The organism is Desulfarculaceae bacterium, from assembly GCA_020444545.1.
Lineage (GTDB): Bacteria > Desulfobacterota > Desulfarculia > Desulfarculales > Desulfarculaceae > Desulfoferula.
Map to the genome: position 1 here is coordinate 54,415 of JAHLKT010000004.1, position 57,671 is coordinate 112,085.

Below are 57,671 nucleotides of genomic sequence, written 5' to 3' on the forward strand. Positions count from 1 at the left end.
CACGTCCACGCTGGGCCGCTGGGTGGCCAGCACCAGGTGTATCCCGGCGGCCCGCGCCATCTGGGCCAGGCGGGTGATCAGCGCCTCCACCTCCTTGGAGCTCACCATCATCAGATCGGCCAGCTCGTCGATGAACAGGAGGATGTAGGGCAGCGGCTCCAGGAACTGGTCCTCGCCGTTGGCCAAATGCTCGGGCACCCGGAGCGGCCCCTTGTCGGCCAGGCGGCGGTTGAAGGACTCGATGTTCTTCACCCCCACCTCGGCCAAGAGCTCGTAGCGCCGCTCCATCTCGCGCACCGCCCAGCGCAGCCCGGCAGTGGCCTCCTTGGGGCTGGTGATGATGGGATAGAGCAGGTGCGGGATGTCGCTGTAGGCCGAGAGCTCGATGCGCTTGGGGTCCACCATGAGGATGCGCACCTGCTCCGGGGTTGCCCGGTAGAGGATGGAGAGCACCAGGCAGTTGATGAACACGCTCTTGCCCGCGCCGGTGGCTCCGGCGATGAGCAGGTGGGGCATGCGGGCCAGATCGGCCACCATGGGCTGGCCCAGGATGTCCTTGCCCAGGGCCACGCTCAACTTGCCCTGGGAGCGCTGGTACACCGGCGCGCTCAAGAGCTCGCGCAGGGCCACCATCTCCCGGGTGGGGTTGGGTATCTCGATGCCGATGACCGCCTTGCCCGGGATGGGGGCCACGATGCGGATGCTCTTGGCCCGCATGACCATGGCCAGGTCGTCGGCCAGGCCGGCCACCTTGGATATCTTCACGCCGGGCGCGGGCTTGAACTCGTAGCGCGTGACCACCGGGCCGGGGGCCACCTCGCGCACCGCGCCCTTGACCCCGAAGTCCGAAAGCTTTTCTTCCAGCAAGCGGCTGGTGGCCCGGATGGCCTCCACCTGCTCCGGCGGGGCCGGGCCGGGTCCGGGATCCAGGATGTCCAGGGGCGGCAGCTTGAAGCGGCCCTTTTTGGGCCCGTTGGTCACGGTGCCGGTGCCCGCCTCGCCCGAGGCCAGGCGCGGCTTGATCACGATGCCGTCTTCCCCCGCGCGGCCGGGTCGCGGGGCGGGCTCCGGCTTGGGCGTTGGCGCGGGCGGCGGCGAAGGCGCTGGGGACAGCTCGTCCACCCCCGGTTCGGGGCGGGAGATGATGATGTCCACCTCGGGCTCGCGCTCCGGCTCCGGCTCGTAGGCTTCGAATGGCGCGGGCGCGGCGTTCTCGGCCAAGGGGCCCTCGGCCAGCGGGGCCTTGAGCTTGGGCCCCAGCAGGGGCCACAGGGCCCAGGCCAGCAGGCCCAGCGCCCCGGCCATGGCGGCCAAGGGCAGCACCCAGGCCAGCAGGGGCCACAGGGCGGCCAGGCCCGAGGCCATGGCCCGGCCCGCGTGCCCGCCGATGGGCAGCGCCGCTCCGCCCAGGCGCAGCGAAGCCCCGAAAGCGCCCAGCAGGGCGGCCAGGGACACGATGAGCCCCAGCCCTGCGGCCCACAGGGGCAACATGCGCCCCTTGGACCCGCCGGTCCAGAGCAGCCAGGCGGCCAAGAGAGGCACGATCACCAGGAGCCAGGCCCCCAGGCCGAAGAGGTCGTAGGCCACCGCGCTGAACGCCGCGCCGGGTAGGCCCATAAGGTTGTGCGCCGCCCCGGGGATCTCGTGCAAAGGCGAGGGGTCTGCCGCGCGGTAAAAAGCCAGGGACAGGGCCACGCCCAAGGCGGCAAGCCCCAGGAGCACGGCTCCGGCCTTGCGGCCTATTGTGTTGAGCAGGGCCATCACGCGGCCGTTGTCCTTCTTGGCGCGGCTCTTGGCTTTCTTCTTGGGGGCCCTGGCTTTCTTCTTGGGGGCCTTGGCTTTTTTGGCGGCCTTGGGAGGCAAAGGGGTCATCCTTTCCGGTCCGGGCACAGCGCCCGGCTTCGGCTTCTCAATCTAGGCGGCGCTTCCGGGGCTGTCAACCGGAGCCGCTTCCTCGCCGCGTTTCAAGGCCAGGATTCGCTCCCGCACCAGGGCGGCCATCTCCTCACGCGCCTCGGCCCGCATCCCCTCGGCCGGAATGGGCGTGCCCAGGATCACCTCTATGGGGCCGGGGTCCAACAACAGGCTGTCGTCCACCAGGGCCTCGTGGGTGCCCTTGAGAAAAAAGGGCACCACCGGGCGGCCCGACTTGATGGCCAGGAGGAACCCGCCGCTCTTGAAGGGCAAGAGCTCGCCGTCGCGGGAGCGGGTGCCCTCCGGGAAGATGACCACGCTGGTGTCCCGGCTAACCCGCCGGGCCGCCTCGATGAGGCTCTGCAAGGCCTGGCGTCCGGCCGAGCGGTCCAGGGGTATGTCGCCCACCGCCTTGAGCGCCGCGCCGAAAAGGGGTATATCGAAAAGCTCCTTTTTGGCCACCCAGCGGAAGTTTTTGGGCAAGACCGCCTGCAAGCCGGGGATGTCCAGGGACGAGGCGTGGTTGCCCGCGAAGACGTAGGTGGCCCCCGCCTCCAGGTTTTCCAGGCCCCGGATGCGCACCCTACAGCCGATGCCTCCCATGAGCAGGCGGGCCCACCAGCGGGCGGCCCATTGCAGCTTGTGCTCGTTCACCCCCAGGCCATAGCCGATGAGCACCAGCGAGCACAGGGGTATGGTAAGAATAAGCAGCCAGAGGATTGCCCAAGCGGACCAGACATAGCGCAAGGGCAGCCACCAACGGCTCTTTTTACCGCCCGCCGACGCCCCGGCTTGCGGCCCCTTTTGTCCTTGTGCTACATTCAACCCTCGAATCCCTTTCAGGAGTCAACCAATGGCGCGTGGCATCAATAAAGTCATTCTCATCGGCAACCTGGGCGCGGACCCGGAATTGAAGTATACCGCAACCGGCACCCCGGTGTGCACCTTCCGCCTGGCCACCAGCGAATCCTTCAAGGACCGCGAGGGCAACCAGCAGGAGCGCACCGAGTGGCACCGCATCGTGGCCTGGGCCAAGCTGGGCGAGATCGCGGCCCAGTACCTGTCCAAGGGCCGCCAGGTCTATATCGAGGGGTCCATCCGCACCCGCTCCTGGGAGGACCAGAGCGGCGAGCGCAAGTACATGACCGAGATCGTGGCCCGGGACATCCAGTTCCTGGGCGGCGGCGGCCAGGGCGGCGGCCAGGGCGGCGGCGGCAACTACGGCGGCGGCGGCGGCGGAAGCTACGGCGGCGGCGGTGGCGGCGGTGGCGGCAACGACTTCGGCGGACCGCCCCCTCCGGACGACGACATCCCCTTCTAGGCCGGCCCTGCCCGGCGTCATGGTTTCAGTTCAGGCGGCCCTCTGGGCCGCTTGAACTTGCGGTGGCCGCCCCTGCCTTCATGCGGCCCCCAAACCGCGCAAGCGCCCAACCGCCTCTAAAAGCCCGGCCTCGAGAGCTTCGGGCAAGGACCTTTGGGAAGCACCCATGTCGCGCCCCCCGGCCGCCCGCCGGAGGGCGCGCCCAACCAGGAGCCCGCCTTGCCCTCCCCGCTCGTCAGCGTGATCATGCCGGTGTACAACCAGGAGCCCTATTTGCGCGAGGCCGTGGACAGCGTCCTGGCCCAGACCTGGCGCGACTTCGAACTCCTGGTGGTCAATGACGGCTCCAGCGACCGCAGCCGGGAGATAGTCCTATCCTACCGCGACCCACGGGTGCGGCTCATCGACAACCCCCGCAACCTGGGCCTGGCCTCGGCCCGCAACGCCGGGCTACGTCAGGCGCGCGGCTCCTACATCGCCATGGCCGACGGGGACGACATCAGCCTGCCCCAGAGGCTGGCCAAACAGGTCGCTTTTCTGGAGCAACACCCGGACCTGGACGCTTGCAGCGTGGGCATGGCCTTTTTCGGAGAGCCGACCCCGTCCACCGGCTGGGTTGTGGCCAACGACCCGGAGCAGGCCAAGGTGAACCTGCTCTTCTTCTGCCCCCTGCCCCACACCCCCATCATGTACAGCCGCTCCCTGCAACGCGAAGCGGGGCTCTACTACGACCCCACGTATGACTTTGCCGAGGACTATGAGTTCCTCTATCGTTTTTGCCAAGTGGGCCGGGTCGGCTCCCTGACCGAGGTGCTCTACCTCTACCGGCAGCATCCCCGGCAGATCAGCGTGGCCAACCGCGATGCCCAGGGCCGGGACTCGGACCGCATCCGCGCCATGATCCTGCGCGATTTGGGCCTGAGCCCCACCCCGGCGGAGCTGAAGCTGCACTCGCTGGTCTCCACCAACCGCTTCCAGGGGCCTGCCGCCGAGCCCGCTGCCGTGACCGCCTGGCTGGGCAAGCTCTATGCGGCCGTGTCGCCCAACCCGCAATACCAGCAGGCCAAGTTGCGTCAGAGCCTATGGAATATCTGGCTGTCCTTTTGCCTTTCCCGGCCCGTGCCGCAGGGCCTGGCCTGCCTGGGGCGCGTGTTTCAAAGCCCTCTGTCCTCCGCGCTGGGCGGGCGGGGGCCGGCAGGGGCCAAAATGCTGTTATACTACCCCTACCTGAAACTTCGTTGCGGTCCGCCGTAGGTTCCACACCGCGTCCACCAGGGAGAACAACGCCGTGATCCTGGAGATAAATCCAGAGCATCCCCAGCCCCGCCGCATCGCCCAGGTGGTGGATGCCCTTGAGGCCGGCGGGGTGGTGGCCTATCCCACGGACACCATCTACGGCCTGGGCTGCGACATTCACAACAAGAAGGCCCTGAAGCGCCTGCACCAGATCAAGCGCCAGGCCGAATCCAAGCCCTTTTCCTTCATCTGTCCGGACCTCAGCTATATCAGCCGCTACGCCCTGGTGACCAACTACGCCTACAAGACCTTAAAGCGCCTCTTGCCCGGACCCTACACCTTCATCCTCACCGGCAGCCGCGAGGTGCCGGGCATGATGCTCACTAGGCGCAAGACGGCGGGCATCCGCGTGCCGGACCATCCCATCTGCCTGGCCATCGTGGAGGCCCTGGGCCATCCCCTGGCCAGCGCCAGCGCCACCGACCCCGAGGGCAACGAGCTGATGACCCCCTGGGAGATCGACGACGCCCTGGGCCACGCCCTGGACCTGATCGTGGACGGCGGCCCGGTGCCCGGGGTGGCCTCCAGCGTCATCAGCCTGGTGGACGACGAGCCCGAGGTGATCCGCGCCGGAGCCGGCCCGGTGGACGAGTTCCTGGTCTAGGCTGGCGGCAAAAAGACAAGAATAAAGAAGTTGGGAATAAGGGAAGCGGGTTAAGCGCTCTAGTGTCCGTACGCCACTCTGCCGTGCGGCCTGCCGACATGAGCCCGCCGGGGACAGGGGCAGAACGATGCGTATCAGTTAGGCGGCTCCTGGCTTCGTTCCCGCGCCCCCACCGGCACGCCATGCCCGAGCGCATGGGACCGCCCCAACCGCCCGGCTCACCGGCAAGCCGCCGATTCTTCCCTTACCAACTCTCAATCTTTTTCCTGAATGACCGAACTTATTCGGCGGCGGCGGCGCGCTTTTCCCGGCGGCTCTCCAGCCACCAGGCAATGACTCCCACCAGGATGCTGCTGGTGCCCAGCCAGGCGGCCACGTGATAGCCCCCGGCCACGCCGGCCACCAGGGCCTCGGGCGGCGCGGCCATGAGGTTGCCCTGGTCGGCCGCGGGCGCGGCGGCCAGGAAGTACAGGCTGAACACCGCGCCCATCAGGGGCACGCCCGAGGTGTTGCCCAGGGTGCGCGAGAGCGACACCAGGCCCGAGGCCATGCCCAGGCGCTCCAGGGGGGCGTGGCCCATGATGGCGCTGTTGTTGGGCGCCTGGAACAGGCCCAGGCCCAGGCCGATGGGCAGCACCCGCAGGATGTACTCCCAGGGCGAGATGTTCAGATGCAGGCCGCTGAGGGCCACGCAGCCGCCCACCAGGAGCACCAGGCCCAAAAGGCTAACCGGGCGGTGGCCGAAACGGTCGGCGAACCATCCGGCCAGGGGAGAGCTGATGCCCATGCTCACCGGCACCACCAGCATGAAGAAGCCCACCTGCAAGGGCGAGTAGCCCTCGGCCACCTCCAGATACACCGGAAGGATGAACACCCCGCCCAGGATGAGAAAGGCGACCCAGCCCATGACCAGGCCCAGGCCGAACTCCGGGGCCTTGAAGAGCACCAGGGGCATCATGGGCTGCTGGCTGCGGTGCTCCACCCACACGAACAAGAGCAGGCCCAGCAGGCTGGCCCCCAATAGCACCGGGGCCGCGCCGATCCCGAAGCCGTGGTGCTGCCCCACAGTCATGCCCAGGGCGTAGCACACCAGCGAGGCGAACAACAAAACCGCGCCTGGCACGTCGAAGCGCTCCCCGCCCGAGCCGCGCCAGCCTTGGGGCACGTAGCGGGCCACCATGAACCAGGAGAGGACGCACACCGGCAGGTTCACCAGGAAGATGGCCCGCCAGCCCACCGTGGCGATGAGCAGCCCGCCCAGGGGCGGCCCCACCGCCAGGCCCAGGGACACCGCGGTGCCCATGATGCCCAATACCCTGCCCCGCTGGGAGGCTGGGAACATCTCGGTGAGGATGCCCATGCCCAAGGCCTGCATCATCACCGCGCCCAGGGCTTGCAGGCCCCGAAAGGCAATGAGGCTGTAGGCCCCCGGGGCCAGGCCGCACAGGCCCGAGCCCACCCCGAAGACCACGATGCCCCATAGGTAGATGCGCTTTTTGCCGAACATGTCGCCCAGTCGGGCGGCGCCCAGCATCAGCGAGGTGATGACCAGGGCGTAGGAGACCACCACCCACTCGATCACCGCCAGGCCCACGCCGAGCTGCTGCATCAAGGTGGGCAGAGTGATGTTCACGATGCTGATGTCCATGGTGCCCATGAACGCGCTCACCCCGATGCCGGCCAGGGCCATGCCCCGGTTGTATTCCGGTTGCGCAGCTGGGTTGTGAGCTGATGTCTCGGGCATGGCGCTTTCCATGGGCAGGCGGTTGGTCAAGCTGAGTAGTGTACCACCATCCGGCCCATGAACCAGGCGGGGAAAATCAGGCGTGCGGCTGGGGCCGCTCCAGATACAAAAGAGTGCCGCCCACCGCGGCCAGGGGCAGCAGGGCGAAGTTTACTACCGGGATGAGCCCCAGGGCCAGGATGGCGCTGCCGTAGCCCAGCCAGCCCAGGCCCAGGCCGCGCACGTAGCGCCCCTTTTGCTTGAGGCTCAGGCCCCGCCGGTCCAGGGGGTAGTCCATGAACTCCAGGGCCAGGAAGTAGGCGGTGATTAGCCAGGCCAGGACGGCGTAGATGGCCCCGCCCAGGCCGGGGATCAGGTTGATGAGCAGCAGGGGCAGCATCACCGCCAGGTAGATGATCAGGCGCATGAGGCTCTGGCGGATCACCCGCAAGAGGTCGCGGGCCAGGCCGTTGTCCGCCCAGTCCTCGCCAGCGGCCCCGCCCTGGGCCAGGGCCTCGGTGCGGCGGGTGAGTAGCTCCAGGAAGGGCTCGGACACGATGCGCCCCACCACGGTGAACAGATACAGCTCCAGGGCCAAGAGGGCCAGCACCATGAGCACCAGGAGCACGTAGAGCAGCGCGGCCCACCACCAGCCCTCGCCGGTGGGCAGAAGGCCGCGCACCCAGCCGCCCAGGTAGGTATAGCTGAGCCAAAAGGCCAGTGCGAAGACCGCGAGGTTGAGGAAAAACGGCGCCGCGGCCAGAGGCCACAGGCGCTTGTGTCGCCAGATGAAGCCCCAGGCGCGCGGCACGGAGGCGGCGGCGTGGAAAAAGCTCAGAGGGTTGGCCGGGCTGGGCATATCCTAACGGGCGGGCTGCCAGAGGAACTGGAGCCCCGGAGCGGCCCCGCCTTGGGCCATCATATCCTTGACGAACAGGCTCACCTGCTCGCGCACCAGGCTGGCCAGCCAGGAGCGCTTCTCCTCGGGCCAGACCAACGTGGGCTCTCCCTTGATGCCGCCCAGGCGCGCGGCCAGGAGCACCGCGTCCTCGAAGTTGCCCATCACGTCCACCAGGCCCAGCTGCTTGGCCCGGGCCCCGGTGTAGATGCCGCCGTTGGCCAGCTTGGCCACGTCGTCGTATTTCATGTGGCGGCCCCGGGCCACGTCGGCGATGAACTGGCGGTGGGTCTGGTCGATCATCTCTTGCAGGTTGGCCCGCTCGGCCTCGCTCAGCGGCCGCGAGATCATGCCCGCGCCCTTCAGGTTGCCCGCGCGCACCGTCTGCATGTTCACCCCGATCTTCTCCATGAGCTTGTGGGCGTCGGGGATATTGATGATCACCCCGATGGAGCCGGTGAGGGTGGCGGGCGAGGCCACGATCTTGGTGCAAGGGGCCAGCAGATAATAGGCGCCGCTGGCGGCCACCCCGCCCATGGAGCCGATCACCGGCTTGTACTTGGCGGTGCGGGCCACCTCGCGGTAGATCTCCTGGCTGGCCGCGGCGCTGCCGCCGCCGGACTCGGCCCGTATGATGATGGCCTTGATGGAGCTGTCGCGCCTCAGGCGCATCAGAAGCTCGTTGGTGGGGCGCGACTGGGTGATGATGCCGCTGATGGGCACCACGGCCACCTTGCCGCCAAAAATGGCCGTGGGGCGGAGCCCCGGTTTGATCACAAACAGGGCTCCGCCGAACACGGCCACGATCAGGGCGCATACCCCGATGGCCAGGGCCAGGGGGTGCTTTTTCATTGGCTCAACCGTTTAGGGTTGTTCTTACTTATCCTCTTGGTCCTCGGCCGAGGTGGCTTCGGAGTCCACCTCCACTTGGTCCTCGCCGGTTTCCTTCTGGGCCAGGCCCTCCTTGAGCAGGGCGCCCAGGTTGCTGGTGGCGGCCTGGGTGGAGTTCACGTACTCGCTGTACACCTGACGGTCGGCTTCCTCGTCCAGGCGGCGCATGCTCAGGCCGATCTTGCGCTCGCGGCGGTTGACGCTGACCACCTTGGCGTCGATGGTGTCGCCAACGTTGTACATGCCCACCGGAGTCTTGATCTTCTCTTCGCTGATCTCGCTGACGTGCACCAGCCCCTCGACGCCCTCCTCCAGCTCCACGAACAGGCCGAAGTCGGTGACGTTGGTGATGACGCCCTGCACCCGGGTGCCCACCTGATACTTGGTGGGGATCTCCTCCCAGGGGTCGCCCTCGAGCTGCTTGATGCCCAGGGAGAAGCGCTCGTTCTCGCGGTCGATGTTGAGGACGATGGCCTGCACCTCGTCGCCCTTCTTATAGAGCTCGCCGGGGTGCTTGATGCGCTTGGTCCAGGAGATGTCGGAGATGTGCACCAGACCGTCGATGCCCTCGTCGATGCCGATGAACAGGCCGAAGTCGGTGATGTTCTTGATGCGGCCCTCGATGGTGGTGCCCACGGGGTACTTCTCGGCGATGACGTCCCAGGGGTTGGGCTCGACTTGCTTCATGCCCAGGCTGATGCGCTTCTGGTCCGGGCTGATGGAGAGCACCACCGCCTCCACGTTGTCGCCCACGTTGACGATCTTGGAGGGATGGCGAACCTTGCGGGTCCAGCTCATCTCGGATACGTGGATCAGGCCCTCGATGCCCTCCTCCACCTCCACGAATGCGCCGTAGTCGGCTAGGCTCACCACCTTGCCCACGATGCGGGTGCCCACGGGGTAGCGGTCGGCCGCGTCGGTCCAGGGGTCGGACTTGAGCTGCTTGAGGCCCAAGCTGACCCGCTCGCGCTCGCGGTCGAAGGAGAGGATCTTCACGGTGATCTCGTCGCCGATGTTGAACATCTCCGAGGGGTGGCCCACCCGGCCCCAGCTCATGTCGGTGATGTGCAGCAGGCCGTCGATGCCGCCCAGGTCCACGAACACGCCGTAGTCGGTGATGTTCTTGACCACGCCCTCCATGACCTGGCCCTCTTCCAAGACCTTGAGGGTCTCGGACTTCTTGCTCTCGCGCTCCTCTTCGAGCAGCACGCGGCGGGACAGGACGATGTTGGAGCGCTTCTTATTGAACTTGAGGATCTTGAAGTCGAATTCCTGGCCGATGAGGCTGTCCAGGTTGCGCACGGGGCGCAGATCCACCTGGCTGCCGGGCAGGAAGGCGTTCACGCCGATGTCGACGCTCATGCCGCCCTTGACGCGGCCCACGATGGTGCCGTGGATCACGCCGTCGTCGCCGTAGACCCGGCTGATCTCGTCCCACACCTTGATCTTGGCGGCCTTTTCCTTGGACAGGATGATGGTGCCGTCCTCGTCCTCGGCCCGCTCCAGCAGAACATCCACCTCCATGCCCACGTCGGCCTTGATCTCGCCTTCCGGGTCACGGAACTCGTTGATGTCGATCTGACCCTCGGACTTGTAGCCGATATCAACCACCACGTAGTCGTTTTCCACCGCCACGATGGTGCCCCGGGCGACCTCGCCCTCCTGGATTTCGTTCATTGACAGTTCGTAGGCCTTTTCCAGCTCCTCGGGGGTGAGGTCCCCTTCCATGCTTGCCGGCTCGGCCTCGGGGGCGGGTTCGGTTTCGGTGGTTTGCTCGGCGGCCCCGGCGGCCTCTTCGGCCACCTGGTCCTTGGTAAGATCGTTATCGGCCATGGTAATTCGCTTTAGCTCCCAATAGTTTGCCCACGCGGTAGCCTGGGCGCACTACGCCCCCAGGCCCGCTACCTGTGAAATAAGTCTTCCTACCAGAAAGTACTGGGGTTTACAAGGATTCATTGGGTCAGGCGGGGATAGTTTTCCGTCGGCTTTTCACCCGTTCCACCAACAGATCGATCACCTGCTCGCGGGTGTAAGGAGTGGTGTCCACCTGCTCCGCGTCCGCCGCGGGCACGCAGGGGCTAAGGGCCCGCTCCTCGTCGCGCTGGTCTCGTTGACGCAGATCGGCCAAAACCCCGGCCTCGTCGGCCGCCTGGCCCTGCTCCTTCAGCTGCAACCAGCGGCGGTGGGCCCGGGCCTCGGGCGTGGCGGTTAGGAAGAACTTGGCCTCCGCGTCCGGGAAGACCACGGTGCCCATGTCGCGGCCCTCGGCCACCAGGTCTCCGGCCGCCCCGGCTGCCCTTTGCAGCTCCAGCAAACGGGCGCGCACCGGGGCCAGGGCCGATAGCTTGCTGGCCAGCTGGCTGATGGCCTCGTTGCGGATGAAGGGCTCCACGTCCTGGCCGTCCAGGAGCACGGTGAAGCTCGTGCCCTCCAGGCGGGCCTCCACGGCCACGCCCGGAGCCCAGGCGGCCACGGCCTCCCGGTCGTCCGGGTCCATGCCCTGGCGCTGGGCGGCCAGGGCCAGGGCGCGGTAGAGCGCGCCGGTGTCCAAAAAGGCGAAGCCCAGGCGGGCGGCCGCCTCTTTGCTCACCGAGCTCTTGCCCGAGCCCGCCGGGCCGTCAACCGTAACCACCATATTGCTAGTTGCCTCCCAGGATGGCGTCCAGCTCCTTGGTGAAGCGCTGGTTCTCCTCGGGCAGGCCCACGCTGATGCGCAAATGCTCGGGCAGGCCGTAGGAGACCATCTTGCGCACGATCACCCCGCGCTTGAGCAGCTCATCGGCCACGGCCGGGGCGTTGGCCCCGATCTTGACCAGCACGAAGTTGGCCTGGCTCGGCACGTACTCTAGGCCCAGCGCCTCGAAGCAGGCGTAAAAGTCCTTGAGCCCCTGCCAGGTGATCTCCAGGGTGCGCTGCAAAAACTCCTCGTCCGCCAAGGCGGCGGTGCCCGCCACCTGGGCCAGGATGGAGCTGTTGAAAGGCTGGCGCACCCGGTGCAGAATCTGCATCACCTCCACCGGCCCCAGGCCGAAGCCCACCCGGAGCCCGGCCAGGCCGTAGGCCTTGGAAAAGGTGCGCATCACCACCACCGGAACTCGGTGGTTCAGGAAGTCGGTGCCCTGAGCCACCTCGGGGTCGGAGGCGAAGTCGATGTAGGCTTCGTCCAGAACCACCAGCACGCCCTCGGGCACCCGGTCCAGAAACGCGCTGAACTCGGCCTTGCTGAAGGCGGTGCCCGCCGGGTTGTCCGGGTTGTTCACGAACACGATGCGGGTGCGCGGCTCTATGGCCGCGGCCAGGGCAGTGAGGTCCAAACGGAAGTCCTTGAGCGGCACTTCCTTGAGCTTGCCGCCGGCCACCTGCACCAGCTTGGAGTACATGAGAAAGCTGGGCGCGGCGGCCAGGGCCAGGTCGCCGGGGCGCAGGAAAGCGCGGCTCAAAAACTCGATGATCTCGTTGGAGCCGTTGCCCAACACGATCTGCTCCTGGGCCAGGCCGTAGCGCGCGGCCAGGGCGGAGCGCAGCTCAAAGCCCGCGCCGTCGGGGTAGCGATGCAACCCCCCCAGCGCGTCGGCCATGGCCTGCACGGCCTTGGGCGAGGGGCCCAGGGGGTTTTCGTTGGAGGCCAGCTTGATGGCCCCGCTGATGCCCAGCTCCCGTTCCAGCTCCTCGATGGGCTTGCCCGGCTTGTAGGGCACCAGGGCCTCGATCTCCGGGGCCACGGGCGGCAGTTTTCTGCGGTTCACTTGGATGCTCTCTTTCCCCTAATGGCCAGACCGGGCCGCGCCTCCCCGGGGAGGCCATTTAAGCCCATGGCCTGGTTGCAAAACGAGGTGAAATCTACCCACGGGCGGCGCGGCCTGTCAAGGCAAGCGGCCTAGGCCAGCTCCAGGCGGGTGGCCTCGGTGGGGCCGTCCAGCACCAGCAGGGTCTTGGCCCTGACCGCCACCACCCTGGCGCGGGGGTCGTTGGCCAGTTCGGCCAGGTGGGGCAGCTCCTTGGCAAAGCGCTGTTTTAGCGCCGCCTCGCGGGCCGGGTCGTCCAGCAGCCCGGCCTCGCCTTCCACCGAGAGGGCCTTGACCCCGCCCAGACCTTGCGCATCGGCGCGGTCGTCGATGAGCAGGCTCACCAAGGGGCGCTCCATGAGGTTCACGAACTTGCGCGAGTCCTCGCGGCTTATCAAATAGAGCGTCTTGCCCTCGTCATCCCAGAGATAGCTCATCAACGAGGCTCGCGGCGCGCCCTCGCCCTGGGTGGCCAACACGGCCAGGTTCTGGGAGCGGATCAGGGAGAGCATCTTTTCCATGCTCAATCCTCCGGCCAGGGGGCGGGCAGGTCGTCATCGGCCTGATAGGCCCGGTCGCTCATCTCCACGAAGGTCACGGTCTCCTCGGCCAAAAAACGATGGGCCACGCCGGGCGCGATGTGCAAACGGTCGCCGGCCTTCACGTCCAGCTCCAGGCGCTCGCCGCTGAGCGGGCAATAAAACTGGGCCCTGCCCTTGCCCCCGGCGATGTAAATGTACTCGCCTTTGCGGCGGTGCACATGCCCGCCCCGCCAGCCCGCGCCGGGCTCCAGGGTGAACAGCCCCACCCGCCGCACCGTGGCGTCGTTGAGGATCAGGTGCCCCTCGCCCCGCGCGTCCACAAAGCGCTTCTCCGTGGCGAACTCTTGGCTCACCGGCAGATGCACCAGCTCCACCCGCGCGGCCAGGGGCGGCGGGGACGGCTCAGGCATCGCGCTTCTCCGGGGCGGCCTCGCCCTCGGCGGGCGGCTCCTCCGCCTCGGCGGCTTCGGGCTCGTTTGGCTCGCCGGGCTCGGGCTCATTCGCCTCGGCGGCCTGGTCTTCGGCCACCGCTTCGCCGGTCTCGGGCGGGGCATCCTCCTCGGCGGGCGGGCCGTGGGCCGGGTCGGGCAGAGTGGCCAGCTCATCCAGGGCCTGCTCCAACAGGTCGATGCGCTCGGCCGGGGGCTTGTAGCGGTCCACGAACAAGTAGTACTTGCCCTTGAACCAGCACAGGCCGCTCTTCAGGCGCAGTCCGCCGAACTGCAATTTCTCATAGGAGAGCTTGACCCCTTGCTGCCGGATGTTCTGCTCCAGCTCGGCCAAATACTCCTTGCCCCGCTTGCGCGCGCTCACTCAGACTCCTTTTATGCTTCCCGGCTCTCCGGGGGCTCGTTCTCCCCGGGGCCCAGGCTGTCCAGATAATCCCGCACCGCGGGCCGCAGATACACGCCCTCCAGGTCCAGGCCCTTGAGGGCCAGGCCCAGGCGTCGGCAGCGCCGGGCCAGGTCTTGGCGGCGCTCCACGAAAATGACCAGCTGCCCCCGCAAACGGCACAGGCCGCTGTTCGCGGGCAGATCCTCGGCCCCGCCCAGGTCCTCCAAGCGCACCTCGGCTCCCAGGGCTTGGGCGACCTCGCCGAGCAAAAACCACAGCCGCTTATCATCCATGACCGCGCGCCTCAGCGCAAGGGTAGCAGGAAGGCGTCTGAAATCAGGCCCTGTTTCTCCCAATCCTTGTACTGGCGCCGCGCTTGCTCCAGGCCGGGGAACACCCCCACGCACACCCGGTGCCACACGCCCCGCTGACCCAGGTCCACCCGGTTCACCCGGGCGGGCAGGCCGTCCTTCACCAGGCGGGCGGCGTAGTCCTCGGCCATGGCCGCCTTGCGGAAGCTGGCCGCGCACACGGTCCAGGAGCCCGGGGCCGGGGCCTTGTCGGCCTGGGCCGGGACGGCCGCGGCCTGCGTGGTGGTGGTCTCGGTGGTGGAGGTAGTGCTGCTGGTGGCCGCGCTGGTGGTGGTCTCGGTGCTGGTGGTGCTTTCCGTGCCGGTGGTTTCGGTGCTCGTGGTGTCGGTGGTGCTGGTCGTGCTGGTGGTCTCGATCAGACTGGGCACGATGCCCGACACCATGGACTGGGGCGCGGGCAGGCCGGGAGCCGGGGCCGCCATGCGCGCGGCCGGGGCGCGGCCGGAGTCAAAGGGATTGGGCACGCCGGGAATGTCGTGGCCCGGCACGGACCACCAGGCAGAGAACACGAAGCCCGCCAGGAGAATGACACCCACCCCGTTCAACCAGGCGGCGCGGCGGCGCAGCTCCTCCCACATCCGGGCCTGGCTGGGGCGGCTGCGCCTGGCCTGGGTGTAGCGGTAGAGGTAGAACAGGCCGCCGGCCAGGTAGATCACCGACCCCGCCAGCAGAACCACCAAAAGTAAAGACGACATAAGCCCCCGGACCAACTAAGGCAAAAGGTGATTCCACGCTAGCATTTCGCCCCAGGAATCGCAACCCCGGGGCGGCCCATAATGGCTTGACAAGCCGAACGCGGCGCGTTCAATATAGGGTACATCTTGGGTTCACTCTGGAGAACGACATGCCATCCAAAACCGGCTACCGGGCGCCTTCGGTGGCCAGGGCCTTGAAAATACTGGAGCTGGTGGCTCAGAGCAACGACGGCCTGGGCATCAGCGAACTTTCCCGCCGTTTGGAGATCAGCAAGGGCACCGTCTTCGGCCTGTGCAACCAGCTGGAGTCCGGCGGCGCGCTCAGCCGCGACCCGGAGAGCAAGCGCTACGGCCTGGGCCCCCTGGTGGCCACCCTGGCCCGGCGCGGCTTTGCCCAGGCCAGCCTGCGCGACGCTGCCGCCCCGGAGATGACCCGCCTGTGCACCCGCCTGGACGAGTCGGTGTTCCTGGGGGTCATGGGCCGGGGCGAGGTGCTGGTGGTGGAGGCGCGCCAGCCCCCGGAGAAGATTCGCATCTCCGCCGGGCCGGGCACCCGCCTGCCCCTGTTGGCCGGGGCGGTGGGCAAGGTATTTTTGGCCAGCCAGACCCCGGACAAGGTGCGCGAATACCTGGCCGACGGCCTGCCCCGCTTCACCGAGCACACGGTGAGCGACCCGGAGGAGTTCATCGAGCAGCTGGACCAGGTGCGCCGCCAGGGTTTCGCCCTGGAGCAGGACGAGTTCCTCAGCGGAATCTGGGGGGTGGCCGCGAGCCTGGGCGTGTCCGGGGGGATGCCCGCCGCGCTCTACGTGGTGGGCTTCACCACCTCACTCTACACCGGCCGCCTCCAGGAAGTGGCTCGGGAGACCCTGGCCGCTGCCAAGCGCATCCAAAGGGCGTTGGACTAACGGGGCTTACCGTCCGCATTTAAGGATAAAGAGTTTCGAAGGGTAAGATTTGGTCCGCCTTGGCGGCTCGGGCGTTGGCCTGCGTCCCGGGGCGCGAGTCAAGCGGCGTGTCGTGGCGCGAGGCCGGGGCGGGCTTAACCGCTGGTGGCGGCAGCTTGGCGGGCACAGCTCGATTAGCCCGAGGCAGCCAGATAGGCGCGATAATGCCGACGCGATTTGTCGGCGACCGAGCGGGCCCCGAAACACGTGGCAGCTCCCTGCCCCCACTTCTTTCTATTCCCAACCTCTTATCTTCTTCCTTTCCCCCTATTCGCCCTTAACCCGAAACCAAGGCCCGTCAATGCGCTGGCCCTTGCACTGGGGGCAGCGCCCCGGCGCGTCCAGGCGGTTGCGCTTTTCAAAGACATAGCCGCAGGCGAGGCAGCAGGCGGGCTCGATGACTAGCCGCCGCTTGAGCGAGTGCTGTAGGTGGGTCAGGTGCTCCTCCGCCTCGGGGCGGGTGAGCAAAAGGGCGGAGGCCAGCTCCTGGGCGGACCAGGGCCCCTGCTCGAGCATTTGCTCCATGTTTTGCCGAATGGTCAGGCGCAAGGAAAAGTGACCCCAGCCGTGCATCCCGCTTTGAGCCGGCCGCCAAAGAAGCTGTGAAGCGCGGGGTCAAGGACCAGAGCGCTCCGCGACACGCGCCGCATCGCTTACCGCTGCTTCCTCCCGGATCTGACGGGGTTCACGACCGCACGTCGCGCGGTGTCCGGACTGAACCCCCCGAACACAAGTACTTCCAAGGCGGCGCCGCCCGGGGCGGGCCTTCGACCCCGCGAAAGCGGATTTCGGGTGCAGGGCACCGCTAGCTCCCCGTCTAGCACGGCCAGGGTCGAATTCGAATGGTCTAACATTAACAAAAAAACGGCCCCGCCGCTCTACGGGCGGGGCAGTTATTCAAATTTCGCGCACGGAACGGCCTCAAGAGCAGGCCGCGCGGGGACTTAGTCCACGCTGTCCACGCGTTCCTTCAGCTCTTTACCGACCTTGAAGAAGGGAAGCTTCTTTTGGCCAACGTCGATGATCTCGCCCGTCTTTGGGTTGCGTCCTTGGTAGCCGTCGTAGTCCTTGACCTTGAAGCTGCCAAATCCGCGTATTTCCACCCGATCACCGATAATGAGGGCGTCTTCCACCGAGCCGAACATGGTGTTTACCACCATCTCCGCTTTTTTGATGGTCAGGCCCTCGGCCTTGGCCAACGCCTCTATGAGCTGTGACTTGTTCATAGACGGGCACTCCTTGCCACTATGGAAACTGCAAGCTTTAGCTAACGATTGTATGCAGTTGGAGGCGTCCTGTCAAGCGGCTTGACCTCTCAGGCGGACCAGGCCCGGCCATGCCGCCAACCATCGCCTTATCATGCGTAGTTGAGCAAGGGGGGGACTGTCAAGCATTTTTTACATTTTCCCTTGCGAATTTGGCCCCTTGCCTATGACCGCCCCTCGCCGGAAGCGACCCCGCCCCGGAGAGGCGATCGCCGTTTCGCCCTGTATGCATGGGGCCTTTGGGCATTCGGCCTCCCGCCAAAAATTAGAGCCCGGCCCGACGGCTCTTTATAGCCCCGCCCGGTGTATGCTACAAGCTAATTAGTCAGTTGAAGGAGCAACATGCCCATGCGCCGATTCATCGCCCTGGGGGCGGCCCTCTTGACAGCCTTGTTCCTGGCCGGGTCTTCGGCGGCCCAGACGCCGGAGCAATTCATGGAGCAGGCCGTGTATCGCCACTCCTTTGGCGAACACACCTTCCGCCTGCCCCCCAAGGAGTTCGCCTTTTTGGTGGACAACCTGGTGGGCGTGCTCACCATGGCCAGCCAGCCCGGCTTCCGGCGCCGGCACCCGGAGGTGCAAAACCTTTACCTGGAACGCCTCACCGGCAGCCCCCGCGACTTCACCCTGGGCATGGCCGGCCAACAGGCCCGGGTGCGCATGCAGTGGCTGGACGACAAGAAAATCCTCTACCTGGCCGAGGTGAACCTGAACAAGCTGGGCCTGAGCATCACCGGCCAGTTCATGGCCCTGGTGGAACTTGCCTATGCCTCGCCCGAGGCCCCCGGTGTGCGGGCCAAGATCACCGTGGCCTTCAAGCCTTCCTCCTCGGTGGTGGGCATGGCCCTCAAGCCGGTGATGGGCGCCTTTGACAAGGAAGTGGACCGCATCGGCCAGCGGGCTCTGGGCCTGGCCGATCAGTTCATCGCGGTGTACGCCTCCGAGCAAGGCGGCGCCTTCAGCCGGGCGGGCCTGCTCAGCGAAGTGGCCGCGCTCAACCAGCAGCGGCAGGAACTGGCCTCCCGGGCGGGCGCCAAGCCCGCGTCCCCGGCCTCGGCCCAACACCCCGTGGCGTGGCTGGCGGCCCTGGCCGGCGGGGTGATGCTCTTAATCATCGGCCTGTTCTTGGGCCGCTGGTGGGCGGGCCGCCGCCCCGAGGCCCGCCGGGCCGGTCAGCTAAAAATTCTGCGCCGGGCCCAGCGTGAGCAGGAGTCCCAGGATCGCGGCCTGGTCCGGGTGCTCAAACGCCGGGGCCTTAGCACCGCCGAGGCCGAGGCCGCCCTGGCCGAGCACCGCCGCCTGAGCGCCGAGCTGAAACAGCGGGTCGAGCGGGCCGCCGCTCCCCAGGCCTGACCCTCAACCGGAGACAACGCATGTCCATGGAGCCCAACCAGACCTCCGGCCCGGAAGACCAGGCCCGGCTGAAATACAACCAGGAGCGCCGCGAGTTCTGGAGCCGCGTGGCCGCCCAGCCCGGCGAAGGCCCGGCGGGCCACCGCTTGTACGCCGGGCACCTGGCCCGCGCCTACGGCCAGCTCATCAGCCCCGGCCAGAAGGTGCTGGAGATAGGCTGCGCCCAAGGCGACCTCTTGGCCGCGCTCAAACCCTCGGTGGGGGTGGGCATCGACTTCTGCCCGGAGATGATCGCCCAGGCGCGCCAGCGCCACCCGGAGCACACCTTCCTCTGCGCCGACGCCCACTCCCTGGAGCTGGACGGGGTTAGCTTCGACTACATCATCCTCTCGGACCTGGTCAACGAGCTATGGGACGTGCAGGAGGTGCTGGAGGCGCTGAGGCCCCTGTGCACCCCGCGCACCCGGCTGATCATGAACTTCTACTCGCGGCTCTGGGCCGCTCCCCTGGCCCTCGCCCGCGCCCTGGGCCTGGCCCGGCCCAGCCTGCCGCAAAACTGGTTCACCACCCCCGACGCGGAGAACCTGTTGGCCCTGGCTGGTTTCGAATCCTTCCGCTCCTGGCGGGCCATCCTGTGGCCCCTGCCCGGCTCGCTGCCCCACTGGCTGTTCAACCGGGTCCTGGCCCGGATCTGGCCCTTCAAGCACCTGGACCTGGCCAACTTCATCCTGGCCCGGCCCGCCCCGGAGGGCCCGCCCGCCGAAGAGCCGGTGGTCTCGGTGATCATCCCGGCGCGCAACGAGTCGGGCAACATCGAGGCGCTCATGCGCCGCACCCCGGAGATGGGCGCGGGCACGGAGATCATCTTCGTGGAGGGCAACAGCACCGACGACACCTGGGAGGTGATCCAGCGGGTGGTTGCCGAGCATCCGGAGCGCAACGCCAAAGCCATGCAGCAGACCGGCAAGGGCAAGGGCGACGCGGTGCGCCTGGGCTTCGAGCAGGCCAGCGGCGGGGTGCTGATGATCCTGGACGCGGACATCTCGGTGCCCCCGGAGTCGCTCACCCGCTTCTACGAAGCGCTGATCAGCGGCAAGGGCGAGTACATCAACGGGGTGCGCCTGGTCTATCCCATGGAGGATCAGGCCATGCGGCCCTTGAACTTCCTGGGCAACAAGTTCTTCAGCCTGGCCTTCTCCTGGTGCCTGGAGCAGCCCATCAAGGACACCCTGTGCGGCACCAAGGTGATGACCAAGCGCGACTACGAGGTCATCGCGGCCAACCGGGCCTACTTCGGGGAGTTCGACCCCTTCGGCGACTTCGACCTGATCTTCGGGGCGGCCAAGCAAAACATGAAGATGGTGGATCTGCCCATCCGCTACCGCGAGCGCACCTACGGCAGCACCAACATCTCCCGCTGGAGCCATGGCTGGCTGCTGCTGAAGATGCTCTGGGTGGGCCTCAAGAAACTCAAGTTCACCTAAAGGCACGGAAGCGCGATGGACTATCCGGAGAGGCGCGGCCTTAGCGAGGCCCTGGGTGCGGGGGTGATCGCCGCCGCCCTGGTCCTGGCCTACTGGTTCCTGTCCGTGGCCTATCCCTATTACTACATCTGGGACATGGACCTGATCTGCGCCCAGGACACCCTCTTGATCAACAGCGGCCTGCTGCCCGACCACGTACACCACACCGGTTTCGGCATGTACCTGATCCTGGCCTGGGCCACCCGCCTAGGCGCGGCCTTGGGCCTGGTCTCGGCCATGGACCTGCCCCAGCTCATCGCCTCGCTCAACCCCCTGGCCCCCCTGGCCGAACTCACCGACTATCTGCGCCGCCTCAGCCCCCTGGCCGGGCTGGGCCTGGTGCTCCTGCTCTGGAGCGCCCTGCGGAACATGCTCAGGCCCGGCGCCCTGGGTTCACTCATCGCCCTGGCCGCCCTGGGGCTCATGCCCGGGCTCATGTACCAGGTGGCCATCGTGCGCACCGAGGCCTATTCCATGTTCTTCTGGTCCGGGGCGGTGCTGGCCCTGGTCCTGGCCGCGCGGGCCGGGGCCTGGGGCCGGGCCCTGGGGGTGGGCCTGGCCGGGGTTCTCTTGGGCCTGTGCCTGCTCACCAAGATGCAGGCCGGGCTCTACGTGGCCGCGGCTCCCCTGTTCTACGTGATGAGCGCGGCGCTAAAGCCGGGCGGCCCCAAGCCCTCGTTGCGCCCCGGCGGCGGCCCGCTGTTGGCCCTGGGTCTGGCCCTGGCCGCCCTGGCGGCCACCATCCTGCTGGTGGCGCTGGCCCTTCCCTTGCCGGTTGCGCCGGGGGTGGGGGCCTTCATGAGCCACTACCAGGTGGCGGTCTCGGGCCGGGTCATCCTGCTCATGGCCGGCATGGCCCTCCTGGCCGGGGCGTTGCTCTGGTCCCTGGTCCGCCGCCGCCAGGCCGCCTGGCTGGACGCAGCCGCCCTGCTCTCCTGGCTGGCCTTCGGCTTCGTGGCCGGCCTGGGCCTGCACTTCGCGCTCTACGCCGACCCGGCCACGGCCTGGCACTACCTGCTCTTGGATTTCAAGATGGCCTTCTTGCGGGTGGGCTTCGGCTTCGAGGGCCTCTGGCCCCGCTTGCAGCTCCTGGCCTTTTGCTGGCCCACGGTCTTCGCGCAGCTGGCCTCCCTGGCCCTGCTGGCCTGGGCCGCCCGGCGGCGGCTCTACCCCTCGCTGAGCTTTTTTGCCCTGGCCCTGGGCGCGGCCGCGCTCTTGGCCTATGCCAGCATCCTGACCACCGACCGCTTCATCCTGCGCGACCTCTTGTGGGCCGAGCTCTTGCTGGGCCTGCTGGCCCTGGCCGCGCTGTTGGCCCTGGCCCGCTTCCAGGCCTTCAGCCTTCCCTGGCGCTGGGGGGCCCTGGCCCTGGCCGGGCTTTTGGCCCTGGCCAACCTGGGCGGCGCCCTGCACACCACCGCCCGCCTGGACGCCAACTACAACCTCTACGGCTGGTCCACCCAGCGTTTCTTCCACGGGGTCTACAGCCACAACCAGCGGCGCTTCTACGATATCTTCCGCGCGGCCTACCCGGGCCAAAGCGAGGCCCAGGTGGCGGACGGCCCCCTGGGGGCCCAGGCCCTGAACCACGCCCGCATCAGCCGCGAGCTGGCCTTTGTCTTCCCCACCCTGCCGCTCAACCTGCGCTCGGCCGGAGCGGCCCTGCCCGGCCGCCCCCTGTGGATCGCGCGGCCGAAGTGGCACTTGGCCTCGGTTTCACCGCAGCTCTGCGGGGCGCTGTTGGTGGACGCCTCGGCCGCGCCGCCCTCGTCCAAGGGTTTTTTGCAGCCCGCCCTGGTGCGCGATCACTCCGAGGAGCTGGACAAGAGCGCCCCCGCCCCGCCCATCGCCTCCCTGGCCGTGCTGCCCCGCCCCGGCCTGGAGGTCTATCTCTTCCTGCCCCGGGACCGCTGGCGCCGCCTGGACGGCACGGGCCTGGACCGCCTGCCGCCCGATTCAGCCCCCCGCCTGACGGCGCAAGGGCCCCACGGCAGCCTCACCCTGCTGGGCGTGAAGATCTTCGCCTACCAGGAGTTCCCCCTGGCCGACCTGGGCCGCGACTACGTTTTCCTGATTAAAAAGCCGGCTTCCCGGCCGAGCTGCCGGAAGGACTAGAGCCGCTCCGCCTCTTTTTCGGCGGGGCTCTCGTCGCCGGCGGACATGGGCAGGCGGCGCATGATCCGCTTGACCCGGTCGTGGATCTCCCGGTCGCGCCAGTAGAGCAGGGCCGTGTAGGCCAACGCCCCCAGCACGCACAGGCCGATGGGTATCCAGCGCCAATGGGTCGTATAGTAAACCACCGTGGCCGGGGCCAGGGTGGCCAGGGCGAAGATCAGCTCCTTTACCACGGCCCACAGGTTGGCGGTGATCTGGGCCTTGCCCGCCCGCAGGGTCTTTATCAGCATGAACAGATAGACCAGCCCGGTGCCGCCCGAGAACAGGGCCAGGGCCAGGCGCGGGCTGCCCAGGTAGCCGCCCAGGAGCAGGGCGATCACCGTCACCGCCAGCTGGGCGATGGAGAAGAACAGCAGTACCCCGGCCTCCTTGCGGATGAGGAACAGGGGCATGATGGGCGTGGTCAGGAAGTTCATGAACATCCAGAAGGAGATTATCTGGCACATCACGCCCGCCTCGCGCCAGCGCCAGCCGAAGACCACCTCGAAGAACAGCGGGGCCAACAGGGCCAGGGCGGTGAGGGGGAACACCCCCACCGTGGCCTGGAACTTCACCGCGAAGTGCAGGGCCCGCTTTACCGCGCCCTCTTCCTCCCACTCCCGCGCCGCCTCGGGGTAGAACACCTGGGACACCGAGGTGCCCAGGATGCGCAGGGGCATGGACACGATGGACGAGGCGAAGGTGAAGAACCCCACCGTGGCCGGATCGAAGTAGGCGGCCAAGACGAACACCGGGGCCCGCGAGGTGCTCACCCGGAGCACCCCGTTCCACAGGTTGATCTTGGGGAACTGGATGTGATCCTTGATCACCTTGGCGTAGCTCACCAGGGCGCGGTCGTCGTTTTCGCGCTTTTCCCACAGGGCCTTGGCCACCACCACCAGGGAGATCACCACCCCCACCATGGTGCCCATGAGGTTGCCCATGAACAGGCCCATGACCCCGGCGCCCAAGAAGACCGCCCAGAGGATGGTGAGCAAGCGGGCCAGGTTCATGTTCAAAAAGCTGACCACCGACACCGTGCCGAAGCGGCCCTCGCGGGCCAGGCCGCCGTCGGCCGTGGATTGCAGGCTGTCCACCAAAAACAGGGCGGGAACGAACCACATGAAGGGCGCGGCCACCGGCTCGTTGAGCATCTCGGCCACCCAGCGGCCGCCCACCCCGAAGATGCCCACCGCGATCAGGGTGAGCACGGTGGTGATGATCAGGCACAGGCGGGTGAGGGTGCGGGCCTCGCCCCGGCTGGTGGCCAGGGGGATGGCCTGGTAATAGCCCAGGGCGATGAAGGCCGAGATCCAGGTGGCCACCGAGGAGACCAGGCCGTAGACCCCGAAGAACTCGGGGGCGTAGAGCCGGGCCACGATGGGCGTGGCGGCCAGGCCCAATCCGATGGACAGGCCCTTGCTCAGGGTCAGCTTGCTGATGTTGCTAAAAAAGGTCCCCATGCCTCACGCCCGTGAGAGATCACCCATTCTAGACGAGGCCCCGCGGCTTGACAATGCGCTTGACGCCCGGCCCTAGGCCCGAGCCGCTTCCGCCTGCCCCTGCCCGGCCCGAAGGCGAGTGAAATAGGCCAGCAAGTAGAAGGCCAGGATCACCAGCATGAGGGTCTTGAAGCCGGTGAGGAAGGACATCCATTGCACCAGGGCGCCACACATGGCCCCCAGCAGGTTGGAACCCAGGGCCTCGTTCTTCAGCTCGGCCTTGGCGAATGACTGGATGAAGATGATGCCCGAGCAGAACAGGGGCAGACAGGTGAGCCCGCCCACCGCGATGGCCCGAAGCCAAATCGGCAGCCCGGCGAACACGGTGAGGTCCATGAAGTAGAGCCCGATGCAGATGACGAAAAGGGCCGCGAACACGCCGCTCAGGTTCATGGCCGGCCAGCGCAGGGCGATGAGGTTGGCCAACAGGATCATGCCCAGCACGCCGGAGATGATCACCGAGTTGACCCACCAGGTGTTGCCCAGGACCACCGCCGCCCGGCTGATGTTTAGCACCTCCAAGAGCAAAAACGCCGCGCCCAGGAAGAAGAAGTGCCAGTGGGAGCGCTCCCAGTGGCGCGCGATGCCCTGGCCGCCGAAGCGGCGGTAGGCGTGGAAAAACAGCAGGGTCATGAGCCCGGCCAGCAAATAGAACAGCAGCGGTATGCCCCGGCCGGGCAGGTACACGAAGGGCCAGTCGTCGGTGGTCACCTCGGTGGTGCCCGGCAGGTGCAATTCGTAGCGCGCCTGGCTGACGGCGATTAGACGGGCCAGTTCGGGGTGCTTGGCCAGGCCGCCCTGGATGGAGGCCTGGTCCCCGGCCACGAAGAAATAGCCCGAGCCGGCCAGGGGAGTGGGAATGGTCTTGAAGACCAGGGGCTCCTGGTGAAAGACCTCGCGCAGGGTGCGGGCCAGGCGGTCGGCGATGTAGGGCTTTTCCGCCGCGAAGTACACCACCATCACCCCGCCCGGGGCCAGGAGGCCCTTGGCCTGCTCAAAGGCCTGCTTGGTGTAGACGAAGTGGTCCAGGCGGTTGTTGGACATGTGGGTGGTGGTGTGGCTGTCCAGGGCCCCGAAGGACACCACGTCGAACTTTTCCTTGCTGTTGGTGAAGTAGGAGCGCGCGTCGTCGATCACCACCCTGACCCGCTTGTCCGAGTAAGGCTTCTCCGGGTGCATGCGCCGCCCGATGTCCACGATGGCCGGGTCGATGTCCACCGCCACCACCTGGGACACCCCGCCGCGCAGGGCCCCGGCCGCGTCGTTGCCCGAGCCCGCCCCCACGATGAGCATCTTCTTGGGGTCCGGGTGCAGCATGGGCGGCACGTCGTAGCTCACCAGGCCGCCGGACTCGGCGGGCAGCAGGTGCCTGACCTTGGCCACGGTCTCGGGCCGAAGGTCCATGATCTTCTGGTAGCCGCTGTTGTTCACCTTGATGCCGTAGTTGTCGCCAGGCATCTTGGGGTTCTTGCCCCACTTCTCCAGGCCGCCGTAGTTCACCCCCATCTTGATCAGGGTGTCCACCAGGCCCCGCTTGAAGGAATAGAAGCTGATGTGGTCCGCGTCCTGCACGGACAGCTTCTGATAGGGCGACCACACCACCTGGTAGGTGCCGGGCGCATAGGAGCTGAGGCCCGAGAAGGCCACGATGGCCGCCAGGAGCACCAGGGATTTGAGCGGGGTCTTGGGGCGCCAGGGCAAGAAGAACAGGCACAGCCCGGCCAGCAGGGCGAACCAGGCGATGGGCGGCATGAACAGGGCGGACATGGCCACCAGCACCCAGGTGCCCACCAGGCTGCCGGCCACGTTGGAGGAGTAGGCGGTCACGATGCGGGGATGGCCGTCCATGAGCCGGCCCAGGATGCGCCCCACCGGCACGAAGGGCTTGAGCACCAGGTACATCAGGGCATAGGTGGCGGCCAGGCCCACGGCCAGGTAGCCCACCGCCCACACCGGGCTGCGGGTCACCACCCGGTCCCAGACCAGGAAGTCCTCCAGCACGCTCATGAACAGGGGGATGCGCCCCACCAGGGTGCGCACCATGGGCACGGAGAGCAAAAACACCAGGATGACCAGGGGCCACAGGAAGTCGCCCGCCTTAATGGGCTTGGAGGCCGAGAACAGCCCCAGGCTGAGCCCCAGGAAGCAGACCAAAAGAATGGTGTTTTGCAGATAGGCGAAGATGCGGACCTCGGTGGAGACCCAACGGATCATCACGATCTCCAGAAAGAGCCCCAGCACGCTGATCAGGAAGATGGCCGCGGTTTGGTTGTCCGGCCCCAGGCTGAAACTGTCCTGGGGCGAGGGCTGGTCGTGGGGGATCATATGCGGGACCGCCTTTGTCGAAAAAACAAACCGCGCGGCGGGGCCGGCTGGTTTTGGTTGAATGCCTAGAATTGCGCCTTGCGCCGGGGCAGCCTGGCTCGGCCCCCTTGGATGCGCGGGGCCACGCGGCTATTGCGAAATGGTAGCCACGCTTCCCGCATGGCGTCAAGTTATTCATCCAGCGGGCTCTTTGGGGCTGTGCCACCGAAAAGCCCCTCGACTTGGGTCCATGCACGGGCTATATTCCCTAGCAACCGCAAGGGAGGCGGTGGCATGGAGATTTGGCAGGCTGCGGTCTTGGGCGTTGTGCAGGGGCTCACCGAGTTTTTGCCTATCAGCTCCTCGGGCCATCTGGTCCTGGGGCAGCGCTTGCTGGGCTTCACCGAGCCGGAGCTCATGTTCGACATCGCGGTGCACGTGGGCTCGCTGGCCGCCGTGGTTGCGGTGTTCTGGCGCGACCTGTGGGGCATCCTGCGCGGCCTGTTGGTGTGGGGCGATGACGAGGGCGCCCGCCGGGGCCGCCGCTTGCTGTTGTTGGTCATCGCGGGCAGCATCCCCACGGCCATCATGGGCTTTTTGCTCAAGGACCTTTTCGAGTCCATGTTCGCCTCCCTGCTGACCGTCGGCCTGGCCCTGCTGGTCACCGGCTGGCTATTGATGGCCACGGCCATGGTCCACAAGCCGGGCCGCGAGATCGGCCGGGTGGGCATCGGACGGGCCCTGATCGTGGGCGTGGCCCAAGGTCTGGCCATCACCCCGGGCGTCAGCCGCTCGGGCTCCACCATCGCGGTGGCCCTGTTGTTGGGCATTGACCGCCGCCTGGCGGCCCATTACTCTTTCGTGCTCTCCATCCCGGCCATCCTGGGAGCGCTGGTGTTGCAGGTGCACGAAATGGGGGCGCCCAGTCCCAGCCAGACCGCCCCCATGATCGTCGGGCTGGTTTGCGCCGCTTTAAGCGGCTACCTGGCCTTGCGCATCCTGCTCCGGGTGGTGCAGGCGGGCCGCTTCCACTGGTTCGCGCCCTACTGCTTCGCGGTGGGCCTGGCCGCCCTGGCCTGGAACTTCTGGGGATAAGACGTGGAACTTTTCGCCGTAATCATGGCCGGCGGCAGCGGCACCCGCTTCTGGCCGGCCAGCCGCCGAAAGCGGCCCAAACAGCTTCTCTGCCTCACCGGTGAGCGCAGCCTCTTGCAGCAGACCGTGGACCGCCTGGCCCCCCTGGTCCCGCCCGAGCGGGTCTTGGTGGTCACGGGCCGGGCCCACGCCCCCGCCGTGGCCCAGCAGCTGCCCGAGCTGCCCGCGGCCAACATCCTGGCCGAGCCCATGGGGCGCAACACCGCCGCGGCCTGCGGCCTGGCCGCCGCCTGGGCGGCCCGGCGCGACCCCGAGGCGGTGTGCCTGGTGCTCCCGGCCGATCATCTCATCACCGGCGAGGGCCTGTTCCTGGACACCCTGCGCCGGGCTGCCACCCTGGCCGCCAACCAACCGGTGCTGGTCACCCTGGGGCTCAACCCCAGCTTCCCGGCCACCGGCTTCGGCTACATCGAGACCGGCGAGATGCTGGACTCCACTCCCCCGGCCATCAGCCGGGTGGCCGCTTTCCACGAAAAGCCGGACCTGGCCACGGCGCGCGAATACCTGGCCGGAGGGCGGCATTTGTGGAACTCGGGCATGTTCGCCTGGCGGGCGGGCGTGTTCCTTAGCGAGCTGGAGCGCCATTTGCCCGCGCTGGCCGAGGGCCTGGCCGGGCTGGCCCCGGAGCTGGACGGCCCCGGCCTGGAAGAGGCCCTGGCCCGGGTCTATCCCGAACTGCCGGCCATCAGCGTGGACCACGGCGTGCTGGAGCACTCCGGCGAGCTGCGCGTGGTCAAGGCCGACTTCGGCTGGTCGGACGTAGGCTCCTGGGAGGCCATGGGCGATCTCTGGCAGGCCGACGCCCTGGGCAATGCCAGCCAACACGGCGAGCTGGTGGCCCTGGACGCCAGCGGCAACCTGGTTTCGGCCGGGGGGCGGCTGGCCGCTCTAATGGGCGTGAAAGATTTGGTTGCCGTGGTCACCGACGACGTGCTGCTCATCCTGCCCCGGGAACGCAGCCAGGAGGTGGGCCGCCTGCTGGACGAGCTCAAGGCCCGGGGCCGCGAGGACTACCTATGATTCCGGCAGTGGCGGGCTAAGCCATGGAGTGGATGAAGGACCTGGTGGCCTGGGTGGCCCATTTCGCCTACACCCCTTATGGGGTATGGGCCCTGTTCGCCCTGGCCTTTGCGGAAAGCTCCTTTTTCCCCATCCCGCCCGACGTGCTGCTCATGGCCCTGTGCGCCGCCGACCCGGCCAGCAGCCTGTGGTTCGCCACCATCTGCACCGTGGCCTCGGTGGTGGGGGGCATGTTCGGCTATTTCATCGGCATCAAGGGCGGCCGCCCCCTCATGTTCCGCTGGTTCTCCGAAGACAAGATCAAGCTGGTGGAGGACTACTACCGCCGCTACGACGTGTGGGCCGTGGGCGCGGCGGGGCTCACGCCTTTGCCCTACAAGCTCTTCACCATCACCGCCGGGGTCTTCGCCCTCAACTTCCCCCGCTTCGTGCTGGCTTCCATCCTCAGCCGGGGGGCGCGCTTCTACGCCCTGGGTCTTATCTTCTATTTCTTCGGCCCGGCCATCCAGGTCTGGGTCAAGGAGTACTTCACCTGGATCGCGGTGGCCTTCTTCGTGCTCCTGGTGGGCGGCTTCTGGATCGTCAAGCACCTGGGCGGCAGGGCGGCCAAGCAGGAGGGCCCGCGTTGAGAGCCCCCTGCGGAGCCCTGCGCCTGGAGCCGGTGTTTTTGCCCAAGGTCTGGGCGCCCGCCCAATTCCCCGCCGCCTGGCAAAAGCTCTACGCCCCCCCGCCCATGACCGGCGAGGTGTGGCTGGCCTCGGACCGCTTGCACGTAACCCCCGTGGCCGTGGGGCCCCTGGCCGGCCAGGGCCTGGACAAGCTGGTGGCCCGCTGGCCCGAGTACATCCTGGGCCCCGGGGTTTCGGGCGGCTTCCCCCTGCTGCTAAAGCTTTTGAACGTGGACCAGTGGCTCTCGGTGCAGGTGCACCCGAACGACGCCCTGGCCGCCCGCCTGGAGAGCGAGCCCTGGGGCAAGAGCGAGGCCTGGCACATCCTGGCCGCCCGACCAGGGGCCGAGCTGGTGCACGGGCTGAGGCGCGGGGTCAAGCGGGCCGACGTGGCCCGCGCCCTGGAGCAGGGCGGCTTGCAGGAACTGGTGGCCCACGTGCCCGCCGGCGCGGGCGACACCTTCACCGTGCCCGGAGGCACGCTGCACACCGCCGGGCCGGGGGTGTTCTTCCTGGAGGTGCAGCAGGCCTCGGACGTGACCTACCGCCTCTACGACTGGGACCGCGCCCAGGACCCGGCCAATCCCCGCCCCCTGCACCACGCCAAGGGCATGGAGGCGCTCAAGCTGACCCACCCCGGCCGCCCCCTGGCCCCCCGGCCCCTTCCCGCCGAAAAAGGCCGCCGCGAGTTGCTGGTGCAAAACAGCTCCTTCGGGCTGCTAGAATATGAACTCAACGGCTCGGCGCCCCTGGCCCGGGACGGGCAAGGGCCCGGCCTACTGCTGGTGGCGCGGGGGTCGGCCCGCCTGAGCTTCCCGGGCGGCGAGCACCCGGACCAGGCCCTGAGGCCCGGCCAGTGCTGGCTGTTGCCCGCCGGCCTGGCCCCGGCCCGCCTTAGCGCCGCGCGACAACTGAAGATCTATCAGGCCTGGGCTCCGGCGGCTGCCTGACGCCGTCGCGCCCGCCCCGGCCAAAAGGACGAGGCAAGCATGAATCCCAACATTTTCCGCGAATACGACATCCGGGGCGTGGTGGACAAAGAGATCGTCGACGCCGACGTGGTGCTCCTGGGCAAGGCCATCGGCACCTACATGGAGGGCAAGGGGGTCAAGCGCATCTGCCTGGGCCGCGACTGCCGCCTGAGCGCCGACCGCTACCGCGACCTCCTGATGGAGGGTCTATTGTCCACCGGCCGCCTGGTCATGGACATCGGCGTGGTCACCACCCCGGTGCTCTACTACTCGGTGTTCCACTTCGAGACCGACGGTGGAGTGATGATCACCGCCAGCCACAACCCGGGCGAGTACAACGGCTTCAAGGTGATGATCGGCAAGAGCACCATCCACGGCGAGGAGATCCGGAAGCTCTACGACATCGCCGAGGCGGGCCAGTTCACCACAGGCGAAGGCTCCCGCGAGGAAGTCGACGCGGTGACCCCCTACAGCGACTACCTGGTGGAGCACATCAACATCTCGCGGCCGCTCAAGATCGCCATAGACAGCGGCAACGGCACCGCCGGGCCCATCGTGCTGCCCATCATGAAGCGCCTGGGCATCGAGGTGATCCCGCTCTATTGCGATATGGACGGCACCTTCCCCAACCACGGGGCCGACCCCACGGTGCCCAAAAACCTGGTGGACCTCATCGCCGCGGTGCGCGAGCACAAGCTGGAGGCCGGGGTGGCCTTTGACGGCGACTGCGACCGGGTGGGCGTGGTGGATGAAAAGGGCCAGATCATCTTCGGCGACATGCTCCTGGCCATCTTCGCCCGCAGCATCCTCAAGGAGCACCCCGGCGCCCTGTTCATCGGCGAGGTCAAGTGCTCCAAAAACCTCTACGACGACATCGAGAAGCACGGCGGCCAGGCCCTGATGTGGCGCACCGGCCACAGCCTGATCAAGCAGAAGATGGCCGAGACCGGGGCCCTGTTGGCCGGCGAGATGAGCGGCCACATGTTCTTCAAGCACCGCTGGTTCGGCTTTGACGACGGCATCTACGCGGCCTTGCGCTTCTGCGAGCTCCTGGCCGACAGCAAGGAGCCGCTCTCCGCCTGGCTGGCCGACATGCCGCCGGTGGTCTCCACCCCGGAGATTCGGGTGGAGTGCCCGGACGACATTAAGTTCAAGGTGGTGGAGGAAGTCAAGGCAAAGCTCTCGCCGGATTACGAGGTCATCGACGTGGACGGGGTCAGGGTCAACTTCCCGGACGGCTGGGGCCTGGTGCGCGCCTCCAACACCCAGCCCGCCCTGGTGCTCAGGTTCGAGGCCCAGAGCGAGGCCCGCTTGGAAGAAATTCGCGCCTTGGTGGAAGGCGCGGTGAAAGAGGCCAGCGAAAAGCTTTAGCCTCCCGGCCCGATTTCGGCAAAGAACAAGGCCCTCCCTCGGGAGGGCCTTTCATATTGTATAGGGGCGTCCGGCGGCCGCAATATCTAGCGGTCGTACTCCAGGTTCACCTGGTCGCCGAAGGCCTCGGCCAGCTCCCGCTCCAGGTCCACCAACTGCTCGGCGCCCTCGCATTCCACCACCAGCTCACGCTCGTCCAGCAGCTTGAGCCGGCCGTGTTTTGCAAAGATTTCATTAGCTTTGGCCACGTCAACCGTGACCCAGCCCTTCATGCGGGCCAGCAGTTCGGGGCCTTTCAAGGGCCTTTCGATCACCAGGTCCACCTGTCTCCGTTGGGCCTCCCAACCGATGCGGCAGGGCTCCACCAGCACCGGCGACACCGGGTCCAACATGGCCGCGCAGGTGAGCCACACCCGGGCTCGCAGCATGATTTCACCTCCTGATTTGATCTCTTTCGCCTGTAGATAATACGGCGCTTACGGGGCCCAGTCAACCTCGGCCCGAACGCATTTAATTCTTGAAATCAATAAACAAAAACAGGTATAAAGACGTAGCGGCGTTTCCCAAAAAGGGGCCCGGCATTGGCCCCGGCGAGGCTGTTGCCATGAGTTTGATCACAGGTCGAAGCTTCTTCAGGTCGAGCATCCTGGCCCTGGTGGTTTTGGTGGCTCTGGCGGCGGCCTGGTCCGCCCCGGCCCTGGCCGCCAAACCGGCGGTGCAAAAGGAGCCGGTGGCCCAAAAAGAACCCATCTACCGTATAGGACCCAGCGACCTTTTGGAAATCATCACCTGGCGGGAGGACATGCTCACCCGCAAGGACGTGTTGGTGCGCCCGGACGGCCGCATCTCCATGCCGCTCACCGACGACATCATGGCCGCCGGCCTCACCCTCATGCAGCTCAAGTACCGCATCACCAAGGCGCTCAGCCACTTCCTGGAGGCCCCCCAGGTCTACGTGGTGCTCACCAACCCCCGCCACTACGAGTTCAGCCTGGTGGGCAACGTGGAAAAGCAGGGCACCTACCAGATGCTAAAGCCCACCGATGTGTTGCAGGCCCTGGCCATGGCCGGCGGCTTCAACGAGTGGGCCGACAAGGACGACACCTTCATCCTGCGGGGTGTGGGCCCCCGTCAGATACGCTTCCCCTTCGAGTACTCCGAGGTGATCGAGGGGGAGAAACGGGAGCAGAACATAATCCTGCAACCGGGCGACATCATAGTCGTCCCTTAAGGCGGGCCGCCCCGAGGCCCGCCAGCCATGGTCCGGCTTAATGCAAATTAACCCCCGCCCAGCCAAACGAGCGCCTTACAAGGCGCTTTTGTTTTTTATCGCGGCGGGGTTGTGCCTGGTTTCGCTCTTGCTGGCCCTGCCCGGCCCCCCGGCCCGGGCGGCGATCATCACCCCCTCGGTCAACGTGACCTTCGGCTACAGCGACAACGTGCGCCTGACCCAGGTGCCGCGCAGCGACTTTTACCTCAAGGCCGGACCCGGCCTCCGGGGGCAGTGGAAATGGCACGAGCAGGAGCTGACCCTGTTCGGAAACGTCATGTACGCCCACTACCTGGAACTGGAAGACCTGAACGGATTCGACAGCGCGGCGGCGGGGGTCATCTACAAGTACCAGGACTCCCCCCGCTGGACGATCGAGGTCAACGACCTGTTCAACACCACCTTTGACAAGGCCGAGCTGGGGGACAACGGCGAGCTGGTCACGGTGCGCAACGACACCGGGCGCATCGACCGCAACAGCCTCACCGTCCGGGTGATCCACAAGTACGCGCAGCTCGACTCCATCGAGCTGGCCTACACCAACACCTACACCAAGGGCGAGGACAACAACTCCCAGACCTCCCTGTTCAACCGGCTCTACGGCTCCTGGAACACCCGCCTGAACCCCCATTGGGAGCTCCGGACCGGAGGCAGCGTGGTGCGCACCGACTACAACGACGCCCCGGACGAGGACCGGGGGCGCGCCTTCACCCGCCTCACCCGGCTCATGGGGCCCACCCAGCGCGTCTGGGGCGAGCTGAGCTACACCATCAACCAGGCGGTCACCGAGACCAACCAGGTGGGCAACTCGCGCAATTACCAGATCACGGCCCTCAGCGTGGGCACCTCCCACTCGGTCAGCCCCCGCCTGGACTACACCTTCAGCACCGGCTGGTCATACGTAAACGGCGACGAGCAGTCCAACAACGCCTCCAACCAGGGATTTCCCACCCTCAACGCGGACGTCAACTACCGGGGCAAGCGCTGGCGCCTGAGGGGCTATGCCAGCGCCGACCTGGGACAGTTCGACTATCTCGGCGACAACAGCGGTTTGACGGTCAGCCACCGGGCCGGGCTGTCTTTCAACTACGACGTCACCCGCCTGCAAAGCCTTTTGCTTTCGGCGGAATACGCCCGTAACGACTACCAGGAAGACCCTTTGCAAGCCGACACCGCCAACCAGGGGGTGGTCAATTCCTATCGTTTTACCGCCCGCTATTCCTGGCAAGTTTACAAGCATTGGCGGTTATCTCTCGAATATTCCTACCTAAATCGTGACGCAGAGGTCGACGCTGACGACAGGCAACAAAATCAGGTATTGTTAGTGGTGTACACGGATTATCCTTTTAGATGGTAAGGATATGGAAGCTGCCGGCATTGACATAAAAAGTTATCTATTCCTGCTCAAGCGCAGGTGGGTAATGATCGTGCCCATCTTCCTGGTGGTGTTGGCCGGCGGGTTGGCCTATTGCCTTTTCTGGCCCCCCATTTACGAGGCCTCCTGCCTGGTGGTGGTGCAGCCCCAGAAGGTGCCGGGCGACATCATCCGCCCCACCGTGACCACTAAAATCGAGGAACGCCTCCAGATCATCACCCAGCAGGTGCTCTCGCGCACCCGGCTCACCGAGATCATCGAGCGCTTCGACCTGTATCCCAAGATGCGCGACAAGGTCACGCCCGACGAGCTGGCCGAGCGAATGCGCAAGGACATCACCATCAAGATCAGCCGGAAGAACTACTTCACCATCACCTTCCTCTACACCAGCCCCCCCACGGTGGCCGCGGTGACCAACGCCCTGGCCGCGTTCTACGTGGACAGCAACCTGCGGCTCAGGGAGCAGGACGCGGTGGGCACGGCCCGCTTCTTGGAGCGCGAGCTCAAGCGGATGCGCGGCCAGCTCACCGAGTGGGAAAAGAAGATATCCACCTTCAAGCAGGAGCACATCCAGGAGCTACCCGAGAGCCGCAACTTGAACATCCGCCTGATGGACCAGGCGCGCCAGGACGCCAACATCATGGACGGCAAGGTGCAGGCGCTCCGGGTGCGCATCCACGGCTATGAGCAGAACATCGGCCAGTGGCAGCGCTGGATCGAGGGCCTGGAGCTGCAAAAGGCCGAGCAGCGGCGCAAGGGCGGCACCGGCGGCGCGGCCGACAGCCAGCAGATGGACTCCAGCCCCGACGGCATCAAAAAGCGCATCGAGAGCCTGAGGGTCTTCTACACCGACGACCACCCGGACATTCAGCGGCTGCTCCGGCACCTGAAAAAGGCCGAGGCCCTGGAGGCCGAGAAGAAGGCCCGCGAGGCGGCCGCGGCCAAGGCCGCCGGGCTCACCGAGAACCAGGCCGAACGCCAGAAGATGGACGAGCAGCTGGCCAAGGGCAAGGCCAGCATCGAAAAGCTCCAGCAGCGCATCGAGCAGATCAACACCGAGATCCGCGAGACCGAGCTGCGCAAGAACAAGATGCTGGAGCAGATGGACATAATCCAGAAGCGCATCGACAACGCCCCCCTGGTGGCCGAGAAGCTCCAGGACATGATGCGCGGCTACGACGAGCTCAACACCGCCTATCAGAAGCTGCACACCAAATGGCTGGAAGCGCGCATGTCCGCCAACATGGAGCGCACCCAGCGCGGCGAGCAGTTCGAGGTGGTGGACCCCGCCCAGGTGCCGGACGCGCCCTTCCGGCCCCAGGTCAAGCGGGCCATACCGGTGTCCATACTGGTGGCCCTGGGCCTTTCGGTGGGCCTGGCCTTCGGCCTCAGCTACATCGACGTTTCCTACACCTCGGTGGGCCAGCTTGAGCGCCAGACCGGCCTGCCGGTGTTGTTGGTGGTGCCCGCCTTGGAGACCCCGGAGGAGCGCTCGTCCATGACTCGGCGAAACCTCATATTCGGGGCCATCTTCGGCGTGCTGTTCATGTTCCTCATGGGCATAGTGGGTATTCTGATCACGGGACGCGGGGCCGCCCTTAAACGCATGGTAGTCGGCTTCTTCTCCTAAAAGGCGTTATGTACGAGGAATTTTTCCATTTCCGCGAGAAGCCCTTCGCACTGGAGCCCAGCGCGCGCTTCATCGTGCTCAGCCGCGACCACCGCGAGGCGCTGGCCACCCTGGTCTACGCCATCGACGAGCAGGAGGGCTGGGCCATGCTCCTGGGCCAGCCCGGGGTGGGCAAGACCACCCTGTGCATAGCGCTCTTGAGGGAGCTGGGCGAGCGGGTCATCCCGGCGGTGATCACCAACCCCCGGGTGGAGCCCCTGGACTTCATGAACATGATGGCCCTGGAGCTGGGCCTGCCAGGCCCCTATCGCAGCAAGGGCCAGTTCCTGGTGGCGCTCAACGACCTGATGAAGCAATGCCGCCGCCAGGGCAAGGCCATCCTGTTGGTCATCGACGAGGCCCACAGCCTGTTGCCCGAAATGGTGGAAGAGCTTCGCCTGCTGGGCAACCTGGACGACTCCACCCCCCGGGTGCTCAACATCTTCCTGGTGGGCCAGCCCGAGCTCCTGAAGCTCATCAAGGACAGCGGGGGCGCCTCCCTGCTCCAGCGCCTGAGGCGCTACCACCTGCTCAAGCCCCTGGGCGACGACGAAACCGCCCGCTACATCAAGCACCGCCTCCAGGTGGCCGGGGGCAACCCCGACACCTTTGACGAAGAGGCCCTGAGCGCCATCAGCCGCATCACCCGGGGCGTGCCTCGGTTGATCAATTCGGTGTGCGACGACTCCCTTTTGCTGGCCTACACCCAGGACCAGGGTAAGGTGGGCCTGGCCCAGGTGGTGGCCGCGGCCAAGGAAGACCCCAGCCTGCGCTGGACCTTCGGCGACGCGGACCTGCTGCCCCCCGAGCCGGAGCCCGAGCCCGCCCCGGCCCCGGACGAGGCCTATGCCCCGGAAGAGGCCCAGGCGGCCGCCCCGACCACCACCGCGGACGCCCCTGCGGCACCCGCCGCTCCGGAGGCCCCTCCGGCCAAGGCCGGGCGCTTCAACCCGGCAGGGCTCATGCAAGGCTGGTCCTCCCGCCGGGTCGAGAAAAAGGCCCTGCGCCAGGAGGAAAAAGAGCATAAGCTGGCCGAAAAGGCCAAGATGGCCGAAGCCAAGGCCTTGGCCAAGGCCCAAGCCGCGGCCAACACCCAGGCCGAGGCCGAAGCGGCGGCCCAGGCCGAGGCCCGGGAAGCCGCCCGCGTCGCGGCGGCCCAAGCCGCACCGCCCCAGGAGGCAGCCCCCTCCGGCGCGCCGCAAAAAAAGCGCGGCCTGCTCTCGCGCATGGCGGCCAGCATGTCCAAGGAGGCGCCGGGCAGCTTCTGGAGGCGCCTGGCCTTTTTGGCGGTGCTTTTCCTGCTGGTGGCCGGCGGCTACGTGGGCTATCAGAAATGGGGCCGCGACCTGGCCGTCCGGCTGGGTCTGGCCAAGCCCCGCCTGATGATGCCCACGGACCTGACCTCGCCCCTCCCGGGTTCCGAACGCGGGAACCAGCAGGAAGGCCCCCCGGATTGGGGCCCCCTGTATCGTCCGGGCGGACCGGCCAAACCCGGCGTGACGGCCCCCATGGGAAGCAAAAATGGTTAAGCTAAGCGACGTTCTGGACAAAAAGGGCCGCAGCCTCAAGGAGGCCGACCTGGAGGAACACGATCGCCAGGCGGCGGTCGAGGAAAAGCCCCTTGCTCCTCCCAAGGCGTCTCCCGCCGCTACCCCGGCCGCCCCGGCGCCGCCCGCTCCCCCGGACAAGGCCCCGCGCAAGGGCGCGGCCCACATGCCCATAGCGCCAAAGCCGCAGGGCGACATCCCCTTGACCCCTCCCCCGGTCAAGCCCATGGGCGCGGAGGAGGCTGCCCGGCTGGTCAGCTATTACTCGCCCAACAGCCCCGAGGCCAAGCGCATCGACATGCTGCGCTCCCAGTTGCTCTACCCCTTCCACGGCGAGCCGCCGCGCACCATCATGATCACCAGCGCGGCCCCCCGGGAAGGGCGCAGCCTGCTCACGGCCAACCTGGCCATCTCCTTTGCCCGCGGGCTCCAGCAATACGTGATGGTGATGGACTGTCACCTCAACGAACCGGCCCAGCACCGCCTGCTGGGGGTGCCCCGGGTGCCGGGGCTCACCGACTTTTTGCTCTGGGACCGGCCGGTTCCCGAGATCATGCACTGGTCCGAACTGGGCAAGAGCTCGGAGGTGGGCACGCATGCGGAGGAGGATCAGCGTTCCAGGCTTTCGGTGATCCCGGCCGGCAGCCCATCCAACCGCTCGGCCGAGATCCTGGCCACGGACAAGATGCTCGGCCTGCTCAAGGAATTGCGCTCCCGCTACAAGGACCGCTACATCCTCCTGGACACCCCGCCGGTGCAGGCTTTCGACGACCCCGCCGTGTTGGCCCGCATGGTGGAGGGCATCGTGGTAGTGGTCCTGGGTGGGGTCACCGACCGGGAGCTGGTGCTCCGCAGCATCCGCTCCTTGCCCGAGGAAAAGATCGTGGGCCTGGTGCTCAACGACATGAAATCCGCCGTGATGGATGCTCCCGCCCTGGGCACTTTGCAGGGAGAGAACACCTAACATGCTGATCCTTTCCGGCAGGCCTTCCCCTTACATCATCGCCTTTGTCCTGGGTGAGTCCCTGCTAATGGTGATCGGCGCGGTGTTGGCGGTGTACTTCCGGCTGGGCACCACCGCCGAGCTCCTCACCTTCCGCTACTCCTGGTACCGCCTGCTGTTGGTGCCGTTCGTATTGCAGGTCGCCTTCTACTACTCGGACCTGCACAACTTCCGCATCAGCCGCCCCTTCATCTGGACGGTGGCCCGGGTCACCCAGGCCATGGCCGTGGGCACCCTGGGCCTGGCGGTGATCTACTACTTCCTGCCCCGCCTGCTCCTGGGCCGCGGCATTCTTTTCCTGAGCTTTTTCATCACCACCCTGTTGGTGCTCATCTGGCGCGGGCTCTACGGCTGGGCCCTCAGGCAGCGCTTCCTGGCCTCGCGGGTGCTCATCCTGGGCGGCGGCTCTTTGTCCGACTCCATCGTCGAGGAGCTCCTGGGCCGCTCGGACAACGTGTACAACGTGGTGGGCATCATGAACATTTTGGGCGAGGGGGGCCGCCGGGCCGGGGACGACGACGAACCGGACGTGGACCTGATGCCCCAGTGGGCCTCGCTGCTCCGGGCCGAGCTCCGCCACGACCCCACCGAGCTGGTTGGCCTGGTCAACTACCTGGAGGTGGACCTGGTGGTGGTGGCCATGGACGAAAAGCGCGGCCGCATGCCCATGAAGGAGCTCCTGGAGTGCCGCATGCTGGGGGTGCCCATCATCACCGGCGAGGATTTTTACGAGACCATCGCCGGGCGCATCCTGGCCCAGCGCATCCGGCCCTCCTGGCTGGTATTCTCCTCGGGCTTCACCACCAGCCGCCTGCGCACCTTCACCAAGCGGGCCATGGACCTGGGCCTGTCCTCACTGGGCCTGATCCTCACCGCGCCCTTCACCGCCCTGGTGGCCCTGGCCATCAAGCTGGAGAGCAGGGGCCCGCTGATCTACAGCCAGCAGCGGGTGGGCCAGAACGGCAAGCTGTTCTACGCCCACAAGTTCCGCTCCATGGTGGCCGACGCCGAAAAGGTCTCCGGTCCGGTCTGGGCCGAGGAGAACGACCCGCGCATAACCAAGGTGGGCCGCTTCATCCGCAAGGTACGCCTGGACGAGATTCCCCAGATGTACAACGTGATCAAAGGGGAGATGAGCTTCGTGGGGCCCCGGCCGGAGCGGCCCCATTTCGTGGAGCAGCTGACCGAGGAGCTTCCCTTTTACAACGAGCGCCACAAGGTGAAGCCGGGCATCACCGGCTGGGCCCAGGTCTGCTATCCCTATGGCTCCACCGTGGCCGCGGCCCTGGAGAAGCTCAACTACGACCTGTACTACATCAAGCACTCCAGCCTTAGCATGGATGTGATGATCATCCTGCAAACCGTCAAGATCATTCTGTTCGGAGGGGGGGGACGATGAGCGGTCAACCGGACGAGGCCAGGCACGGCGGCCCGCCGCGCCCCTTGACCATCCTGGCCTGGGCCGTGGTGCTCAGCCTGCTGGCCTGGATCTACGCTCCGCATGTGGCGGGCATGGTGGCCAACTGGTGGGACGACCCCAACTACTCCCACGGCTTTTTGGTCCCCTTGATCTCGGCCTATCTTCTCTGGCGCCAGCGCGACCAGCTGGCCAAGGCGGCGGCCGGGCCCAACTACCTGGGCCTGGCGGTCATCGGCGCCGGACTCCTCATGCTGGTGGCGGGCCAGCTGGCTCATGAATTCTATCTGCGGCGCATCAGCCTCATCCCGGTGATGTGGGGCCTGGTGTTCCTGGCCTGGGGCTGGGGGGTGGCCCGGCGAAGCATCTTCGCCTTCGCCTACCTCATCCTCATGGTGCCCCTGCCCTACCTGCTCTACGACGCGGTGGCCTTTCCCCTCCGGCTCATCGCCGCCGAGGTGGCCGCCTGGGGCATCCGCCTGTTCGGCATCCCGGTGTACCTGGAGGGCAACGTCATCCACCTGCCCAACTTGGTGATGAACGTGGTGGACGCCTGCTCGGGCATCCGCAGCCTCATCTCCCTGCTGGCGGTGGGGGTCATCCTGGCCTACCTTATCCTGCCCAACCGCTGGATAAAGGTGGTGGTGGTGCTCCTGGTGCCGCCGGTGGCGGTGTTCACCAACGCCCTGCGGGTCACCGCCGCAGGCATCCTGGCGGTCTACTGGGGCCGCGAGACCCTGGAAGGGGTGATGCACGACTTCGTGGGCTGGGTGGTGTTCATGGCCGGTTTCGTGATCCTGCTGTTCATCACCCTGGGCCTCAAGAAGCTTTTCCCCGAAGGGAGGCGTCAGGCATGAGCAAGCGCCGAACCAAAGGGCTGTTCATCGCGGCCGCTCTCCTGTTGCTGGCCGCCCTGCTCATCTCGGTGGGCCAGGAGGTCACTCCCCAGAAGCTGCAAGCTCCCCTGGACCAGCTCCCCTTGGCCCTGGGCAAGTGGCGGGGCATCGGGGCCGACATGCCCCTGGACCAGGACACCATCGCCCTATTAAGGCCCACCGACTATCTGCTACGCAACTACGCCAACCCGGGCGGAGGCATCTGCGCGGTGTTCGTGGCCTTTTTTGCCTTGCAGCAGGAGGGGCAGATCATCCACTCGCCCCGCCACTGCCTGCCGGGCAACGGCTGGCAGATATCCTCGCGCCAGGCGGTGGAGGTAGAAGGCCCGGACGGCCCCTGCACGGTCAACCACCTGATCCTCAGCCGCAACCTGGACAAGCTCAGCGTGCTCTATTGGTATCAGGGGCGCGGCCGGGTGGAGGCGGACGAATACATGGACCGGGCCCGCCTGGTGCTGGACGGCATCCTGGACAACCGCTCCGACGGAGCCTTGGTGCGCCTGACCATGGACACTCCCCGGGGCGTGGCCCATTCCCTGGCCCTGCAAAAGGAGCTGGCCTCCCGGCTCATCCCGGCCCTGTGGAAAATCTTGCCGCCCCAGTAGCCCAGGCGGCGCGGGGCGGGCATTATCGGGCAACTTTGCATGAATCAAAGGGTTTTGTTGAACACCAAGCCGAATCGGCCGGGACGCCCCGCGCGCCCGGCCCCGGCGCGGCCTTGACCACCAAAACGGGCCGGGCCGGACACCCGCCGGCAGCGAGCTGAAACTTGAGCTTTTTCTTCACACTCCTGTTCGTGGTCATCCTCTACGTCAGGCCCCAGGAGTTTTGGGACCTCATCCAGGGCTGGCCCATCATGGACTACGTGGCCGGCGGGGCCATTCTGTTCGTGTTTTTGAGCGGCGAGTTCCAGAAGTCCAAGCTGGTCGATTCGCCCATCCCCAAGATGCTGGCCATGTTCTGGGTGTGGCTGGCCCTCACCCAGGTGGGTCACGGCTGGCTGGGCGGCTTCCCCTACACCATCCAGAAGTTCGGCCGCGTGGCGATCCTGTTCTATTTGATCGTGCTCACCGTGGACAGCATCCGCAAGGTGCGCATCCTCATCTGGACCATGATCATCCTCTCCACCTTCCTGTCCATCGAAGCCATCGTGCAGTTCTACACCGGCATAAGCTTGGGCGGGGCCTCGGCTCTGGCCCGCCGCGTGGGCGAAGACGTGGTCATGCAGGCGCGGGGCATCGGCATATTCAGCGACCCCAACGACCTGGCCCTGCACGTGGTGCCCATGCTGGCTTTTCTGGTGCCGCCGTTCCACAAGAAATCCATATCCAACACCTTCATCACCGGCGTCATCTTCATGATCCCCCTGGTCACCGGCGTGGTCTACACCCGCTCTCGCGGCGGCATCCTGGCCATGGCCTTCGTGGCCTGGATCTACATGCGCCACCGGGTGGGCATGACCTTCTCGGTGGTGGGGCTGGTCATGCTCTTCGGCCTGTTGATGGCCGTGCCCCGCTTCGACGACGTGAGCGCCTCCTCGGGCTCGGCCCAGACCCGTCTGGACCACTGGGCCTACGGCCTGTCCGAGTTCCGGGCCAACCCCTTGTTCGGCATGGGGTACGACAACTTCACCACCCAGGGCTACCGCCACACGGCACACAACTCCTTCGTGCTGGTGCTGGCCGAAAGCGGCCTCATCGGCACCATCCTGTGGCTGTCTTTCTTCTACTCCGCCGGGCGGCACATCTTCGCCATGGAGCGGATCACGCGGGGGCCTCCCTGGGTGGCGCCCATGTCCAAGGCCTTGGAGGCCGCGCTGGGCGGCTGGATGGTGGGAGCCTTCTTCCTCAGCCAGTCCTACGGCTTCCTGCTATACATCCTGCTGGCCATCATCGTGGCCATCGTGAACATCTTGAACAAGCAGGGCATAGACATAGGCTTCCAGTGGAAAGGACGCCAGACCCGCAACGTGTTCTTCATCACCGTGGGCATGGTGGTGGGCATCCACATTCTGGTGCGAACCCTGTTCGTGGTCTCCTTCTGAGTTGGGTCAATGATCAAAGCGATGGACATATGGCTCCCCGCCTACCTCAAACAGGCGCGCCACCCCCGGCAAAGCGGCCGGGGGCCGGTGCACCTGTGCCTGGCCATCACCGACCACTGGGAGCCCTATTGGGCCGGGGCCGACGAGGCCCGCGCCAGGGCCCGTCTGGAGGCCTGGGAAGAGGGCTGGCCCCGCATGACCGCCGGCCTAGCCGACTGCCGGGGCCGGGCGCCCCAACACGACTTCTACTACCCCCTGGAGGACTATCGGCCGGAGATGCTATCGCGCCTGGCCGAGGTCTGCGCCCAGGGGGTGGGTTCGGTGGAGGTGCATTTGCACCACCACGGCGAAACCAGCGGGGAGCTGGAGGACAAGCTGGCCGGCTACGCCCAGATCCTGCGCCAGGAGCACGGCCTGCTGGGGGTGGACCCGGAGACCGGCCAAGTGACCTACGGCTTCATCCACGGCAACTGGGCCCTGGACAACTCCCGGCCCGACGGCCAGTGGTGCGGCCGCAACGACGAAATCGGCATCCTGGCCCGGAGCGGCTGCTATGCGGACTTCACCATGCCCTCTGGACCCAGCCCCACCCAGACCCGGATCATCAACTCCATCTACTACGCCACCGACGACCCCCGGCTCCCCAAGAGCCACGACCGGGGCGATCCGGCCGAAGTGGGTAAGCCGCCCCGGGGAGATCTGTTGATGGTGCAGGGGGTTCTGGCCCTGGACTGGGGACGGCGCAAATGGGGGCTTTTGCCCCGCCTGGAAATCAGCGAACTGTCCTGGCACAACCCGCCGGACCTCAGGCGGATGCCCCTGTGGCTGGAGCGGGCCCCGGTGGTCAAGGGCGCGGAGCAGGTGCGCTTCATCAAGCTCACCTGCCACGGCGCGCCCGAGCAGGAACACCCGGTTCTCTTGGGCAAGGCCATGAGGACTTTCCTTGAAGGCCTGTGCAACGTATATAATGACGGTCAAAGGTTTTGTCTTTGGTTCATGACCAGCCGGGAGATGGCCCAGACCATTCACCGGCTGGAAAGGGGAGAAGTCCTGGAGTGTTAAAACGGGCCGTCATCATAGGCGCTATTCTGCTGCTGGCCGCCGTCCCCTGCCTGGCCCAGCAAACAGCCGCGCCCGCACCCGCGTCCGCCGCGCCGGCGGGCGCTGCCGCCGCGGCCAAACCGGCCCAGGTCGCGGGCCTCACCGTGAGCACGGCCCATCCCCGCCTGTTGCTCACCCCCAACGACCTTCCCCGTTTGCGCGAAATGGCCCAGGCCCGGGCCCTGCGCTGGCGCCGCTTGCTCTCCTGGGCCCTGGAGCCCGCCCGGAGCGGCGCCGCCCCGGCCGACGGGCCCGGCCTGGCCCTGGCCTCGCTGATCCTCTCCTCCAGCGATCAGGAGCTGTCCCGAAAGCTGGGCAAGCTGGCCGTGGCCTGCGTCCTCAAGGGCGCCCTGTTCGGCACGGTGCAGACCTACTCCAAAGGCACCTTGCTCGGCCAAACCGCCAACCGCGAGCCGTTGGCCCTGTTGGGCCAGGGCTACAAGGTTCTGCGGCCCAGCTTCACGGCCAAACAGTTCCTGCCCGTGTCGCGCTACACCGCCTCCGAGGTGACGGTGCGCTCCGAGGGCGAAGGCGGCCTGGGCAAGGCCAACACCGGCGACACCTACCTGCTCCTGCAAGACGACATTCTGCCCGCCGTCCGCCTGGGCCGCCAGATGGCCCTCACCCTGGACTGGGCCTGGGAGCACTTCGACCAGGCGCAGCGCCGGGGCGTGTGCCGCTGGCTCTTGTCCCAGGCCGAATATTTCGTCGGCCGGGGCCAGGGCTGCTTTGACACCGAATCGGCCGCGGTGCTCAACCTGAGCGCCATGGCCGCCCTGGTGGCCCACGGCACCGAACCCTCGGCGGACAAGCTCTTGGTCCAGGCCTGGGAGCAGCGTTATCTGAGCCAGATCCGCCCCTGCCTGGCCAACCTGGGCGCGGGCGGCGGCTGGTACGAGGGCGACACCCCCGGCGCCCGGGCCGGCCTGGAACTGGTGCTGTTCGCCCTGGCGGTGCGCAGCGCCACCGGCGAGCGCGGCCCCGGCCTGTTGCCCTGGTTCGAGGACCGGCTTTCCTATCTGCTTTTCCGCCTGTTGCCCGGCCTGGCCGAGGCCCCCGCCGGCAAATACCGCCAGGTGGCCCCGGGCGGCGACGAGGTGCTGGCCCCCCTGCAAGCGGCCGAGATGACCCGCATGCAGATGATGGCCCTGTTGGCCCTCCGGCCCGGCGACCCCGCGGCCGGGGCGGTGCGCGCCCTGCTCCTGGACGGCCAGACCCCCACTATGCTGGCTCACAACCGGGTCTTCTGGGACTTCCTGTGGCTGGACCCCACCGCGCCCACCGAGGCCCTGGCCACGGTGGCCCTGAGCAACCTGGCCCCGGCCACGGGCCAGGCGGTGCTGCGCTCGGACTGGTCGGATCGCTCCACCTGGCTGGGCTTCAACTGCGGGCCCCACTTCGCCCTGCGCCAGCACCTGGCCGCAGGCAGCCTGATTTTGTTCCGCCGGGGCATGCTTTTGAGCCAGGAAGGGGGCTACGACGGCCCCACCTCGGCCCACGCCCTGAACTACGGCATCCGCTCGGTGGCCCACAACACCCTGTTGGTCTACGACCCCCAGGAGTATTCCTGGTACGACATGCGGGCGGGCAAGCAGCCCAAGGGCACCTACAGCAACGACGGCGGGCAGCGGGCCTGGTCCCTGTTCAACAACAAGGGACGCCCCACCACAAGCGCCCCCTGGACCGCCAGCGGCTACCAGACCGGCGCGGCCCCCTGGGACAAGCTGGGCGACATCTATCAGGTGGCCCAGATCGAGGCCCTGGAGGACGAACCCCGCTACGCCTATGTGCGCGGCCGGGCCACCGAGGCCTACGACGGCTCCACCCACAAGCTCAAGCGCTTCCTGCGTCACGTGTTCCTCCTCCGGGCCAACGGCCCGGACGACGCCGAGGCGGTGGAGGTGGTGGTGGTGGCCGATGACGTGGAGCTGGCCCGCAAAGGCTTGAGCGTGCACTTCGCCCTGCACTTCGCCGACCGGCCCAAGGCGGCCAGCCCCCTGAAGCAGCTGGCCCCCGGCCGCTGGCGCGGCCCGGCCACGCCCTTTACGGTTATGGCCGGCGAGAGCCGCCTGGAGGTGGTGCCGGTGTGGCCCGCCGGGGCCCGCCTGGACATCACCGGCGGGGCGGGCACCGCCGGCTCCTGGGTGGGCAACCGCAACTACCCGCCCCGGCCGCCCACGGTGAACCCGGCCCCCTGGCGGGCGGAGTACGTGGTGGCCGACGCGGCGGTGATGAGCCAGCCCATGCTGCACGCCCTGCTGCCGGCCGACCAGAAGAGCCTGGAAGTGCCGATGATCAAGGCGGTGAAGACCGGCGACAGCCGCACCATAGGCCTGGAGATCAAAGACCCCACCTGGCCCCGGGTGGTGGTGGTGCGCCTGGGCGAACCGGGGGCCGAGCCGCCGGTGAGCTATCGCTATCCCACGGGCCTCAGCCGCCATCTGGTGGCCGGGCTCAGGCCCGAGACCAGCTACACCGTGAAGGTGGATTCGCTGCAAGTCACCATTTCACCCGGCGAGGGTCTCAAAAGCTCCAAGGCAGGGCTGTTGGCCTTCCGGGTGGCCCCTGCCCTTACCCGAGGCGAAGACCAGAAATCGGCGGCCCAGGAGCCGCCCCGAGTGACCCCGGCCCTGCGCTGATTTGGCTGCCCCCTTTTCAGTCAGGGGTGAAAATGTGCTAGTTTTATATATTGATGTACTGGACATCCGGTGCATCGGTCCGCGGCGCGAGCCACGCGGCGCCCGGAAACCGCCAATCGGCCGGTTTCCCCTATGGGCCACGGCAAGGAACGCGCGCAAACATGGTGGGAGAAAAGCATGAAACCCATGGCAAACGCATTGGGCAGGCTGGGGCTGGTTGCGCTGGTCGCGCTGGCCCTTTGTTTGGGGGGCGCTTCGGCTTGGGCCCAGACCAAGGAAGAGTTCCTCAAAAAGGGGCAGCAGTATTACGACCAGGGCAAGTTCCGCGAGGCGGCCTTGGAGTTCCGCAACGCGGTGCAAAAAGACCCGCAGTATGCCGATGCCCATTACAAGCTGGCCCTTACCTATCTCAAGCTGGGAGACCTGGGCCAGGCCTACCGCATGTTGTTCAACGTGGTGACCCTGGACCCGGAGAACCTGGACGCACAGGTGCGCCTGGGGCAGATCGCTCTGCTGGCCGGACGGGTCAACGAGGCCATGGAGCGCGCCGAGATAGCGCTCAAGGAAAAGCCCGAGGACGTTGATGCCCTGGTGCTCAAGGGGCAGGCCTTCAGCCAGCTCCAGGAGACCGCCAAGGCGGTGGTCACCCTGGAGGCCGCCCTCAAGCTGGCGCCCCAGCGCCCCGACATTCGGGTGCTCCTGGGCCAGCTGCACGTGGAGGAAGGCCGTCCGGACTTGGCCGAGAAGGAGTTCCGCGAGGCCATCAAGCTGGCTCCCAATTTGCTCACCCCGCGCCTTTTGCTGGTGCGCCTGTTCCTGAACCAGAAGCAGGACCAAAAGGCCCTGGAAGCCCTCAGGGCGACGGTCAAGGCCCATCCCCAGGAGGCCCGCCTCCAGCTCATGCTGGTGGAGCTGTTGATGCGCATGCAGCAGCCCGGCGAGGCTGAGCAGGCCCTGCAAAAGCTGGTGGCCACCAACCCCGGCGAGGAGCGTCCCCGCCTGGCCCTGGCCCGGCTTTATGCAGTCAACGGCCAGTTCGACAAGGCCCAACAGACCTACCTGGCCACGGTGCGCCAGTTCCCCAACTCCATGTGGCCCTCCCTGATGACCGCCCGCTTCTTCGCCTCGCGCGGAGAGATCAGAAAGGCCCTGGCCTATCTGAACCAGGCGGCCAAGGTGGCCCCGGACTCGCCGGTGCCCTTGAACGCCCTGGCCGAGCTGGACCTGGAGCGCGGCCTGTTGGACGAGGCCGAAAAGCGCGTCAAGACCATCCTGACCAAGTTCCCGGGCAACGCGGCGGCCGAGATTCTGCAAGGCCGGTTGCTGGCCGCCCGGGGAGACCTGGACAAGGCGGTGGCCACCCTCACCGCGGTCATCCGCCAGCGGCCCAACGACCCCGAGGCCCTGTTCCGCCGGGCCCAGGCCTTTGCCGCCCAGCGCAAGCCCCAGCTGGCCCGCGCCGACCTGATCAAGGCGGTGCAGGCCGACTCGGCCGACACCCGGGCCCGCTTCCTCCTGGCCGCCATCTACGCCCGCTCCGGCGAGCTCTTGCAGGCCATCAACGAGATGAACCAGATCCTGGCCCTGGAGCCCAAGAACCTGGCCGCCCTGGAGATGCGCGGCCGCCTCTATCTGGCTCAGGGAACCTACAACAAGGCCCGCGAGGACTTCACGGCCCTGATCAAGCGGGCGCCGGACTCGGCGGCGGGCTACTACCGCATGGGCATGTTGGCCCAGGCCCAGAAACAGCCCGCCGAGGCCAAGAAGTATTATGAAGAGGCGCTCAAGCGCAATCCCGGCAACATCGACGCCCTGATGCGCATCGCCTTCATCTACATGTCCGAGCAGAAGCAGGCCCAGGCCGTCAAGCGGGTCGAAGCCCAGATGGACAAGGTGGAGCGCAAGGACCTGATCTACAACCTGCTGGGCGACCTGTACATGATCCAGGCCCAGCCGGCCAAGGCGGTGCCCCAGTTCAAGAAGGCCCTGGAGCTCAATCCCCGCCTGATCACCGCCCTGATGGGCCTGGCGGCCACGGCGCGCAGCACGGGCAACCTCAAGGAGTCCGAGAGCTACCTGCAAAAGGCGCTCAAGCTCAACCCCAACAACCCCACCGCCCTGGTGGCCCTGGGCGACGTTCGCGAGCTGATGGGCAACATCGACCTGGCCATCGAGGACTACCGCAAGGCGCTTAGCCTCAACCGGGACTTCGTGCCCGCCCTGAACAACCTGGCCTATCTGCTGGGCCAAAAGGGCGGCGACAAGAACCTCAACGAGGCCCTGCCCCTGATCCAGCGGGCCAAGCGCCTGGCTCCCGGCGACCCCCGGGTGCTCGACACCCTGGGCTGGGTGCTCAGCCAGCGCGGGGCGCACACCAGCGCCCTGGCCGAGCTGAACGACGCGCGCAAGCTCAACCCCAACAACGCCACGGTGTACTACCACCTGGGGGCCACTTACATGGCCATGAACAAGCTGGAGGAAGCCAAGACCAACTTGCAGAAGGCCATCTCCCTGGGCAACTTCCGCGAGAAAGACGCGGCGGTCCGCCTGCTCAAGACCCTGCAAGGCAAGGGCTAGACCCAGCCGAGAAACGACCAAGCGCCGCCCTCCGGGGCGGCGCTTTTTTTTATGGGTGCTGGCCTAGGAAGAGCAGTCGCGCTTGACCAGCAGCAGGTGCATCCAGATAGGCCGGGGAGAGCTCAGGCGCTGCTCAAGGCTCAGCAAGCGGGCCCCCAACTTGCCGGCCAGGCGGCGCCAGCCCGTGGGCGGGGCCGGACGCTTGAGGCGCGCGCCGCAGTGCACGCAGGGCTCCTGCTGGTCGTAGGAGCCGTAGGGATAACCGGCCAGGGCCATCAGCCGGTCGCTGAGCCAGTTGGTGCGCTCCGAGGCCCGGCCCACCAGGCCGCTCCGGGCCACCCGGCAGGCGGGAAACAGCTCGGCGATGCGATGCTCATCAAAGCGGTTGAGGTGGCCGTAGGGCGGGTTGACTTTGCCGCAGGTGAGGCACACCAGGCGGCCGAAGCGCAGGTCCTGCTCATAGGGCACGCCCAGCACCAGCTCGCAGCGGGCCACCCGCTCCAGCTCGGCGGCGGCCCGCTCCACTCCGGGGATATGCTCCAGCACCTCGGTGCACAGCACGACGTCGAAGCTCTCGTCCGGGAATTGCAGCTTGGTGGCGTCGCCTTGCACCGTGGTCACGCCCGGCAAGTCGATCTCCGGCTCCTCCAGGTCCAGGGCGGTGATGCGATCGAAGCGCTCCCGCAGGAGACCGGTGAAGTAGCCGTCGCGGGCCCCGATCTCCAACAGGCTTTCACGGCCCGAGGGCAAAAGGCCCATCAGGTCGGTGATGCGCTCCTGTTCCTTGGGGCTGTACTTGCTCAGATCCATGGGCTGTCCCTTCGGCGCGGGGCGAATAAGGTTGTTTGGGCCCGCGAATGTTGCCTATTCTAGAGTATGTCTCAGCCCAAAGGTAGCCCCATGAAAACCGGCCTTTGCTCCGTCATCCCGCCGCGCCTGGCCGCCCTGCTCCTGGCGGCCCTTGTTTTGCTCCTGGCCGCCCCGGCCCTGGCCGCCGCCCCGGCCAATCCCGACGCGCGGGCCTATGTCGGCTTCTTCCCCATCGCCCGGCCCTCGGGCACCCTGCCCGTGACCCTGGTGCCCCACCCCAGCGCGGTGGCCCGGGTGGTGCCGGTGAGCTTCGGGGTGCCTTTCCCGCCGGGCTGCCTGCGCGACCCCAATAACCTGGCTCTGTTCGACAACAGCGGCGGCGAGATGCCCATCCACGTCACCGTCTTGGCCCGCTGGCAGCCCCCGGTCCCCGGCGCGCCCAGCATCCGCGCGGTGCTGGTGCAATACCTGGACCTCATGGCCACGGCGATGCCCCGCACCTACACCCTGCGCTGGGGCAAGCCCCGCCGCGAGAACCGCGAGCGAGGCTTTCCGCCGGACCAAGGATGGTTTCCGGTGGCCGACGGCTCCTACCCCGCCTTTAGGGTCAAGGATCCGGTGGCCTGGGCCATGTTCCCCGCTTCATGGCTGGGGCAATCCCTGGTCAAGAGCCGCCTGGCCCCGGCCGGCGCGTACCCGAGCTTCCACTGGCTGGAGCGGGCCCGGGCCGGCTTTTTCAAGCAGGCCATCAACAAGCCCATCCTCATCAAACGTCAGGCAGTGCAAAAGAACGCCAAGAAGCGCTACGGGGTGGACTATGTCAACGACTACAAGGCCTGGCTCTTCGACCGCACCACCACCATCTTTTTGAATTACCTGACCACCGGCAAGCTGGAGCCCTTGGCCTACGCCCTGCGCGACGTGCAGTATTACGCCAGCAAGATTAAGCCCGACGGCAATTTCGCCATGCGCAACGCCAGCCCCGGGGCCAACGTGGAGTACGGCAACCAGGAGGCCCTGGCCATCGGCTGGTTCCTCACCGGCCTTCCCCGGCTCAAGCAAGCGGCCCTGCGCCTTACCAAGCTCCTGGATGCCTGGAACCCGGAGTACAGCCCCAGCCGCAGCTTCTGGACCGAGCGCCACCTCTCCTTCCACATCATGATCGCCACGGCCGGCTACGAGATCACCGGCGACCCGGCCCTGTTGGCCCGGGCCCGCCGGGGCTTCGAGATCGGCTACAACATGCAGACCAACCCGCCGCCGGGCGCGCCCCGGGACGGCTGCCTGATCCACACCGGCAAGCAACACAGCGCCCCGGTGAAGGGCTGGACATGCAGCCCCTGGATGTCGGTGCTCTTCGTGGACGCGGCCCTGCGCTACTACATCGTCAGCGCCGACCCCCGCGTGCCCCAGAGCATCCTCATGCTGGCTGACTACATGGTCAAGCAGGGCACCTACCGCTACAAGGCCAAGAACGCCAAGCGCGTGGAGACCCTGCCCTACTATCTGGCCAGCTCGGCCGAGCAGTCGGAAAAGGCGGTGAGCACCGACCGCATGCACTGCCTGGACACCAGCAAGATCATGGCCGCGGCCATCTACTTCGCCCGCAAACAGGGCAAGCCATACGCGCACTACCAGAAGCTTCTTAACGAGCTGTTCGTCTCGGCCAAGATGATGCTGCCCCCGGTGCGCCCGGGGCGCAAGACTCCCTACACCCTCAACCCCAGCCGCAAGTTCTCCTGGTGGTTCCGTCCCACCGCGGACCTGCCCTGGCTGCTGAATCAGAAATAAACGGGATTTTTCAGACCGGCTTGAGCACCATCACCGCCATGCGGGCGCCCAGCTCGCGCGGGGTGTAGCGCCCCCGGAAGCGGGGGGCCAGGGGCAGGCGTGAGAGCAGCTCCAGGTCCGCCGGGCTGGGCCACTGCACCTCCTGGTGCACCACCCGGAGCCCGGCCTCGCGGAAGATGGCTAGATAGTCCGGCAGGCGCAGGCGGTTCTGATAGTGCAGGCCGCTGTTGATCAGGCCCCAGGCCCCATCGCCCAAGCTCAGGAAGTTGTACACGCTCAGGCTGGGGTCGAATCCGGCGTAATGGTCCTGCATGTTCCACAGATGACAGACCACCCCGCCCGGGCTCACCAGGCGGCGGCACTCGGCCATGATGGGCAGAAGCATGTCTTCGGGGATGTGCTCCAACACGTGGCTGGAGCTAACCAGATCGAAGCCGCCGCCAGGCAGGCCGGTTGAGCGGGCGTCCATGGGCGCGCGGTAGTCGATGCCCAGGCGGGTCTTTAGCTGGGCCGCGCTGGCCAGCGGTTCGCTTGGCAAGGGCCTGAGGGGCCGCCCGGCCAGGGCCTCCAAGCGGGGCCAGCGCTCGCGCAGGCGCTCCACCGCGTGGTTGATGAGATACCAGTCGGCGATAGGCTTGAGGTCGGCCAGAATCTGGCTATCCACCCCCAGAGCGTATAGCGCCAGGGGCACGGCCAGGTCCTGGCCCGCGCCGAACTCATAGGTGTTGGCCGGCCCCTCGGGCAGCGGCCCCAGGGTGCGCGCCGCGTGGACGTACTCCACCGCCATCTTGAAGCGGCGCACCATCTTTTCCGGCGAATGGGGCAGGCCGTGATAAACGTGGCGGGCCAGGAGATAGTTGATCCGCTCCCCCTTGGGGGTGGCGGAGAGAATTTTTTGCACGGCGGCCTTGGCCAGCCACCTCACGCGGTCTTCTCCCAGACGGCGCCTTGCCAGGCGGCCAGGCGCGGGGCCAGTGAACAGGCCAGGGGCTCGATGTGGCGCCCCGCCGGACGGCCCCGGTCCACCCAATAGCCGTGCTTGCCCAGGTAGTAGAGGATGCCCCGCATGTGGCTGATGGACATGCGGGAAAAGGGCCGCTTATGGCTGATCTGCCGGGTGTGGTGCATCACTCGGAAGTAGGGGTAGTAGACCACCGCTTTGCCCGCCTCCCAGCAGCGCAGGCACCAGTCCACATCCTCGGGCGAATAGAAGATGCGCTCGTCCAGGGGCCCCACCAGCTCGAAAAGCTCGCGCCGAAAGAACCAGCAGCAGCTGATGGCCGTGTGCACCGGGCGGGGCCGCTCAAAGGGGAAGTCCGGGTACCAGTCGGTGTTGCTCATGGTGGGCGCGCCCACGATGCCCGGCAGCTTGCGCAGCTTGTCGGTGAGAGTGGGCAGCTTTTTCACCGAATCGTAGGTGCTGCCGTCGGGCATGATGATCCGGGGGGCCAGGATGCCCACCTCGGGAAAGCGCTCCAGGAAATCCAGCACCCCGACGATGCCGTTTTCCAGAAGCTCGGCGTCCGAGTCCAACACGCAGATCACCCTCCCCTGGGCGCGGGCGAGGGCCAGGTTGCGCGACACGGTGGTGCCTTGGTTCTCGGGAAGATGCAAGGCGTGCAGGCGCGGCCCCAGGTTTTGGCGATACTCCCGGAGCAGGCGGGCGGTGCCGTCGCTGGAGCCGTTGTCCACCACCCAGATTTCCCAATCCAGGCCCGCCTCGGCCGACATCAGCGCCGCGGAGCTAACCGCGCCGGGCAGCCGCTCCGCATCATTGAAAGATATGATCACAAAACTGATATCGGGCCTATGGCTCACTGCGGACTCTCCAGCGTAAGTACCCTTGATAATCAGGATAACCGCCTGGTTAGCATGATACAAGCCCTTGAGATAAGGTTGACACCCCCAATGCCGGGGGCCTAGATTGCATGATATGAAGAGTTGTTCTCAATTATGGCGCACAGCGGCGAGGTGCGGGTGATTCCCAACAGCGGTCGAAACCTGGGCACGGGAGGTGGGGAGCAGTCCCCCCGGGTGCTGGCCCTCAGCGACCAATACCCCAACCTGCTCAGGCCGGGCTGGGCCGCCTTCAACCGCCAGCAGCTGGCCGCCCTGGCCGAGCTGTGCCCCCTGGCCCTGGTGGCTCCGGTGCCCTGGCCCTTGGTGGTTCGGGCGGGGCGGCTGTCCTTGCCCTCGCAAGACAAGCCCTTTACCGTGGATTGGCCGGTGTTCTGGTACCTTCCCCGCCTGCTGCGCCGCCGCCATGGCCGGGCCTTCCTGCGTTCCGCCTGGCCCTGCCTGCGCAAGCGGGCCCGCGATCTGGGGCCCAATGTATTCCTGGCCACCTGGCTCTTCCCGGCCGGATGGGCCGGCCTGGGGGCCGCCCGCCGCCTGGGGCTGCCCCTGGTCATCAAGCTGCACGGCAGCGACCTGATGCTGCTCAAAGAAGACCCCGCCCGCTTGCCCTATCTACGCGAGGCCCTGAGCGGAGCCAGCGAGGTGGTGGCGGTGAGCCCCGCTTTGGCCCAGGAGGCCAGCGCCCTGGGTGCCAAGCGGGTGAGCGTGGTGCCCAACGGACTGAATCGCGAGCTGTTCACCCCGGCCGACCAGCGCGCCGCCCGCGAGGAGCTGGGCCTGCCCAAGACCGACAAGCTGCTGGTCTACGTGGGGCGGTTGCATCCGATCAAGGGCCCGGACTTGGCGGTGCAAGCCCTGACCCGGCTGCCCCAGGTCCGCTTGGTCATGGTGGGCGGCGGTGCCGAGGAGCCGCGCTTGAGAGACCTGGCCGCCCAGCTAAAGGTGGCCCCCCAGATCATCTGGGCCGGGCCCCAGGAGCACCGCAAGGTGCCGCGCTATCTGGCCGCGGCCGACGCCCTGGTCTTGCCCAGCCGCTCCGAGGGCGACCCCAACGCGGTGCTGGAGGCCCTGGGCTGCGGCCGCCCGGTGGTGGCCGCCCGGGTGGGCGGGGTGCCCGAGGTGGTGGCCGAAGGCCGCACCGGGGCCATGTTCCCGCCGGGAGACCCCGGGGCCATGGCCGAGGCGGCAACCCGGGTGCTGGAGCGGGATTGGGATGCCGACACGCTGGCCCAGGCCGTGGCCGGGCGCTCCTGGCGCGACAGCGCGGCCCAACTCTATCAAGTATTGGCCCGTGCCGCCGGGGAGGCCGCCGCATGAAGCGGGCCGCCCTGGTCACCTATCTCTGGCCGCCCGCCTCCGGGGCCGGGGTGCACCGTCCCCTGAAGTTCGCCCGCTATCTGCGCGATTTCGGCTGGGACCCCCTGGTGCTCACCGCCCAGCGCCCCGCCGCCCTGGCCCACGACCCGGCCCTGGCCAACGAGCTGCCCCCGGATTTGGAGGTGGTGCGCCTGTTCAACCTGGAGGCCGGGGGAGGCGGCGGCAAGGCCTCGGCCGGGGACGCCTCCTCCTGGAAGCGCTGGCTGGCCGGGCTGGTCTTCCCGGACCGCCACGTGCTCTGGCTGGCCACCGGGCTGCCCAAGGCCCTGGCCGCCTGCCGACGGGCGCGGCCGGAGGTGGTGCTGGCCACGGCCCCGCCCTTTACCAGCCTGGTGCTGGGTTGGCTCCTGGCCCGCCGTTTGGGCCTGCCCTTGGTGCTGGACTTCCGCGACGTGTGGAGCGGCTTTTACAGCCGGGGCTTCGAACCAGGCCAGGCCAGCCCCCTGCGCCTGAATCTCATCCGCCGCCTGGAGGGCCGCCTGGTGCAGGGCGCCTCGGCGGTGATCACGGCCAGCGCCTCCCACTCCCGCGAGCTGGCCCGCTTCTACGGCCAGCCGGAGAGCAAGTTCACCTGGCTGCCCAACGGCTATGACCCGGCTGATTTCCCCCCCGCGCCGGAGCCGCCGCGCGGGGACAAGTTCTCTCTGCTGTTCACCGGCACCCTGTTCGGCGTGACCAGCCTCAAGCACCTGTGGGCGGGCCTGGAGCTGCTGAGCCCCGAGGAACGGGCCAATTCCCGGGTGCAAGTGGTGGGCCGGGTGGCGGGTGGCGAAATCGCCGATCCCGGCCTGCAAGGCCTGGAGGTGGAGGTCAGCGGGCATCTGCCCCACGCCGAGGTGGTGCGCCTGCAACAGGAGGCCTCGGCCCTGCTGCTCACCCTGGAGGACTTGCCGGGCAGCGCGGGGGTGATCCCCAGCAAGCTCTACGAGTATCTGGCCGCGCGGCGGCCCATCCTGGCCCTCACCGCCCGGGGCGAGGCCAGCGCCATCGTGGAGGCCTGCCAGGCGGGCGCGGTGGTGCCTCCCGGCGACGCGGCGGCCGTGGCCCGGGTGCTGCGCGCCTGGCTGGACGAGCCGCCCGCCGCGCCTCCCGCGCCCCCGGCCATCTTCAGCCGGGTGGAGCAGACCCGCCGTTTGGCCCGCATCCTGGACCGTGCTTCCCAAGGAGGCGCGCCATGAGCCTGCCTGGCCTGCCCCTTGATCAAGGCCCCCTGGTGCTGGCGGTGTCCTTCCACTACCCGCCCGCGCCCGAGCCCCGCGCGGTGCAGGTGCACCGCCTCTTGGCCGCGGCCCGGCTGCCGGTGATGCTCCTGCGCGGCCATGACGTTATCACCGATCCCGACGCCAGCGTGGCCGTGGGACGCGGTTTCACTCCCCTGGCCGAGGTCTTGCTACGCTACGACCGGGGCCGTGGCCTGCTGCGCCGCCAGAACCGCTGGCTGCGCCGGGGCCTGCCGGTGTGGGGCCGCACGCCCGACGCTTGGCGCTCCTGGGCCCGCCCGGCCACTCAGGCCGCCCTGCGTCACCTGCGCCTCAGCGGCATACAGCCCGAGGTGGTGGTGAGCTTCGCCTTCCCCTGGAGCGACCATCTGGTGGGCCAGGCCCTGGCCCGCGAGCTTAACCTGCCCTGGGTGGCCCATTTCAGCGACCTGTGGAGCGACTGGCCCTTCCGGGGCGACGACCGCTGGAGCGCCCAGTATAACCGCCGCCTGGAGGAGCGCATCGTCGCGGGCGCGGACCTGTGCCTGTTCCCCACGGGCGGCATGGCCGAGGTGTTCATGCGCAAGTACCCGGAGGCCTGGCGGGGCAAGGCGCGGGTGCTGCCCCATCTTTACGATCCCGAGGCCTTCGGCCCGGGCGAGTTTGCGCCCGGCGGGGAGCGGATCATCCGCTATCTGGGCAGCCTCTACGGCTCGCGCTCGCCCAAGCCTCTGTTCCAGGCTTTGGGCCTGCTCCTGCGCGAAAGCCCCACTCTGCTGGAGGGGGTGCGCCTGGAGATTGTAGGCGAGCCGCCTCTGAACCTGGAGGCGGACCAGGACCTGGCCGCCCTGCCCCCGGGCCTGGTGGAGTTCACGGGCCGCGTTTCCTACCAGCGCAGCCTGGAGTTGATGCAGAGCGCCGAGGCCCTGATGCTCCTGGAGTTCCCGGCCGAGGAGAGCGTGTGGCTGCCTTCCAAGCTGGTGGACTACCTGGGAGCGGGCCGTCCCATTCTGGGCATCGCCCCGCCCGGCGAGGCAGCGGATTTCATCCTGCGGGCCGGAGGCGCGGTGGCTCCGCCCGGCGACCCCGTGGCCGTGGCGGTCATGCTCACCGACTATCTGCAAAGGCCGCCCGCGCCCACGCCCTGGGGTGATGCGGCCATGCGGCAAGAATACGAAGCCACCCGGGTGGCTGGTTTGTTCAAGGATTATCTGAGAGAAGTTTTGAATAAAAAGAAAAGCGGCCTGTAGGCAGGCTCGCCCTTAATTTCCCATCTTTCTTTCCGCCGCACAGCTATCCCCGGCACAGCCAGGCGGCGGCAGGCAAGGCGTCCGGCAAGCGACAGCCGGAGCTGTAGCGCGGCCTACAGCGAGGCTGGAGCGCCGCCGGCAACGCAGCATCCCGCTGTCTGGCGAAGCCGGCCGGCGCTAATCCAAGGCGTCTTCCGCCTCATGCGCCAGATCCAGCAACTCTTCCAAGCGCTCATTGTCCGGCCAGCGCTCCACCGCGTCCTCCAACAGCTCCGAGGCCTCCTGGGCCTGGCCCAGGGCCAGCATGGCCCGGGCCACCACCCCCACGTGGCGGGGCTCGTCCGGCTCCTGCTGCTGGGCCCGCTTGGCCAGGGACAGGGCGATCTCGCTGTTGGCCCCCCGGTCCAAATAGAGCACGGCCAGCCCGCCCAGGGCGGCGATGTCGCGGGGATTGTGCTTCACCGCCTCCTTGAAGGCGGCCTCAGCCGGTCCGGTCTCCCCGGCGGCGGCCAGCATCTGGCCAAGGCGGCAGTGCACCGCCGGGCGGCACTCGGGCCGGGCCGCGGCGCGGCGGAAGTAGTCCAGGGCCTCGTTGGTGTGGCCCTGCTTCTGGGCCAGGGCCCCCAGCTGGAACAAGGTGTCCGCGTGCTGGGGCTCCAACTCCAGGCTGCGGGCCAGGCAAGGCCCGGCCTCCTCCACCCGCTCCAGGTTCAATAGGGCCAGGCCCAGGTTGTAGTGGGCC

General features: G+C 67.3%; 50 protein-coding genes and 1 other RNA gene (2 of these 51 only partly in view). 28 read left to right on the forward strand and 23 right to left on the reverse strand.

Features of this window, described 5'->3' with window-relative positions; translation table 11 throughout:
- A protein-coding gene (locus KQH53_12120) for a DNA translocase FtsK 4TM domain-containing protein (protein ID MCB2227416.1) crosses the window boundary here: on the reverse strand, positions 1-1,863 show its 5' portion. The gene continues 483 nt to the left of window position 1, outside the view; the window shows 1,863 of its 2,346 coding nt (coding positions 1-1,863); it begins with the start codon at positions 1,861-1,863; its stop codon lies off the left edge, out of view.
- A gap of 51 nt (positions 1,864-1,914) precedes the next feature.
- Positions 1,915-2,661, reverse strand: a complete 747-nt coding sequence (locus KQH53_12125) for a 1-acyl-sn-glycerol-3-phosphate acyltransferase (protein ID MCB2227417.1) — start codon at positions 2,659-2,661, stop codon at positions 1,915-1,917.
- A gap of 106 nt (positions 2,662-2,767) precedes the next feature.
- On the opposite strand from KQH53_12125, the gene KQH53_12130 reads away from it, so the two are divergent.
- From KQH53_12130 to KQH53_12140, 3 genes are all read left to right on the forward strand, one after another.
- Positions 2,768-3,235 carry a single-stranded DNA-binding protein gene (locus KQH53_12130; protein ID MCB2227418.1) on the forward strand — a complete coding sequence of 156 codons (468 nt, stop codon included), beginning with the start codon at positions 2,768-2,770 and terminating at the stop codon, positions 3,233-3,235.
- Positions 3,236-3,454: 219 nt separating this feature from the next.
- Positions 3,455-4,489, forward strand: coding sequence for a glycosyltransferase family 2 protein (locus tag KQH53_12135; protein ID MCB2227419.1), 1,035 nt, complete (start codon positions 3,455-3,457; stop codon positions 4,487-4,489).
- 34 nt (positions 4,490-4,523) lie between these two features.
- Positions 4,524-5,135, forward strand: a complete 612-nt coding sequence (locus tag KQH53_12140) for a threonylcarbamoyl-AMP synthase (GenBank protein ID MCB2227420.1) — start codon at positions 4,524-4,526, stop codon at positions 5,133-5,135.
- Between the two features lie 280 nt (positions 5,136-5,415).
- Here the strand turns inward: KQH53_12140 and KQH53_12145 are convergent, their stop codons facing one another.
- From KQH53_12145 to KQH53_12195, 11 genes are all read right to left on the reverse strand, one after another.
- A complete protein-coding gene (locus tag KQH53_12145) occupies positions 5,416-6,909 on the reverse strand; it encodes an MFS transporter (protein MCB2227421.1) in 1,494 nt (497 codons plus the stop codon).
- 46 nt (positions 6,910-6,955) lie between these two features.
- On the reverse strand, positions 6,956-7,717 hold the full coding sequence (locus KQH53_12150; GenBank protein MCB2227422.1) for an EI24 domain-containing protein: 762 nt from the start codon (positions 7,715-7,717) through the stop codon (positions 6,956-6,958).
- Positions 7,718-7,720: 3 nt separating this feature from the next.
- Entirely contained in the window at positions 7,721-8,608 is an 888-nt protein-coding gene (sppA, locus tag KQH53_12155; GenBank protein MCB2227423.1) for a signal peptide peptidase SppA, read from the reverse strand.
- A gap of 24 nt (positions 8,609-8,632) precedes the next feature.
- Positions 8,633-10,480, reverse strand: a complete 1,848-nt coding sequence (locus KQH53_12160) for a 30S ribosomal protein S1 (GenBank protein ID MCB2227424.1) — start codon at positions 10,478-10,480, stop codon at positions 8,633-8,635.
- A gap of 127 nt (positions 10,481-10,607) precedes the next feature.
- Positions 10,608-11,282, reverse strand: a complete 675-nt coding sequence (cmk, locus tag KQH53_12165; protein MCB2227425.1) for a (d)CMP kinase — start codon at positions 11,280-11,282, stop codon at positions 10,608-10,610.
- 4 nt (positions 11,283-11,286) lie between these two features.
- Positions 11,287-12,393 (reverse strand): histidinol-phosphate transaminase, encoded by a 1,107-nt coding sequence (locus tag KQH53_12170; protein MCB2227426.1) that lies wholly within the window; start codon positions 12,391-12,393, stop codon positions 11,287-11,289.
- A gap of 131 nt (positions 12,394-12,524) precedes the next feature.
- Complete coding sequence (locus KQH53_12175; protein ID MCB2227427.1) at positions 12,525-12,953, reverse strand: pyridoxamine 5'-phosphate oxidase family protein; 429 nt, start codon at positions 12,951-12,953, stop codon at positions 12,525-12,527.
- A 2-nt stretch (positions 12,954-12,955) separates the two neighbouring features.
- Positions 12,956-13,384, reverse strand: a complete 429-nt coding sequence (locus KQH53_12180) for a cupin domain-containing protein (GenBank protein ID MCB2227428.1) — start codon at positions 13,382-13,384, stop codon at positions 12,956-12,958.
- A complete protein-coding gene (locus KQH53_12185; protein ID MCB2227429.1) occupies positions 13,377-13,787 on the reverse strand; it encodes a hypothetical protein in 411 nt (136 codons plus the stop codon). Before KQH53_12185 ends, KQH53_12180 begins: the two co-directional genes overlap by 8 nt.
- A gap of 11 nt (positions 13,788-13,798) precedes the next feature.
- On the reverse strand, positions 13,799-14,101 hold the full coding sequence (locus KQH53_12190) for a hypothetical protein (protein ID MCB2227430.1): 303 nt from the start codon (positions 14,099-14,101) through the stop codon (positions 13,799-13,801).
- Between the two features lie 11 nt (positions 14,102-14,112).
- A complete protein-coding gene (locus tag KQH53_12195) occupies positions 14,113-14,874 on the reverse strand; it encodes an SPOR domain-containing protein (GenBank protein ID MCB2227431.1) in 762 nt (253 codons plus the stop codon).
- A gap of 149 nt (positions 14,875-15,023) precedes the next feature.
- On the opposite strand from KQH53_12195, the gene KQH53_12200 reads away from it, so the two are divergent.
- Positions 15,024-15,782: an IclR family transcriptional regulator gene (locus tag KQH53_12200; GenBank protein MCB2227432.1), complete on the forward strand. Its 759-nt coding sequence runs from the start codon at positions 15,024-15,026 to the stop codon at positions 15,780-15,782.
- Between the two features lie 306 nt (positions 15,783-16,088).
- On the opposite strand, the gene KQH53_12205 is transcribed toward KQH53_12200, so the two are convergent.
- From KQH53_12205 to KQH53_12215, 3 genes are all read right to left on the reverse strand, one after another.
- Complete coding sequence (locus KQH53_12205) at positions 16,089-16,370, reverse strand: hypothetical protein (GenBank protein ID MCB2227433.1); 282 nt, start codon at positions 16,368-16,370, stop codon at positions 16,089-16,091.
- A gap of 16 nt (positions 16,371-16,386) precedes the next feature.
- Positions 16,387-16,647: signal recognition particle sRNA large type (gene ffs, locus KQH53_12210), an RNA gene on the reverse strand.
- A 118-nt stretch (positions 16,648-16,765) separates the two neighbouring features.
- Positions 16,766-17,047 (reverse strand): integration host factor subunit beta, encoded by a 282-nt coding sequence (locus KQH53_12215; protein ID MCB2227434.1) that lies wholly within the window; start codon positions 17,045-17,047, stop codon positions 16,766-16,768.
- Positions 17,048-17,434: 387 nt separating this feature from the next.
- Between KQH53_12215 and KQH53_12220 the strand changes: the two genes are divergently transcribed.
- From KQH53_12220 to KQH53_12230, 3 genes are read left to right on the forward strand one after another with little or no spacing between them, the layout of a single operon-like run.
- The gene (locus KQH53_12220) at positions 17,435-18,439 is read left to right on the forward strand and encodes a hypothetical protein (GenBank protein ID MCB2227435.1); all 1,005 of its coding nucleotides are present in this window, start codon (positions 17,435-17,437) and stop codon (positions 18,437-18,439) included.
- 20 nt (positions 18,440-18,459) lie between these two features.
- Positions 18,460-19,923: a glycosyltransferase gene (locus tag KQH53_12225; GenBank protein ID MCB2227436.1), complete on the forward strand. Its 1,464-nt coding sequence runs from the start codon at positions 18,460-18,462 to the stop codon at positions 19,921-19,923.
- A 15-nt stretch (positions 19,924-19,938) separates the two neighbouring features.
- Positions 19,939-22,077, forward strand: coding sequence for a glycosyltransferase family 39 protein (locus tag KQH53_12230; GenBank protein MCB2227437.1), 2,139 nt, complete (start codon positions 19,939-19,941; stop codon positions 22,075-22,077).
- Here the strand turns inward: KQH53_12230 and KQH53_12235 are convergent.
- Positions 22,074-23,579 carry an oligosaccharide flippase family protein gene (locus KQH53_12235; protein MCB2227438.1) on the reverse strand — a complete coding sequence of 502 codons (1,506 nt, stop codon included), beginning with the start codon at positions 23,577-23,579 and terminating at the stop codon, positions 22,074-22,076. The two genes, KQH53_12230 and KQH53_12235, sit on opposite strands and share 4 nt — an antisense overlap.
- Before the next feature lie 72 nt (positions 23,580-23,651).
- Complete coding sequence (locus KQH53_12240; protein ID MCB2227439.1) at positions 23,652-25,943, reverse strand: methyltransferase domain-containing protein; 2,292 nt, start codon at positions 25,941-25,943, stop codon at positions 23,652-23,654.
- 273 nt (positions 25,944-26,216) lie between these two features.
- On the opposite strand from KQH53_12240, the gene uppP reads away from it, so the two are divergent.
- Genes uppP through KQH53_12265 form a run of 5 tightly spaced genes read left to right on the forward strand, consistent with a single transcriptional unit; the run spans position 26,217 to position 31,107 of the window.
- On the forward strand, positions 26,217-27,017 hold the full coding sequence (gene uppP / locus KQH53_12245; GenBank protein ID MCB2227440.1) for an undecaprenyl-diphosphatase UppP: 801 nt from the start codon (positions 26,217-26,219) through the stop codon (positions 27,015-27,017).
- A gap of 3 nt (positions 27,018-27,020) precedes the next feature.
- Positions 27,021-28,097 carry an NTP transferase domain-containing protein gene (locus tag KQH53_12250; GenBank protein ID MCB2227441.1) on the forward strand — a complete coding sequence of 359 codons (1,077 nt, stop codon included), beginning with the start codon at positions 27,021-27,023 and terminating at the stop codon, positions 28,095-28,097.
- A 23-nt stretch (positions 28,098-28,120) separates the two neighbouring features.
- Positions 28,121-28,726, forward strand: coding sequence for a DedA family protein (locus KQH53_12255; protein MCB2227442.1), 606 nt, complete (start codon positions 28,121-28,123; stop codon positions 28,724-28,726).
- Positions 28,723-29,715 carry a class I mannose-6-phosphate isomerase gene (locus KQH53_12260; GenBank protein MCB2227443.1) on the forward strand — a complete coding sequence of 331 codons (993 nt, stop codon included), beginning with the start codon at positions 28,723-28,725 and terminating at the stop codon, positions 29,713-29,715. The genes KQH53_12255 and KQH53_12260 overlap by 4 nt, the downstream gene beginning before the upstream one ends.
- Before the next feature lie 39 nt (positions 29,716-29,754).
- Positions 29,755-31,107: a phosphomannomutase/phosphoglucomutase gene (locus tag KQH53_12265; GenBank protein MCB2227444.1), complete on the forward strand. Its 1,353-nt coding sequence runs from the start codon at positions 29,755-29,757 to the stop codon at positions 31,105-31,107.
- An 86-nt stretch (positions 31,108-31,193) separates the two neighbouring features.
- Here the strand turns inward: KQH53_12265 and KQH53_12270 are convergent, their stop codons facing one another.
- Positions 31,194-31,535, reverse strand: coding sequence for a hypothetical protein (locus tag KQH53_12270; GenBank protein MCB2227445.1), 342 nt, complete (start codon positions 31,533-31,535; stop codon positions 31,194-31,196).
- Between the two features lie 176 nt (positions 31,536-31,711).
- On the opposite strand from KQH53_12270, the gene KQH53_12275 reads away from it, so the two are divergent.
- The 12 genes from KQH53_12275 to KQH53_12330 all read left to right on the forward strand — a co-directional run bounded on the left by KQH53_12275 (position 31,712) and on the right by KQH53_12330 (position 48,645).
- Entirely contained in the window at positions 31,712-32,338 is a 627-nt protein-coding gene (locus KQH53_12275) for a polysaccharide export protein (protein ID MCB2227446.1), read from the forward strand.
- Between the two features lie 88 nt (positions 32,339-32,426).
- Positions 32,427-33,734, forward strand: a complete 1,308-nt coding sequence (locus tag KQH53_12280; protein MCB2227447.1) for an outer membrane beta-barrel protein — start codon at positions 32,427-32,429, stop codon at positions 33,732-33,734.
- Between the two features lie 4 nt (positions 33,735-33,738).
- Positions 33,739-35,382: a hypothetical protein gene (locus tag KQH53_12285; GenBank protein ID MCB2227448.1), complete on the forward strand. Its 1,644-nt coding sequence runs from the start codon at positions 33,739-33,741 to the stop codon at positions 35,380-35,382.
- An 8-nt stretch (positions 35,383-35,390) separates the two neighbouring features.
- On the forward strand, positions 35,391-36,950 hold the full coding sequence (locus KQH53_12290) for an AAA family ATPase (protein MCB2227449.1): 1,560 nt from the start codon (positions 35,391-35,393) through the stop codon (positions 36,948-36,950).
- Positions 36,943-37,932 (forward strand): hypothetical protein, encoded by a 990-nt coding sequence (locus KQH53_12295; GenBank protein MCB2227450.1) that lies wholly within the window; start codon positions 36,943-36,945, stop codon positions 37,930-37,932. Before KQH53_12290 ends, KQH53_12295 begins: the two co-directional genes overlap by 8 nt.
- Position 37,933: 1 nt before the next feature.
- On the forward strand, positions 37,934-39,370 hold the full coding sequence (locus tag KQH53_12300) for a TIGR03013 family PEP-CTERM/XrtA system glycosyltransferase (protein ID MCB2227451.1): 1,437 nt from the start codon (positions 37,934-37,936) through the stop codon (positions 39,368-39,370).
- Positions 39,367-40,245, forward strand: a complete 879-nt coding sequence (gene xrt, locus KQH53_12305; GenBank protein ID MCB2227452.1) for an exosortase — start codon at positions 39,367-39,369, stop codon at positions 40,243-40,245. The genes KQH53_12300 and xrt overlap by 4 nt, the downstream gene beginning before the upstream one ends.
- The gene (locus tag KQH53_12310; GenBank protein ID MCB2227453.1) at positions 40,242-40,889 is read left to right on the forward strand and encodes an EpsI family protein; all 648 of its coding nucleotides are present in this window, start codon (positions 40,242-40,244) and stop codon (positions 40,887-40,889) included. The genes xrt and KQH53_12310 overlap by 4 nt, the downstream gene beginning before the upstream one ends.
- A gap of 164 nt (positions 40,890-41,053) precedes the next feature.
- Positions 41,054-42,328, forward strand: a complete 1,275-nt coding sequence (locus KQH53_12315) for an O-antigen ligase family protein (GenBank protein MCB2227454.1) — start codon at positions 41,054-41,056, stop codon at positions 42,326-42,328.
- A 21-nt stretch (positions 42,329-42,349) separates the two neighbouring features.
- Positions 42,350-43,390: a hypothetical protein gene (locus KQH53_12320; protein MCB2227455.1), complete on the forward strand. Its 1,041-nt coding sequence runs from the start codon at positions 42,350-42,352 to the stop codon at positions 43,388-43,390.
- Entirely contained in the window at positions 43,384-46,068 is a 2,685-nt protein-coding gene (locus KQH53_12325) for a heparinase II/III family protein (protein ID MCB2227456.1), read from the forward strand. The genes KQH53_12320 and KQH53_12325 overlap by 7 nt, the downstream gene beginning before the upstream one ends.
- A gap of 177 nt (positions 46,069-46,245) precedes the next feature.
- Positions 46,246-48,645 (forward strand): tetratricopeptide repeat protein, encoded by a 2,400-nt coding sequence (locus KQH53_12330; protein MCB2227457.1) that lies wholly within the window; start codon positions 46,246-46,248, stop codon positions 48,643-48,645.
- Between the two features lie 63 nt (positions 48,646-48,708).
- On the opposite strand, the gene KQH53_12335 is transcribed toward KQH53_12330, so the two are convergent.
- The gene (locus KQH53_12335) at positions 48,709-49,455 is read right to left on the reverse strand and encodes a class I SAM-dependent methyltransferase (protein MCB2227458.1); all 747 of its coding nucleotides are present in this window, start codon (positions 49,453-49,455) and stop codon (positions 48,709-48,711) included.
- A 90-nt stretch (positions 49,456-49,545) separates the two neighbouring features.
- Between KQH53_12335 and KQH53_12340 the strand changes: the two genes are divergently transcribed.
- Positions 49,546-51,246, forward strand: coding sequence for a hypothetical protein (locus KQH53_12340; GenBank protein MCB2227459.1), 1,701 nt, complete (start codon positions 49,546-49,548; stop codon positions 51,244-51,246).
- Between the two features lie 10 nt (positions 51,247-51,256).
- Here the strand turns inward: KQH53_12340 and KQH53_12345 are convergent, their stop codons facing one another.
- Positions 51,257-52,171: a methyltransferase domain-containing protein gene (locus tag KQH53_12345; GenBank protein MCB2227460.1), complete on the reverse strand. Its 915-nt coding sequence runs from the start codon at positions 52,169-52,171 to the stop codon at positions 51,257-51,259.
- Positions 52,168-53,064, reverse strand: a complete 897-nt coding sequence (locus tag KQH53_12350) for a glycosyltransferase (protein ID MCB2227461.1) — start codon at positions 53,062-53,064, stop codon at positions 52,168-52,170. The genes KQH53_12345 and KQH53_12350 overlap by 4 nt, the downstream gene beginning before the upstream one ends.
- Positions 53,065-53,199: 135 nt before the next feature.
- On the opposite strand from KQH53_12350, the gene KQH53_12355 reads away from it, so the two are divergent.
- Genes KQH53_12355 through KQH53_12365 form a run of 3 tightly spaced genes read left to right on the forward strand, consistent with a single transcriptional unit; the run spans position 53,200 to position 56,929 of the window.
- Positions 53,200-54,420: a glycosyltransferase gene (locus KQH53_12355; GenBank protein ID MCB2227462.1), complete on the forward strand. Its 1,221-nt coding sequence runs from the start codon at positions 53,200-53,202 to the stop codon at positions 54,418-54,420.
- On the forward strand, positions 54,417-55,658 hold the full coding sequence (locus tag KQH53_12360) for a glycosyltransferase family 4 protein (GenBank protein MCB2227463.1): 1,242 nt from the start codon (positions 54,417-54,419) through the stop codon (positions 55,656-55,658). The genes KQH53_12355 and KQH53_12360 overlap by 4 nt, the downstream gene beginning before the upstream one ends.
- On the forward strand, positions 55,655-56,929 hold the full coding sequence (locus KQH53_12365) for a glycosyltransferase (GenBank protein MCB2227464.1): 1,275 nt from the start codon (positions 55,655-55,657) through the stop codon (positions 56,927-56,929). The genes KQH53_12360 and KQH53_12365 overlap by 4 nt, the downstream gene beginning before the upstream one ends.
- Before the next feature lie 177 nt (positions 56,930-57,106).
- Here the strand turns inward: KQH53_12365 and KQH53_12370 are convergent, their stop codons facing one another.
- On the reverse strand, positions 57,107-57,671 hold the end of the coding sequence (locus KQH53_12370) for a tetratricopeptide repeat protein (GenBank protein MCB2227465.1). 1,868 nt of this gene lie beyond the right edge of the window; the window shows 565 of its 2,433 coding nt (coding positions 1,869-2,433); its start codon lies off the right edge, out of view; it ends in the stop codon at positions 57,107-57,109.

Coding starts and splice junctions, on each gene's coding strand:
- KQH53_12235 (MCB2227438.1), bottom strand. CDS start 23,579: ATGGGGACCTTTTTTAGCAACATCAGCAAGCTGACCCTGAGCAAGGGC.
- uppP (MCB2227440.1), top strand. CDS start 26,217: ATGGAGATTTGGCAGGCTGCGGTCTTGGGCGTTGTGCAGGGGCTCACC.
- KQH53_12330 (MCB2227457.1), top strand. CDS start 46,246: ATGAAACCCATGGCAAACGCATTGGGCAGGCTGGGGCTGGTTGCGCTG.
- KQH53_12290 (MCB2227449.1), top strand. CDS start 35,391: ATGTACGAGGAATTTTTCCATTTCCGCGAGAAGCCCTTCGCACTGGAG.
- sppA (MCB2227423.1), bottom strand. CDS start 8,608: ATGAAAAAGCACCCCCTGGCCCTGGCCATCGGGGTATGCGCCCTGATC.
- KQH53_12240 (MCB2227439.1), bottom strand. CDS start 25,943: ATGATCCCCCACGACCAGCCCTCGCCCCAGGACAGTTTCAGCCTGGGG.
- KQH53_12195 (MCB2227431.1), bottom strand. CDS start 14,874: ATGTCGTCTTTACTTTTGGTGGTTCTGCTGGCGGGGTCGGTGATCTAC.
- KQH53_12310 (MCB2227453.1), top strand. CDS start 40,242: ATGAGCAAGCGCCGAACCAAAGGGCTGTTCATCGCGGCCGCTCTCCTG.
- KQH53_12175 (MCB2227427.1), bottom strand. CDS start 12,953: ATGGAAAAGATGCTCTCCCTGATCCGCTCCCAGAACCTGGCCGTGTTG.
- KQH53_12360 (MCB2227463.1), top strand. CDS start 54,417: ATGAAGCGGGCCGCCCTGGTCACCTATCTCTGGCCGCCCGCCTCCGGG.
- KQH53_12160 (MCB2227424.1), bottom strand. CDS start 10,480: ATGGCCGATAACGATCTTACCAAGGACCAGGTGGCCGAAGAGGCCGCC.
- KQH53_12300 (MCB2227451.1), top strand. CDS start 37,934: ATGCTGATCCTTTCCGGCAGGCCTTCCCCTTACATCATCGCCTTTGTC.
- KQH53_12335 (MCB2227458.1), bottom strand. CDS start 49,455: ATGGATCTGAGCAAGTACAGCCCCAAGGAACAGGAGCGCATCACCGAC.
- KQH53_12190 (MCB2227430.1), bottom strand. CDS start 14,101: ATGGATGATAAGCGGCTGTGGTTTTTGCTCGGCGAGGTCGCCCAAGCC.
- KQH53_12180 (MCB2227428.1), bottom strand. CDS start 13,384: ATGCCTGAGCCGTCCCCGCCGCCCCTGGCCGCGCGGGTGGAGCTGGTG.
- KQH53_12220 (MCB2227435.1), top strand. CDS start 17,435: ATGCGCCGATTCATCGCCCTGGGGGCGGCCCTCTTGACAGCCTTGTTC.
- KQH53_12200 (MCB2227432.1), top strand. CDS start 15,024: ATGCCATCCAAAACCGGCTACCGGGCGCCTTCGGTGGCCAGGGCCTTG.
- KQH53_12270 (MCB2227445.1), bottom strand. CDS start 31,535: ATGCTGCGAGCCCGGGTGTGGCTCACCTGCGCGGCCATGTTGGACCCG.
- KQH53_12295 (MCB2227450.1), top strand. CDS start 36,943: ATGGTTAAGCTAAGCGACGTTCTGGACAAAAAGGGCCGCAGCCTCAAG.
- KQH53_12265 (MCB2227444.1), top strand. CDS start 29,755: ATGAATCCCAACATTTTCCGCGAATACGACATCCGGGGCGTGGTGGAC.
- KQH53_12255 (MCB2227442.1), top strand. CDS start 28,121: ATGGAGTGGATGAAGGACCTGGTGGCCTGGGTGGCCCATTTCGCCTAC.
- KQH53_12275 (MCB2227446.1), top strand. CDS start 31,712: ATGAGTTTGATCACAGGTCGAAGCTTCTTCAGGTCGAGCATCCTGGCC.
- KQH53_12225 (MCB2227436.1), top strand. CDS start 18,460: ATGTCCATGGAGCCCAACCAGACCTCCGGCCCGGAAGACCAGGCCCGG.
- KQH53_12355 (MCB2227462.1), top strand. CDS start 53,200: ATGGCGCACAGCGGCGAGGTGCGGGTGATTCCCAACAGCGGTCGAAAC.
- KQH53_12365 (MCB2227464.1), top strand. CDS start 55,655: ATGAGCCTGCCTGGCCTGCCCCTTGATCAAGGCCCCCTGGTGCTGGCG.
- KQH53_12285 (MCB2227448.1), top strand. CDS start 33,739: ATGGAAGCTGCCGGCATTGACATAAAAAGTTATCTATTCCTGCTCAAG.
- KQH53_12215 (MCB2227434.1), bottom strand. CDS start 17,047: ATGAACAAGTCACAGCTCATAGAGGCGTTGGCCAAGGCCGAGGGCCTG.
- xrt (MCB2227452.1), top strand. CDS start 39,367: ATGAGCGGTCAACCGGACGAGGCCAGGCACGGCGGCCCGCCGCGCCCC.
- KQH53_12150 (MCB2227422.1), bottom strand. CDS start 7,717: ATGCCCAGCCCGGCCAACCCTCTGAGCTTTTTCCACGCCGCCGCCTCC.
- KQH53_12320 (MCB2227455.1), top strand. CDS start 42,350: ATGGACATATGGCTCCCCGCCTACCTCAAACAGGCGCGCCACCCCCGG.
- KQH53_12340 (MCB2227459.1), top strand. CDS start 49,546: ATGAAAACCGGCCTTTGCTCCGTCATCCCGCCGCGCCTGGCCGCCCTG.
- KQH53_12130 (MCB2227418.1), top strand. CDS start 2,768: ATGGCGCGTGGCATCAATAAAGTCATTCTCATCGGCAACCTGGGCGCG.
- KQH53_12230 (MCB2227437.1), top strand. CDS start 19,939: ATGGACTATCCGGAGAGGCGCGGCCTTAGCGAGGCCCTGGGTGCGGGG.
- cmk (MCB2227425.1), bottom strand. CDS start 11,282: ATGGTGGTTACGGTTGACGGCCCGGCGGGCTCGGGCAAGAGCTCGGTG.